Annotated in this window: 51 protein-coding genes (1 of these 51 running past the window's edge); 29 read left to right on the top strand and 22 right to left on the bottom strand. The window is 73.3% G+C overall.

The window, feature by feature from the left end; all coding sequences use genetic code 11:
- Positions 1 to 9: 9 nt before the first annotated feature.
- The 3 genes from ACLWS4_RS23310 to ACLWS4_RS23320 form a co-directional block, all read right to left on the bottom strand.
- The gene (locus tag ACLWS4_RS23310; RefSeq protein WP_416875126.1) at positions 10 to 417 is read right to left on the bottom strand and encodes a hypothetical protein; all 408 of its coding nucleotides are present in this window, start codon (positions 415 to 417) and stop codon (positions 10 to 12) included.
- A gap of 291 nt (positions 418 to 708) precedes the next feature.
- Complete coding sequence (locus tag ACLWS4_RS23315) at positions 709 to 1398, bottom strand: DUF6518 family protein (RefSeq protein ID WP_143204698.1); 690 nt, start codon at positions 1396 to 1398, stop codon at positions 709 to 711.
- Complete coding sequence (locus ACLWS4_RS23320) at positions 1395 to 1967, bottom strand: VanZ family protein (protein ID WP_416875127.1); 573 nt, start codon at positions 1965 to 1967, stop codon at positions 1395 to 1397. Before ACLWS4_RS23320 ends, ACLWS4_RS23315 begins: the two co-directional genes overlap by 4 nt.
- Positions 1968 to 3004: 1037 nt before the next feature.
- Here ACLWS4_RS23320 and ACLWS4_RS23325 point away from each other — a divergent pair.
- Entirely contained in the window at positions 3005 to 3580 is a 576-nt protein-coding gene (locus ACLWS4_RS23325; protein WP_147408964.1) for a hypothetical protein, read from the top strand.
- A 54-nt stretch (positions 3581 to 3634) separates the two neighbouring features.
- Here ACLWS4_RS23325 and ACLWS4_RS23330 read toward each other — a convergent pair whose 3' ends face one another.
- Positions 3635 to 4615 (bottom strand): endonuclease/exonuclease/phosphatase family protein, encoded by a 981-nt coding sequence (locus tag ACLWS4_RS23330; protein WP_416875128.1) that lies wholly within the window; start codon positions 4613 to 4615, stop codon positions 3635 to 3637.
- A 402-nt stretch (positions 4616 to 5017) separates the two neighbouring features.
- Between ACLWS4_RS23330 and ACLWS4_RS23335 the strand changes: the two genes are divergently transcribed.
- Genes ACLWS4_RS23335 through ACLWS4_RS23345 form a run of 3 tightly spaced genes read left to right on the top strand, consistent with a single transcriptional unit; the run spans position 5018 to position 7622 of the window.
- Positions 5018 to 5761 (top strand): ATP-binding cassette domain-containing protein, encoded by a 744-nt coding sequence (locus ACLWS4_RS23335; RefSeq protein ID WP_416875129.1) that lies wholly within the window; start codon positions 5018 to 5020, stop codon positions 5759 to 5761.
- Between the two features lie 2 nt (positions 5762 to 5763).
- Entirely contained in the window at positions 5764 to 7023 is a 1260-nt protein-coding gene (locus tag ACLWS4_RS23340) for a hypothetical protein (protein WP_416875130.1), read from the top strand.
- Entirely contained in the window at positions 7020 to 7622 is a 603-nt protein-coding gene (locus ACLWS4_RS23345) for a hypothetical protein (RefSeq protein ID WP_074005420.1), read from the top strand. Before ACLWS4_RS23340 ends, ACLWS4_RS23345 begins: the two co-directional genes overlap by 4 nt.
- Positions 7623 to 7746: 124 nt before the next feature.
- Here ACLWS4_RS23345 and ACLWS4_RS23350 read toward each other — a convergent pair whose 3' ends face one another.
- The 3 genes from ACLWS4_RS23350 to ACLWS4_RS23360 form a co-directional block, all read right to left on the bottom strand.
- Positions 7747 to 8286 (bottom strand): hypothetical protein, encoded by a 540-nt coding sequence (locus tag ACLWS4_RS23350; protein WP_159028526.1) that lies wholly within the window; start codon positions 8284 to 8286, stop codon positions 7747 to 7749.
- 238 nt (positions 8287 to 8524) lie between these two features.
- Complete coding sequence (locus ACLWS4_RS23355; RefSeq protein ID WP_416875131.1) at positions 8525 to 10042, bottom strand: S8 family serine peptidase; 1518 nt, start codon at positions 10040 to 10042, stop codon at positions 8525 to 8527.
- A gap of 380 nt (positions 10043 to 10422) precedes the next feature.
- Positions 10423 to 11118, bottom strand: a complete 696-nt coding sequence (locus ACLWS4_RS23360) for a CHAP domain-containing protein (protein ID WP_416875132.1) — start codon at positions 11116 to 11118, stop codon at positions 10423 to 10425.
- 229 nt (positions 11119 to 11347) lie between these two features.
- On the opposite strand from ACLWS4_RS23360, the gene ACLWS4_RS23365 reads away from it, so the two are divergent.
- The 6 genes from ACLWS4_RS23365 (at position 11348) to ACLWS4_RS23390 (ending at position 18469) form a co-directional block, all read left to right on the top strand.
- Positions 11348 to 12265, top strand: coding sequence for a helix-turn-helix domain-containing protein (locus ACLWS4_RS23365; protein WP_416875133.1), 918 nt, complete (start codon positions 11348 to 11350; stop codon positions 12263 to 12265).
- Positions 12266 to 12470: 205 nt separating this feature from the next.
- Positions 12471 to 12947 (top strand): hypothetical protein, encoded by a 477-nt coding sequence (locus ACLWS4_RS23370; RefSeq protein WP_074005426.1) that lies wholly within the window; start codon positions 12471 to 12473, stop codon positions 12945 to 12947.
- Complete coding sequence (locus ACLWS4_RS23375) at positions 12947 to 15106, top strand: hypothetical protein (RefSeq protein ID WP_416875134.1); 2160 nt, start codon at positions 12947 to 12949, stop codon at positions 15104 to 15106. Before ACLWS4_RS23370 ends, ACLWS4_RS23375 begins: the two co-directional genes overlap by 1 nt.
- Positions 15103 to 15810 (top strand): helix-turn-helix domain containing protein, encoded by a 708-nt coding sequence (locus ACLWS4_RS23380; protein WP_375876089.1) that lies wholly within the window; start codon positions 15103 to 15105, stop codon positions 15808 to 15810. The genes ACLWS4_RS23375 and ACLWS4_RS23380 overlap by 4 nt, the downstream gene beginning before the upstream one ends.
- Positions 15807 to 16103, top strand: a complete 297-nt coding sequence (locus tag ACLWS4_RS23385) for a hypothetical protein (protein WP_416875135.1) — start codon at positions 15807 to 15809, stop codon at positions 16101 to 16103. Before ACLWS4_RS23380 ends, ACLWS4_RS23385 begins: the two co-directional genes overlap by 4 nt.
- Before the next feature lie 38 nt (positions 16104 to 16141).
- Entirely contained in the window at positions 16142 to 18469 is a 2328-nt protein-coding gene (locus tag ACLWS4_RS23390) for a Helicase associated domain protein (RefSeq protein WP_416875136.1), read from the top strand.
- Between the two features lie 114 nt (positions 18470 to 18583).
- Here ACLWS4_RS23390 and ACLWS4_RS23395 read toward each other — a convergent pair whose 3' ends face one another.
- The 4 genes from ACLWS4_RS23395 to ACLWS4_RS23410 are packed head-to-tail and all read right to left on the bottom strand — an operon-like array spanning position 18584 to position 24409.
- Positions 18584 to 20281 carry an ABC transporter family substrate-binding protein gene (locus ACLWS4_RS23395; protein ID WP_387975252.1) on the bottom strand — a complete coding sequence of 566 codons (1698 nt, stop codon included), beginning with the start codon at positions 20279 to 20281 and terminating at the stop codon, positions 18584 to 18586.
- A 51-nt stretch (positions 20282 to 20332) separates the two neighbouring features.
- Complete coding sequence (locus ACLWS4_RS23400; RefSeq protein ID WP_416875137.1) at positions 20333 to 22477, bottom strand: dipeptide ABC transporter ATP-binding protein; 2145 nt, start codon at positions 22475 to 22477, stop codon at positions 20333 to 20335.
- Complete coding sequence (locus tag ACLWS4_RS23405) at positions 22474 to 23424, bottom strand: ABC transporter permease (protein WP_416875138.1); 951 nt, start codon at positions 23422 to 23424, stop codon at positions 22474 to 22476. The genes ACLWS4_RS23400 and ACLWS4_RS23405 overlap by 4 nt, the downstream gene beginning before the upstream one ends.
- A 1-nt stretch (position 23425) precedes the next feature.
- Entirely contained in the window at positions 23426 to 24409 is a 984-nt protein-coding gene (locus ACLWS4_RS23410) for an ABC transporter permease (protein ID WP_049649271.1), read from the bottom strand.
- Positions 24410 to 24739: 330 nt separating this feature from the next.
- Here ACLWS4_RS23410 and ACLWS4_RS23415 point away from each other — a divergent pair, with 330 nt between their 5' ends.
- The 5 genes from ACLWS4_RS23415 (at position 24740) to ACLWS4_RS23435 (ending at position 28891) form a co-directional block, all read left to right on the top strand.
- A complete protein-coding gene (locus ACLWS4_RS23415; protein WP_416875139.1) occupies positions 24740 to 25894 on the top strand; it encodes a DUF6183 family protein in 1155 nt (384 codons plus the stop codon).
- Between the two features lie 231 nt (positions 25895 to 26125).
- Positions 26126 to 26443 (top strand): hypothetical protein, encoded by a 318-nt coding sequence (locus tag ACLWS4_RS23420; RefSeq protein ID WP_380739742.1) that lies wholly within the window; start codon positions 26126 to 26128, stop codon positions 26441 to 26443.
- A gap of 2 nt (positions 26444 to 26445) precedes the next feature.
- Positions 26446 to 28008 (top strand): hypothetical protein, encoded by a 1563-nt coding sequence (locus tag ACLWS4_RS23425; RefSeq protein WP_387975266.1) that lies wholly within the window; start codon positions 26446 to 26448, stop codon positions 28006 to 28008.
- An 8-nt stretch (positions 28009 to 28016) separates the two neighbouring features.
- Positions 28017 to 28406 carry a hypothetical protein gene (locus tag ACLWS4_RS23430; RefSeq protein ID WP_387975269.1) on the top strand — a complete coding sequence of 130 codons (390 nt, stop codon included), beginning with the start codon at positions 28017 to 28019 and terminating at the stop codon, positions 28404 to 28406.
- Positions 28403 to 28891 (top strand): protease inhibitor I42 family protein, encoded by a 489-nt coding sequence (locus ACLWS4_RS23435; protein ID WP_416875140.1) that lies wholly within the window; start codon positions 28403 to 28405, stop codon positions 28889 to 28891. The genes ACLWS4_RS23430 and ACLWS4_RS23435 overlap by 4 nt, the downstream gene beginning before the upstream one ends.
- Here ACLWS4_RS23435 and ACLWS4_RS23440 read toward each other — a convergent pair.
- The 4 genes from ACLWS4_RS23440 to bla all read right to left on the bottom strand — a co-directional run bounded on the left by ACLWS4_RS23440 (position 28869) and on the right by bla (position 32068).
- Complete coding sequence (locus tag ACLWS4_RS23440; protein ID WP_416875141.1) at positions 28869 to 29282, bottom strand: hypothetical protein; 414 nt, start codon at positions 29280 to 29282, stop codon at positions 28869 to 28871. The two genes, ACLWS4_RS23435 and ACLWS4_RS23440, sit on opposite strands and share 23 nt — an antisense overlap.
- Positions 29279 to 29773: an HAD domain-containing protein gene (locus ACLWS4_RS23445; protein WP_416875142.1), complete on the bottom strand. Its 495-nt coding sequence runs from the start codon at positions 29771 to 29773 to the stop codon at positions 29279 to 29281. Before ACLWS4_RS23445 ends, ACLWS4_RS23440 begins: the two co-directional genes overlap by 4 nt.
- 167 nt (positions 29774 to 29940) lie before the next feature.
- Positions 29941 to 31026 carry an MBL fold metallo-hydrolase gene (locus ACLWS4_RS23450; RefSeq protein ID WP_416875143.1) on the bottom strand — a complete coding sequence of 362 codons (1086 nt, stop codon included), beginning with the start codon at positions 31024 to 31026 and terminating at the stop codon, positions 29941 to 29943.
- An 82-nt stretch (positions 31027 to 31108) separates the two neighbouring features.
- Entirely contained in the window at positions 31109 to 32068 is a 960-nt protein-coding gene (bla, locus tag ACLWS4_RS23455) for a class A beta-lactamase (RefSeq protein WP_416875144.1), read from the bottom strand.
- Between the two features lie 165 nt (positions 32069 to 32233).
- Between bla and ACLWS4_RS23460 the strand changes: the two genes are divergently transcribed.
- The 4 genes from ACLWS4_RS23460 (at position 32234) to ACLWS4_RS23475 (ending at position 35747) form a co-directional block, all read left to right on the top strand.
- Positions 32234 to 33184: a LysR family transcriptional regulator gene (locus ACLWS4_RS23460; RefSeq protein WP_375876100.1), complete on the top strand. Its 951-nt coding sequence runs from the start codon at positions 32234 to 32236 to the stop codon at positions 33182 to 33184.
- A gap of 104 nt (positions 33185 to 33288) precedes the next feature.
- The gene (locus ACLWS4_RS23465; RefSeq protein ID WP_416875182.1) at positions 33289 to 34152 is read left to right on the top strand and encodes a serine hydrolase; all 864 of its coding nucleotides are present in this window, start codon (positions 33289 to 33291) and stop codon (positions 34150 to 34152) included.
- A gap of 405 nt (positions 34153 to 34557) precedes the next feature.
- On the top strand, positions 34558 to 35067 hold the full coding sequence (locus tag ACLWS4_RS23470) for a hypothetical protein (RefSeq protein ID WP_049649255.1): 510 nt from the start codon (positions 34558 to 34560) through the stop codon (positions 35065 to 35067).
- 230 nt (positions 35068 to 35297) lie between these two features.
- A complete protein-coding gene (locus ACLWS4_RS23475; protein WP_117484862.1) occupies positions 35298 to 35747 on the top strand; it encodes a hypothetical protein in 450 nt (149 codons plus the stop codon).
- Between the two features lie 95 nt (positions 35748 to 35842).
- Here the strand turns inward: ACLWS4_RS23475 and ACLWS4_RS23480 are convergent, their stop codons facing one another.
- On the bottom strand, positions 35843 to 38794 hold the full coding sequence (locus tag ACLWS4_RS23480) for an AfsR/SARP family transcriptional regulator (RefSeq protein WP_416875145.1): 2952 nt from the start codon (positions 38792 to 38794) through the stop codon (positions 35843 to 35845).
- A gap of 323 nt (positions 38795 to 39117) precedes the next feature.
- Between ACLWS4_RS23480 and ACLWS4_RS23485 the strand changes: the two genes are divergently transcribed.
- Both ACLWS4_RS23485 and ACLWS4_RS23490 read left to right on the top strand, forming a co-directional pair.
- Positions 39118 to 39771 (top strand): hypothetical protein, encoded by a 654-nt coding sequence (locus ACLWS4_RS23485; RefSeq protein WP_049649252.1) that lies wholly within the window; start codon positions 39118 to 39120, stop codon positions 39769 to 39771.
- Positions 39772 to 39802: 31 nt separating this feature from the next.
- The gene (locus ACLWS4_RS23490; protein WP_416875146.1) at positions 39803 to 40396 is read left to right on the top strand and encodes an RICIN domain-containing protein; all 594 of its coding nucleotides are present in this window, start codon (positions 39803 to 39805) and stop codon (positions 40394 to 40396) included.
- A gap of 49 nt (positions 40397 to 40445) precedes the next feature.
- Here the strand turns inward: ACLWS4_RS23490 and ACLWS4_RS23495 are convergent, their stop codons facing one another.
- Positions 40446 to 40739, bottom strand: coding sequence for a hypothetical protein (locus ACLWS4_RS23495; RefSeq protein ID WP_416875147.1), 294 nt, complete (start codon positions 40737 to 40739; stop codon positions 40446 to 40448).
- 245 nt (positions 40740 to 40984) lie between these two features.
- Here ACLWS4_RS23495 and ACLWS4_RS23500 point away from each other — a divergent pair, with 245 nt between their 5' ends.
- From ACLWS4_RS23500 to ACLWS4_RS23535, 8 genes are all read left to right on the top strand, one after another.
- Entirely contained in the window at positions 40985 to 42055 is a 1071-nt protein-coding gene (locus tag ACLWS4_RS23500; RefSeq protein ID WP_416875148.1) for a terpene synthase family protein, read from the top strand.
- Between the two features lie 218 nt (positions 42056 to 42273).
- A complete protein-coding gene (locus ACLWS4_RS23505) occupies positions 42274 to 42564 on the top strand; it encodes a hypothetical protein (RefSeq protein WP_049649248.1) in 291 nt (96 codons plus the stop codon).
- 960 nt (positions 42565 to 43524) lie between these two features.
- Entirely contained in the window at positions 43525 to 46065 is a 2541-nt protein-coding gene (locus ACLWS4_RS23510) for a lantibiotic dehydratase (RefSeq protein ID WP_387975297.1), read from the top strand.
- Between the two features lie 167 nt (positions 46066 to 46232).
- Complete coding sequence (locus ACLWS4_RS23515; RefSeq protein WP_049649246.1) at positions 46233 to 48911, top strand: lantibiotic dehydratase; 2679 nt, start codon at positions 46233 to 46235, stop codon at positions 48909 to 48911.
- Positions 48815 to 50152 (top strand): MFS transporter, encoded by a 1338-nt coding sequence (locus ACLWS4_RS23520; RefSeq protein WP_416875183.1) that lies wholly within the window; start codon positions 48815 to 48817, stop codon positions 50150 to 50152. Before ACLWS4_RS23515 ends, ACLWS4_RS23520 begins: the two co-directional genes overlap by 97 nt.
- 21 nt (positions 50153 to 50173) lie before the next feature.
- Complete coding sequence (locus tag ACLWS4_RS23525; protein WP_380775450.1) at positions 50174 to 51292, top strand: hypothetical protein; 1119 nt, start codon at positions 50174 to 50176, stop codon at positions 51290 to 51292.
- Positions 51289 to 52026 carry an HAD family hydrolase gene (locus ACLWS4_RS23530; protein WP_049649243.1) on the top strand — a complete coding sequence of 246 codons (738 nt, stop codon included), beginning with the start codon at positions 51289 to 51291 and terminating at the stop codon, positions 52024 to 52026. Before ACLWS4_RS23525 ends, ACLWS4_RS23530 begins: the two co-directional genes overlap by 4 nt.
- Positions 52023 to 52970 (top strand): phosphotransferase family protein, encoded by a 948-nt coding sequence (locus tag ACLWS4_RS23535; RefSeq protein WP_380775448.1) that lies wholly within the window; start codon positions 52023 to 52025, stop codon positions 52968 to 52970. The genes ACLWS4_RS23530 and ACLWS4_RS23535 overlap by 4 nt, the downstream gene beginning before the upstream one ends.
- Positions 52971 to 53137: 167 nt before the next feature.
- On the opposite strand, the gene ACLWS4_RS23540 is transcribed toward ACLWS4_RS23535, so the two are convergent.
- The 5 genes from ACLWS4_RS23540 to ACLWS4_RS23560 form a co-directional block, all read right to left on the bottom strand.
- A complete protein-coding gene (locus ACLWS4_RS23540) occupies positions 53138 to 53353 on the bottom strand; it encodes a hypothetical protein (protein ID WP_416875149.1) in 216 nt (71 codons plus the stop codon).
- A 383-nt stretch (positions 53354 to 53736) separates the two neighbouring features.
- Positions 53737 to 54339 carry a ClpP family protease gene (locus ACLWS4_RS23545; protein WP_375876111.1) on the bottom strand — a complete coding sequence of 201 codons (603 nt, stop codon included), beginning with the start codon at positions 54337 to 54339 and terminating at the stop codon, positions 53737 to 53739.
- 1 nt (position 54340) lies between these two features.
- Positions 54341 to 54979, bottom strand: a complete 639-nt coding sequence (locus ACLWS4_RS23550; protein ID WP_049649240.1) for an ATP-dependent Clp protease proteolytic subunit — start codon at positions 54977 to 54979, stop codon at positions 54341 to 54343.
- Between the two features lie 128 nt (positions 54980 to 55107).
- The gene (locus ACLWS4_RS23555) at positions 55108 to 55527 is read right to left on the bottom strand and encodes a hypothetical protein (RefSeq protein ID WP_416875150.1); all 420 of its coding nucleotides are present in this window, start codon (positions 55525 to 55527) and stop codon (positions 55108 to 55110) included.
- A gap of 1283 nt (positions 55528 to 56810) precedes the next feature.
- Positions 56811 to 56882: the 3' portion of a DoxX family protein gene (locus ACLWS4_RS23560; protein ID WP_416875151.1), read on the bottom strand. The gene runs 348 nt beyond the window's last position; the window shows 72 of its 420 coding nt (coding positions 349-420); the start codon falls outside the window, past its right edge — the gene reads right to left on this strand; it ends in the stop codon at positions 56811 to 56813.

Raw genomic sequence — 56882 nt, forward strand, 5'->3', positions numbered from 1 at the left:
TACCGTGGGTCAGCAGTCGCTGACCGCCGGGGTTTGGAAACGTCGCTGGCCCGTGACGCTGAGGAAGCCCACCACGCTGTTGCAGAGAACGTCGAGGTTGTGCCAGGCGTAGGACTTGGTCTCCCCGGCGTTGATGCTGAATGCCCCGGCATCGTTGTAGTCGGTGCCCTGGTAGTTGAAGCCGAAGCGCGCCGTGACAGCGCCTCCGGCGCTCTTCGAGTAGGTCACCTCGACGGTCGATCGAGCGTCCTTGATCCGGACACAGAGGGTTCCGTTGCTGAGGCTGGTGCACCTGCTGGTGTCCAGGATGGATGCCGGCGCCTCTCCCGTCGACGGCGCCGCTGCTGCGGCGGCGGGAAGGGCCCCCGCTCCGAGTAACAACAGGGACGTCGCGGCGATCGTTCCTGCCTTTGTCAAGCTTCACATGGGATTCTCCCTGGCATTCCTGGGCCCTGATCGGGCTTCGGAATCGACCTTATTAATCGGTGATCGTGCACGCAATGCTGAATTGACTCTTGGCTGGAACGGCTCGGCGTTGACCCGCTAATTGTGGCCATCATTCCGGTTTTTGAATCATGATATCCGTATCGAGATGCCGATTTTTGCCGGATGGGATGTGTTGCGGAATTGAAAATGGAATGTCATGATTTGGCCGCGCGGGTTTATGGGTGATATGTCGCAGGTGAATTCTGGCCCGGCGGCCAGAATTCACCACGATCGGAGCAGGTGGAGCGACTGCGCGGTGCTCCACAGGAAGAACCCGATCGCCGACGTGCAGACCAAGGAGCCGAAGGCGGCAGCCGGCCTCAGGCCGCGACTCACCCACAGGGCGCCCCCGAGCGGCGCGGCGATCAGCAGCAGTGAGATCCAGACTCGTGCGGTCGCGTCACCACCGAACATGTAGGACCGCGTCGGACTCCAGGCGTAGAGGCCCTGGACCACCACCAGGCCCCCCAGGACGCCCGCGGCCAACGACTTGGCGAGGGCGGTGCCATGGGTGATCCGCCATCCAAGCGCGCCGGCGGCGGGACCGGCGACGACCGCCACCATCGCCCAGAAACCGGTCTTGTCCACCAGATAGCCGCTGCCGGCGCTGGGTCTGATGTGCACTACGGCGTTCCCGCCGTAGTAGGTGAGCACGGCGAGGACCATGATCAGCGCGCCTGCGCAGGCCGCTGTCAGCAGCCTCTGACAGGCTGCTCCCAGAATCCCGGCTCCCACTCCCCAGGCGACGCCAGTGCTGGCGGCCACCGACAGAATGGAACCGAGCTGACCGGGGACAGTGTCGGCGACCAGGGCCACGACGCCCAGCGCCAACCCCGCCGGGACGGCGAGTGCGCAGACGACCGCGTCGGCCGGGCGAGTGGGTGATTTCGATTCCCGCGGCACTGGGGTCACCGAGTCACCGTCGTTCCATCGCGGTCCTTCTGCTGGGTGCCGTTCGCTGTGCCCAGCGAGAGGATCCTGTGCGCAGCGAGAAGCAGGGCAACGCCCAGGAGGTATCCGGCCGTATTGCCCGCGACGTCCATGATGTCGGAAGAGCGGCCGCTCTTGGTCAGCCACTGCACCGATTCGATGGCGACGGAGAGGGCGAAGCCGAAGCCGAGGCCGAAGAGGCGGCGACTGAACCCGGTGAACGCGACGACTCCGAGCGGGAGCATCATCGCCGCATTGAGGATGAGCTCCTCCCAGGCGAGGCTGTGAGGTTGCGCGGCATCGTCAAGGAATGCGGCCGGGGTGAGGTTGAGGCTCCGACCGCTGTGGCCGATATTCCCCCAGCCGCCCTGTGGCCGAAGGGTGATGTAGAGGATGACGGCGGATGCGATAACGGTGGCTACCTGGGAGATTCGCACCATCAGTCGCCTATTTTTGCGTAAGGCGATCGCAAAGGCGAACGCGCAGGTGAGGGCCGCCAGCATGCCGATCGTCACGGTCATGACGTTTACATGGAGGGCGATCTTCCACATGGTGGCAAACTCCGATCGAATGATTCGCCAGGGGCTGTCGCCTCGGAACACGATAGAGGCAGATGCCTGTCCAGCCCCAGCCCATGTGTATCCGGAGGTCTAGGCAGCAGTCGTTTGCGGAGAAACCGGAAAGATGGAGGGCGATCGGAAGTCGGGAATCAGAACCGTCCGTGCTCCCGGCGACCCGGTGGCGTCCCGTCAAGCCGCGGCCGGTGGGCCACCACCGTCCAGGAGCACGCCAAGCCGTTCCTGGGCCACCGCCTTAGCGGTGGCCGTTGGAGGGGTCACCCCTCCGGCGCCGCATGGCTCTCCACCCCAACCGCTCTCACCTGCCCTCCCGCCCTGCTCCGTGGGCCGTGCGAACCTGGACGGCTCGCCACCGTCGGTTCGGGCACCGTTGCCCACGGGGACCTCGTCGGCCACAGCCCCGCACCCGGACGCACGCGCCGCCGGCTGCACCGCGCTGCGCTCCTCGCCGGTGCGGGGACGAGGTCGAGCGGGCCGCGGGTCTCGCCGCGGTCTCGGGTGTCGGTGACGAAGGCGGCGTGGATCCGGCCGACGTCGAGCAGGGAGTCGCTCCCCCGCCGGACCCCTCGGCATCGCGGCGCTGGCCGGGGTCGGCCTGCCGGCCGTGCGCGGGCGACGGGACGGTCCGTCAGCCCGTGCGCCAGTTCCGTGAATTCCCCGGTCCCGGAACCCGTTCCAGTGCCCTGCTCGTTCCGCCGCGGCTTTCCAGGCGCCGCCGAACGCGCAGCTCAGGGCACATGTCGCCGTTCCAGCGTCCCGAACCGCCGGGCAGCGCTGGCGGGCGGGACGGATTCCGGGGAAGCCCAGCAGCAACCAGTACTGCGACACCCGGTTCCCGGTCTCGGTGTTCACCCGGGCCGCCGCCGTCCCCGCGCAGCTGTTGTCCTCGACGCACCCGTGGCCGCAGGGGGCCGGCTCGGCCGGGTGGAACGCGCCCTTCGGGACGGCCGACCGGAGTTCGCGGTGGGCGCGCGGGAACGGGCGGTCCCGGGCGTGCCATGCTGCTCCGCATGATCGACACTCCCGACAGTGGCGCCTCGGGCCCCACCTGGTCGTTCGCCGGCGCGTGCGAGCCGGCCGACTATCCCGCGGTCGGGGTCTTGGGCGTGCCCGGTGTCCAGCACGCCGGGGGCACGGGCCGCACCCTGTGCGGGATCCGCGGCCGGTACCTGAGGCGCTTCCTGAACCTCTTCGAGCCGCAGTACCCGGGCTCGTGCCACAAGTGCCGGGCGCTTGCCGAGGCCGCGCCGTCCCGGCCGTGCGGACAGGAACGCCTGCACGACCTGCTCCTGCGGGACGCCGACGACGCGCCACTGCGCACGGACCTGCTCGCCGCTCTGCGCCGGGGTGCGTCGATCGCGATCTGGATCACCGGCCCGACAACGGACCTCCAGTCCCACACCCGGCTCGATCTGATGACGGAGGAGGCCGGTCCGGCCGCCGAGGCGCTCGCGGCGGTCGGCAGGTCCGTCACGTTGGCCCGGGTGGAGGACGCCGACCGGCAGTACCTCGTCGTCCTGCCGCCCGACGGCCGCGCCCGCATCGCGCGCGGGGCGGTGGTTCCCGCTCCGGCGGCTGGTCGGTGACCCCGGGGCAGTGGTGTGGGGCGTTCCGTACCGCCGGCTGCCCGGGGTCGGCGTTCAGCGCAGGACGGCGAGTTCGGCCACCACGGCGCGGTGGTCGCTGCGCGGCAGGGCGTGCTCGGAGACGTCGACGGCGGTGAGCGCGGGCCCGTGCAGGACGTGGTCGATCTGGATCACGGCCGGGACGCGGTAGTCGGGGTGGTCCTGGGGCCAGGTGGGGAAGAGGCCCGCGCCGAGCTCCTCGTGGGTGTCGGTCAGGCCGGTGCCGATCAGGTCGCGCATCGGCTTGTGGTCGAGGGTGGCGTTGAAGTCGCCCAGCAGGACCGCGTTGTGGTTGCGTCCGGGCGCGGCGGCGCGCAGGCCGTGCAGGTCCTCGGCCCAGCGGCGGGCGTCGCCGAGCGGGTAGTAGGTGTGGACGGCGACGAGCTGCACCGGGCGGCCGCCGACGTCGACGGTCAGGTTGGTGGTCGGCCAGGCCGGGTCGGCGGTGGAGCCGACGGGCAGCCGGGTGTAGAGCGCGGTGTCGGTGCCGGCCGGCCGCTCCCGGTGGGGCAGCAGGGTGCGGATGCCGGCCGCGTCCAGGGCGTCGGCGGCGGAGTCGCTCTGCTCCTCGACCGCGAGCACGTCGATCCGCTGCTCGCGCACCAGGTCGACCAGGGACTTCGGCGAGACCTGCCCCATGTAGTTGTTGCTGGTCGCCACCCGCAGCCGGGGCGCGTCGGCGGGCGCGCCGGCCCCGTCCGGGACGAACCGGGGCACCAGCCACCACAGTTGCAGCACCACCAGCGCGGCCGCGACCCCGGTCAGCCACCGTGCGCGCAGCACCGCCACCACCGCCAGCAGCAGCACGCTGAGCAGCGCCGCGTACGGCAGCCCGGCCATCGGCAGGGCCAGCACCGTGCCGTCGTCCCACCCGAGCAGCCGCACCACCGCGAGCCCGGCCGGGCCCAGCAGCAGCACCCCGCACCCGGCCAGCGCGGCGAGCCGCCAACGGCTCCGGCCGGCGGGCGACGCGCTCTTCGACGTACGGTCCGTCACGGTGCTCCTTCCAGGGCGGCGGCCGGCAGCCATGATCACCGGCCGCCGTCGTGAAGGACGGACGCCCGCGCCCGGCGCCCCGGTTCCGCACCACCGGCCGAGGCCGGGCCCCTCGCCGATCTGTACGGCATCATCGGATCCGAACTTTCGTAGCAGGCCTCGCGGCAGAGCCCTCCAGAAGGAAGACGGTGCAGATCAACGGATGTGAGCATGCTTCCGTCGCCATCTCCGGGGAGGAACGCTCCGACACGTGCCGGCGCCCGCATGGATGCCCCGGCTGTGTCAACCGCCCGGACCGGCGTGCAGTGGGATAGCCGATGCTGCACGTGTCTGTGGGAAAGCGTCCGGGTGACGCGGCGCCACATCTCTCACCAGCTCAGAATGCAAAGCGGATCGGTGATCATGCCTGTTCAAGTAACTGACTGCTCCTTCGGCTACCGCAAGGGCTCCCGAGTCCTGGACTCCTTCAGCCTCCGCCTGGGCGAAGGGTGCAGCGTGCTGCTCGGCCCGAACGGCGCCGGCAAGTCGACCCTGCTGGGCCTGATCGCCTCCGCTCTCAGGCCCGAGGCCGGTCGCATCACCCTCGACGGGTTGGACACGAGCAGTTCCAAGGACCTCAAGGCCTACCGCCGGAAGGTCGGCTGGCTCCCTCAGCACGTGCGGCCGGTGCCCGGCCTGCGAGTGCGGGAACAGGCGGCCTACGCGGGCTGGCTCAAGGGCATGTCGCGGAGCGAGGCCTGGGAGCGGTCCCGGCAGGCCATCGAGAAGGTCGGGCTCACCTCGCTCGCGGACCGGCGCAGCGGGGAACTCTCCGGTGGACAGTTACGACGGTTGGGGATCGCCCAGACCCTGGTACACGACGCCCAGGTCGTGCTCCTGGACGAGCCCACGGCGGGACTCGACCCGGTCCAGCGCGGAGTCTTCCGGGAACTGATCGGCGAGCTGCGCCACCTCACGAGTTTCGTCGTCTCCACTCATCAGACCGAGGACCTGGCCGAGACCTACGACTCGGTCGTCGTCCTCGACCAGGGAAAGGTGCGTCATCAAGGGCCCATCGATTCCTTCCTGACGCTCGCGCCGAGCACCGTCTCCGCGGAACGGCGTGCCGAGAGCGCCTATGCCGGCATCGTCACCGGGGAGGTGTGACCGTGTCCTGGCGCACCATCTTCCGGATCTCGTCAGCCGTGCGGGCCATGCCCGTCCTGCTCGTGTGGATCGCGATGTACAGCGGCAGAATGACCGGCTGGATCACCGACGGCTACTGGCCTTCCGTCACCGCCCAGAGCAGCTTCCTGCTCAGCTTCACCGCACCCGCCGTCGCGGCCTGCGGGGCCTGGGAAGGCCTCAAGGTGCGCCAGTCCGCGGTCCTCGGTACGGCACCCGCCCGTTCCGCCACCGCCATCGCCCTCTCCGTTCTGGCCCCGACCCTGGCCCTCGGCACGGTCTCCGTCCTGGCCGCCCTGGCCTTGTTCGTTCCGCAGGCCGGTGGGGTTCCGGGCTGGTCCACCCCCGTTGTCATCCTCCTGGAACTGCTGGTCGTCCTCGCGCACACCGTGGCCGGCTACGTGCTCGGACATGTCCTGCCGCGGCTGCTCGCCGTGCCCCTGACCCTCGTCGCCAGCTTCCTCTGGATGGCCTACCCGTCGACCCTCGACGCCTTCTGGGTCCGTCAGCTCAACGGCCGCAACCTCACCGAGTGCTGCGCGCTGGACCAACTGCCGGCCACCCGGGCGGTCCTCGCGCCGACCGTCGTGGCTGTCGGGATGGTGGTCGCCGCCTGGATCTGGACGAGGCTGCGCGGGAACTACCGGCTGACCGCCGTCCTGGCACTGGTGGCCACGGCTACGGCAGGGGCGGGGATCGCGGCACCTCTCGGATACCGTGCGGCGCAAGCACGCCCGGAAAGCGAGCAGACCTGCACCACGGCGGCGCCACGGGTGTGCCTGTGGCCCGAGCAGCGGGCCGAGGCCACCAGCATCACCGACTGGGCGGTCGAGGCCCACCAGCGTCTCCAAGCCGTTGGTCTGACACGGCCCTTGACGGTGGCACCGTTATCCGCCCGGCCCGGTAAGGACGAGGTGCAATCACTCGTCGCGCTGGGGTACATCCCCAACGGGGCTCCCGACTGCGCCAAGGAGTCGTTCGCCCGCTGGCCCGGCGTGGAGGCGGTCGCCCCACTGTCGTCCTGGCTGAAGCTCACGGCCGGAGTCACCCCCAGGACGGTCGAAGGCAGCTACCGGCCACAGGAGGTGCAGATCGCCCGTCAGGTCATGACACTCCCGCAGGGTGAACAGCTCGCGTGGTTCCGGAAGAACGCGGACACATTGGGTCGCTGCGACGTCAAGCCGGTCCTGGACCCCGCGCAGTACCACCAGCCGGGCGCGCCCTCCTTCCAGGCGGTCCGATGATCTGGTGGCTGCGCATCAGGTACGTGCCCGCCGTCGCCGTCGGCCTGCTCTCCTGCATCCTGCTGGGCAGCGGCGCCGACTCCGTGATGGTCCCCATCCCGGTGGTGATCGGCGGGCTGACGTTCGACCTGCCCATGTCCTCGCTCCTTCCGCTGGTTCCCGTCTGCCTGATCCTGGAGGGCCAGGCCCGTGCCGACGCTGTCGCGGAGCGCGTCGCGGTCCGCGCCGTGGGCGGATGGGACGCGGTCTTCATGGCCGCATGTGTCGTGGTCTGCGCGCTGGCCGCCGTCGTGGCATCCACGGCGGGCGCGGGCAGCGCCGCCACCGCCCTGGCCCGCGACTTCGCCGGCTACCTCGGCCTCGCCCTCATCATCCGCTGGCTCGCGGGAGGGCGAGTCGCCACGGCGGCCACTGCGCTGTTCCCCTTCCTGTGCGCCTCCTTCGGTCTGGTGCACAACAGGCCCGGCATCTGGGCCTGGCCACTGCACGACGCCAGATCAGTTACCGCGTCGATACAAGCTCTGGTCCTGCTTGCCATCGGTGCTCTCTCGCTCGTCGTCCCCCCGTTGCGCCGGCGTGCCGGTGTCGATGGCGACTGACGTCTCGATCGCTGTCGGAGCGGGACCGTCGGATGAAGGGGGCCTCGGTCGTGGCCGCACCGATGACGTGCCCGCCCGATTCGCGGCAGCGAGCGGTTGCCGCATGACGGGCTGCCGATCCGGCTCAGAGGAACAGGGCGACGATTCCGGCGAGCAGGCCGGCGGCGATACCCAGGACCGTTACGGCCATGAGCCCGACGCCGGCGCTGGTGAGCAGGATGCTGCCCTCCGGGGCGTGGCCGCGCCAGGCGGTCGTCAGCAGCCAGCCGGCCGACACGGTGCCCAGGACGAGGATCATGGCGGCGGCGATGCCGTACTTGATGGCGGGTGACGCCGACGGTTCGTGGGCCACGCCCTTGGCCAGCCGTACCGGCAGCCGGGTGCCGGCCCGGTGTTTTCCGCTCGTGTCCTGTACCACGATGGGCCGGGCCTGGTCCGCGCCGCCGCCGGCGGGGGTGAAGCTGCCCTTGCAGTTGGTGCCGTCGTTGTAGCCCTCGCTGTCGGACACCTCGTAGCAGTCCTCCACCACGACGACGCCGTCCGGCGGGCCCAACCCCAGGGCCGCGCTCATCCGCTCCGCGGCCAGCGTCCAGGTCAGCGCCGCCGCTCCGGCGAGGAGCGCCACCGCCAGTACCGCCGCCGCGATCCGTGTTGCCGTCCGCACCCTCGCCGCCTCCCTCCCCGTATCCGCGCCCGCTCGGCGGACCGGTCCTGCATCGGCCAACTGATGGTGACAGCAGCGTAGTTGACGTTCAATGCCCGCACCCGCCCGAAAGGTCCCGGGGCCTACCGCCCGACCTGTGGGGCGTGGCGCGCACCCGGCGTGCCGCGAACGCCGACGCCCCCGGCCTGGACAGCCGGGGGCGTCAGCGCGTTCGGGCACGGGACGGGTGCGGCGCCGGCTACTTGACCGCGCGCAGCGCGTTGACGATGCCGAAGCCGTAGAAGCCGTTGACGCGCTTGCCGCCCGCGCAGACGGGGTCCGCGGCGCCGTCGCCGTTCGGACCGGCCGGGCAGCCCGGGTTGTCCGCCTGGGTCTTGAGCAGTGCCTGCAACTGGGCCGGGGTCGCCTCCGGATGGGCGGACTTCAGCAGCGCGGCCACACCGGAGGCGTGGGGAGTGGCCATGGAGGTGCCCTGCTCGTAGCCGTACTGGTTGCCCGGCAGCGTCGACAGGATGCCGCCTTCCTTGGACGGTGTGTCCGAGGCCTGGTACTGGTCGCCGCCCGGCGCGGCGACGTCGATCACGCCGAGGCCGTAGTTGGAGTAGTACGCCTTCGCGCCCTTGGCGCCGGTCGCGCTGACCGTGACGACGCCCGGCAGTTGCGCGGGCAGGTCCCAGCACCGGTGCGGGTCGACCGTCCGGCTCGCCGGGGTGGAGTCGTTGGGGCTGCCGCCGTCGGTGAAGCCGTCGGAGGCCAGGTCGTGGTTGGCGTTGCCGGCCCCGGCGACGTTGAGGGTGCCCTTGCGCTGCGCGTAGAGCTGGGCGCGGTTGACCGCGTCGACGATGGCCTTCTGGTCGGGGTCGTCCAGGCAGTTGTACTGCCACGGGTCCACGTAGTAGCTGTTGTTGGTGATCTGCACACCGTGGTCGGCGGCGAACACGAAGGCGCAGACGACGCTCTCGGCGTAGATCAGCTGGCGCGGGGTGGGCTGGGAGACGGTGATGCCGGAGACCTTCACCCCGGGTGCCACGCCCGCGACGCCGACGCCGTTGCGGGCGGCGGCGATCGTGCCCGCCACGTGCGTGCCGTGGAAGTAGTTCGCGTCCACCGGCCGCCAGGAGCCGTAGGTGGTGTCGGCCTTGCCGCTGGCGCAGTTCGCGGACTGCGAGGGGGAGAAGTTCGGGGCGAGGTCCGGGTGGGTGTCGTCGACGCCGGTGTCGATGACGGCGACCGTGACGTCCCTGCTGCCCGGGTTGATCTCCGCGGCCTTGTCCGCGCCGATCGCCCGCAGGGCCCACTGCTCGGCTTCGAGGGGTTCGGTGCCGCTGCCGGACGCCTTCGCGATCGTCGCCACCTCGGCCTCGGACAGGCGCCGCACGGCCCCCGCCTCGGTGGTCCCCGCCGCGCTCAGCGGCGCGGTCCGCGTGGCACCCGCCGACTCCACGCCGCGCACCGCGCGCAGCCGCCCGCCGAAGCCGGGGTCCGCCGAGTGGGCGACGATGACGCCGATCCCGTCGTACGTGACGACGACGGTGCCGCCGGCCGCGGTGATGGCCCGCTGCACCTCGGCGATCGTGCGGTGGTCGGTCCTGGTGTTGACGACGTACGACAGGGTGTGCGCGTCCTCGGCCTGCGCGGCGGACGGTATTCGGGGCGCCGCCGAGGCCGAGGCGGGAAGGAAGCCGAGCGAGGCGGTCAGCGCCAGCGCGACCGGGACGGCCAGGCCGAGCCGGGGCAAGGAACGTCGTCGAGCCATGTGGTCTCCGCATCATCAGGGTGGGGGACCCGCCCGACAGCAGAGTGACGGCCGGGCAGGCACATGAGGGTGGTACGGGAGTAAAGCTGTCCACCACCTCGCCCCGATATGCCGACCGTGCCCAAGACGGCCCGCGCGACCGGGAGTTCCCGCACCGGGCACGCCCCCCGGACGTCCGCCAAGGTGCGCGGCCCCGCGTCGAACCGGAGAGCAGGGATCGACAACTGCCCCCGGAACGCTACGGCTTGGTCGCCAGGAAGTGCACCGTGACCGGGCCCGGGGCCCCGCCCCCAGCCGCACCGCCCGCGACCCCCCCCGGCCCGGGGCCGCGTCCTCCATGGGGTGGAGGGGCGGCCCCGGGCCGGGCGCGGAGGTGGGGATCAGGCGCCGGGCGGGGTCACGTAGCCGGAGATCTTCCACTTCTTGACGCCGCCCTTGGCGGTGCGCGGGTCGATGTGGCGGTGGGCCACCTTGTTGCTGACGTTGCCCTCGACGGTGTCCAGGGTGCCGTCACGGTTCACCGAGACCACCACGCCCACGTGGCCGCCCTGCTCGTAGGCCGGCGGGCCGTAGACGACGAGGTCACCGGGCTTCGGCGAGCCGGTGTGGAACAGGTGGTGCTCCTGCCCCCACTTGCCGACCCCGCGCCCGAGCAGGGTGGTCGGGACGCTCTTCACCCCGGCGTGCCGCCAGGTCCACTCGGCGAACGCCGCGCACCAGGAGGTGTTGCGGCAGCTCTGGCCCTTTCCGGTGAGGTACTTCTGGCAGGCCGAGTCGCTCTCGGCGACCCCGATCTGACCGCGCGCCGCCGCCGCGATCCGGTCCCGCAGGGTGGCTGCCGCCGGCGCCGCGGCACCCTCGCGCAGGGCGTCGGCGTCGGCAGTGGTCCCGCCGGTGACGGTGGCACTGCTGTCGGCGGTGGCGGTGGAGCCGGCGGCGGGCGGGGTCGCCGGGAGGGCGAGCGCGTCCGCCGCGCCGGTCCCGGTGAGCGCGGCCGCCGCCAGCACGGCGAGGGCGACGGCGCGGCCCGTGCGCTGCTTGAGGGTGGGGAGCGTGAGGTGACGGGTCGGGTACATCGGTGACTCCTTCGAGTGCATCCCGTGCCCCGGGGCGGCATACGAATGCCCGGGTACGGGAGGGGGGTGGGATTCGCCGGGGGTTTCACCGGCTGGTCGTCAGCGTTGCACGGCCGGGCCGCCGACTCCTACGCTGCGCGATCAGATGGTTACTCATTCGTATGCAGTCGGGTATGCGTGCGCTCCGAGCTGCGGATATGCACGGGCCGAAGAAGAGGGGAGCGGACGGATGCCGGACAGGGGAGTCACCGGGCCGGAGGCAGAGGGCGTCGGGGACGGGGCGTCGGCGCGGGTGGAGCTGGCGCGGACGCTGCGCGAGTGGCGGGCCCGCGCGGGGGAACTGCCGCAGAAGACGGTGGCCCGACGGCTCAACATCGCCCAGACCACCGTCTCCCGCTACGAGAGCCCGGACGGCCGGCACCCGGCGCCGGAGGCGGCAGTCCGCGCGCTCTGGTCCTGTTACCGGCTGGCGGAGGGGGACCTCGACCAGGCGCTCGCCCTGCGCGCGCGGGTGGACGAGGAGCTGCGGGCGGGGGCGGCATCCGCCAAAGTGGCGGCCCCGGTGCCGGTGGCGGCGGTCGCGGTGGCGGCAGGAGCGGCCGTGGGTGAGGCGGTGGTGGTCACCGGGGCCGGGGAGCCGTCGGCGGCCCCGGCGGCGGGCCGGAGCCGGCACCGGGTCGCCTGGGTGGCGGTGGCGACGGCGGCCCTGGCCGGGGTGGTCGCGGGCGGGCTGCTGGTCCACCGCCTGCTCGCCCCGACGGCGACGACCGGCGGGGCGGACGAGGCCCGCCGGCCATCGCCCGCCGCCGCGCCTCCTGCCGCCTTCCCGACCACCGACTTCGACATCATCTACGGAAACACCTCCACGAAGGGCACCCTGACCTGGTACAACCGCTCGGTCGGCCTGAGCGGGCAAGGCAAGTCCGAGGACTCGGCCGACTGCCGGGACACCACGGCGACGAGCTACTCCGCCTCCGGCAGCGAACTGGGCAGCATTCACACTGGCGTCGTCTGCGGCGCAAGCGAGAACTACAACGCCGCAATCCCCGCGGATGTTGCCGGCGGTGCCTCCACCGTCAGGATCTGCCTCGACGACGGCGCCACCCCGCCCGCCGTGCTCAAGTGCCAGGATTCCAGGCGCCCCTGAGGCCGACGTCTTCGACATCTGCTGGCGCAACGGCGAGACGGTCAGCGGCGAGACCGTCCCGGGCCCCGCTTCCCGCGCTTCCACGATCTCGCTGCGCCGGCCCGGCTCGCCGGCGGCCACCTGCCCGGTCGCCCGCTGCCGGGAAGCGCCCCAGCGCTACCCTATGTGGAGTTAGCCGACACCATGGGACTATGAGGGGGTTCACATGAGACTCGTCCTGGAGGACGTGTCCGAGGACCTGGCGCGTGAGCTCTTCGCGCTGCTGGGCAGGCACGGGGCGGCGCCGGTGCTCCAGGACGCGCAGTGGACCGTCACCAGGGCCGCGCAACTCCTGCGGGACCTGCCGGCCACCGCCGTGCAGATCATCCGCCTCGCCGCCGAAGGCGAGGGCTGGGTCGCCTCCGGCCACCTGCGCGGCCCCGACGGGTCGGAGTCCCTGCGCGGTCGGTCCGGTGCGATCACCAAGGCCGTCAACCGGGGTGCCGCCAAGAAGCGCTGGCCCGTCGGGATGCCGCAGCCCGTCGAGGCCCAGTACGACCCCGAGAACCCCTCCTACCAGCGCACGACGGGCTACGTCATGAACGAGGACCTGGTCCCCGTCTTCAAGGCCGCCCTGGCCCGCATCGACCGGGAGACGGCGGAGCTCGCCACCGCGACCGTCACCGCGGAAGGCGGCGCCTGATGGACCGCAAGACGTACACCGCCGAACTCGCCGGTCTGCGCGAGCTGCGCGCCGGGATCACGGCCGCCGAGAAGCAGGTCGCGGCCGCGCGGAAGGAGCTGGACAGGCTCGCCGCCCAGCGTTCGCGACGGGTGGCCGGGCTGGCGGGGTACGAGGGCGCGAAGGCCGACGCCATCGCGAAGGCCGCGGGCCTGTCGGTCGGCGACGTCGTGCGGATCGCCCCGCTGCTGGACCCGACCCCGGCCGCCGTCCGCACCGCCGCGCCCGTCCCGGTGCCCGTCGCGGAAGTGGCGGAAGCGGAGGAAGCGGCAGAACCGGCGCCGGTTGCCGAGCCACCCGCCGCCGTCGCCCCGGCGCTGACCCGCCCCGCCGCCGTACTCGAGCAGCCCACCCCCTCGCCCGTCGCCGCGCCGACCGTTCCGGCGGCCTCGGTCGCTGCCCCGGTGCGTCCGGCGGTCGAGGCCGGTCCGCGCGAGCTGCCCACCCTCCCTGAGGGCCCGGCAGGAGCCCGGTTCGAGGCCGTGACGACCGGCCTGCTCTCCAAGCGCCCGAACTTCACACAGCAGGCCCGCTCCACGGTGTTCCTGGACGCGGCCGCCGGGATGCTCGCGGTCCGCGACCAGGTCGTCCGGGTCGACCTCGGTGCCCGCACCCCCGGGGAGATCCTGGACGCCGTCCTGGCGACCGCGCCCGGCACCGAGCGCGTCTACATCACCGCCGGCGCCCCCTGGCACGACGGCGCCGAGCGCTACTCCACCCTCAAGGACGCCGTCGCCGCCTGGCTGAACACCCCGTCGGAGCGGTGGACCACCGCCGTCGGCTCCGGCCGCGACAAGCTCGCCGGCCACTTCGTCCACCAGCGCCAGCCCGTCGGCCGCTACGCCCCCACCGCGGCCCCGGACAGCGGCACCACCGAGATCCGCTCCATGGGGGAGTGGTTCGACCCGGACGGCGCCGACGTCGTCACCTGCCGTCAGGCGTTCACCCTGCTGTGGCAGGCGCTGCGCCGCCACTGGGACGACGCGGTCCTCATGGGCTCGCCGTCGCAGACCGGCCGGGACCTGTGGTCGCGCACCGTCCCGACCACCGGCAAGTGGGCCGGCGGCTACCCGGTCCTGTCCGAGGAGCTGCGCGGCCTGCTGCACGCGACCGGCGGCCAGGGCCGCACCGAGCTGGTCCTGCCCCCGCGCGTGCCGGAGCAGCTGCCCGCCCTGGTGGAGTACGACCGCACCTTCGCCTACGCCAAGCACCTGTGGAAGTCCCCGGTCGGCACCCCGCGCCGGATCACCGCCGCCGGGTTCGCCGCGATGACGGAGGCCGAGCAGACCAAGGCCCTGATGTCCTGCTCGCACTGGAACGTCAAGGTGACCGTCCCGCAGGGCTGGAACCACGTCGGCCTGCTGCCCGCCCCGGTCACCGGCGACCGCGCCTGGACCTACCCCTCGGCGCCCGGCGAGACCTTCACCACCTGGGCGGGCGGCGCCGAGGTCCACCTCGCCCTGTCCAACCACCTCGCGCCGTGGCGGATCGAGGTCCTCGGCGGCCTGCTCTGGGAGGACGGCAAGCCGCTCGACGAGTGGGGCAAGCGCCTCAAGTCGGCGTGGGCGGACCTGACCAACCTCTCCCGCATGCACGGCGACGACCGCCAGCGCACCGCCGCCTACCTCGCCTCCCGCGCCGTCCGCGCGGTGCTGCTGTTCGGCCTCGGGGGCTTCGCCCAGCGCCCGCGCCTGGTCTCCGGCACCACCCCGGTCGGCGAGACCCTGCCCGCCGGGGTCGAGATCCTCGGCCGGGACGACCAGGTGGTGACCTGGCAGCGGCAGGCCGGCTTCTCCCGCGACCCGTACGCCCACCCCGAGTGGGCCGCCTACGTGTGGTCCGGGGCGCGGGCGGCGCTGCTGGACATGAGGTACCGCCAGGGCAAGGAGGTCATCGGCCACGCCGGCGCCCTGCACGCGAAGCCCGGCACCGTCGTCTACTTCGGCACCGACGGCATCGCCCTGACCGAGCGCCAGCCCTGGCCCTACCGCGGCGAGCCCGGCGACTACCTCCTCAAGGGCCACCTCACCGGCCCCGTCGAGCACCCCACCAGCCAGGAGCAGTACCTCAAGCTGCGCGGCCTGGGCCGCGCCGAACTCGCCGCAGAGGAGACCCGGTGAGCCCGGCCGACCCGAACCAGCCCAACGAGGCCGCGCGGCTGACGCAGCAGCTCATCGACCACGGCTACACCAAGCGCCAGGTCGCCGGGATGCTCGGCCGCGACGCCTCGCTCGTCTCCCAGTTCTTCACCAAGGGCAAGGGCGCGAGCATGGTCGGCGCGCTGCGCCAGCTGGTCCGGGCGGTCCGCGGCGGCGAGCGCGACGAGGAGACGCTGTCCGGGATCGCGGAGGCGAACACCAGCCGCCGCCGCACCAGGACCGGACAGAAGGCCCGGGTCCGGGGCAAGGACACGGTCGGCGAGGCCGGCGGGTCGATGGCCGGCCGCGCTGGGAGACAGGCCATCAGGTCCGGCGCCGGCCACCTCGCGCCCGTGGTGCACGAGACCGGCCGGGCTGGCGGCCGCCTCGCCTTCACCGTCCGGATGAAGGCCGACCAGTACGTGTACTCGGCGGGCTCGGAGCAGGACTCCGGCGGCATCCGGCGCGGGTTCGTCCCCCGCGCGGACGGCACCGAGGAGCGCACCTACGGCTCCGCCGGCACCGGAGGCTTCGACGCCGCCGAGTGGTCCCGGCGCGTCGCCGACCACCACGGCGACGTCACCGAGGCCATGAAGGCCTGGCTGGTGGAGACCGGCCGCGCCATCGCCGACGCCGACATCCAGTACCTCGAAGTCCGCGGCTGGATCCCCGGGGAGAACCGGTGAGCGCAGGTCATCCGGACCGGCACACCGCACCGGACCCCCACCGCCCCACATGGTTCGCCGGCTCCGACGAGAAGCTCACCGTGCTGCGCCGCGCCGCCGAGGCCCGCGGCGTGGCCCTCGACCCGGCCACCCCGCCGAGCGAGGAGGACGCCCAGGAGCTGACCGACCGACTCGCCGACATCCTCCTGGCCGAGGGCGGCTTCGACGGCGACTGGCAGACCACTCCGTTCGGCGACCTGGTCGAAGGCCTGATCGACGCCCTCCACCGCTACGCCTACCCCGACGAGCACTGACCCCCCGGCACCCAGTACGCGAAGGAGACACCCGCGTCGTGGAGAGCACCACCGCCACCGCCGAGCAGGGCGCGCCGGCCCGGCCGCCGCTCCCGGCGCAGCCGCTCGGTATCGCCGTGGCGAACCCGCTGCCGCTGCACGGGTTCCAGAAGGACGCCGTTGCCGCCGCCGTGCGCGAGGTGAAGGACGGCGGCCGCGCGACGGTCGTCGCGGCGACCGGCTCCGGCAAGACCCTGATCGCCGCCGGCTGCGCCCGGCGCCTGGCGGCGAGGGGCCGGGTCCTGGTGCTGGTGCCGACGATCGAGCTGCTGGAGCAGACCGCCGAAGCCTGGTCCCTGCGAGGCGGACGCCGCGGCCTGGCGGTGGCGGCCTGTTCACGGGAGGAGGCGCTGGAGAGCGCGGAGGCCGGCGGCCGCGTCCACGCCCGGGTGACCACCCAGGCCCCGCGGATCACCGACCTCGTCGCCGGCGCCCCCGACGACCAGCCGGTCACCGTGTACGCGACCTACGCCTCGCTGGAGCGGATCGTCCAGGCCCACCGCGAGTTCGGCCTGCCCGCCTGGGACCTGGTCGTCATCGACGAGGCGCACCGGACCGCCGGCGCCGAGAGCAAGGCGTGGGCGGCCGTCCACGACGACGCCCAGGTCCCCGCCACCCGGCGGCTCTACTTCACCGCGACCCCGCGCATCGCCGACGACCGGCGCGCGAAGGACGGCCAGGCCGACCTCGCCGAAGCCGACGGCCAGGCGCTGCCCGCGCTCTGCTCCATGGACGACGAGAGCATCTACGGCACAACCGTCTTCACCTGGACCCTCGGCCAGGGCATCGAGCACGGCTACCTCGCCGACTACCGCGTCCTGGTCCCCGTCGTCACCGACGAGGACCTGCGCGAACTGCTCCGCCTCCCCGCCGTCGCCGACCTGCGCACCCAGCGCTCCAACGAGGAACTGCTGCGCCTGGCCCTGCAGATCGCCGTGCTGCGCGCCGTCGCCGACCTCGACCTGCGCCGCGTCATCACCTTCCACTCCCGGGTCAGCGCGGCGCGGGAGTTCGCGGACACCCTGCCGGACGCCTCCCGGCTGCTGGAGGACGCGGAGCGCCCGGAGCGGATCTGGGCGAAGGCGGTGGCCGGCACGGACCGCCTCCGCGACCGCCGGGCCGCGTTCGCCGAGTTCAAGGCCCACACCGGCGAGGACGGCGAGGAGTGCGGCATCCTCTGCAACAGCCGGCTGCTGACCGAGGGCATCGACGTCGCCGCGGTGGACGCCGTCTGCTTCGCCGACCCCAAGAGCTCGGTCATCGACATCGTCCAGGCTGTCGGCCGCGCCCTGCGCCAGTCCTACCGGCAGGGCAAGGTCTCGTGGATCGTCATCCCGGTCTACCTGCCGACGCCTCAGGCCGGCGACGACACCGCCACCGCGCACCCGTCCGAGGTCCACGACGCCGACGAGGCCGTGAAGGCGGAGGCCGACACCGAGATCGAGGCCTCCAGCTTCCGTACGATCTGGCGGGTCCTGCGCGCTCTCGCGGCGCACGACGCCCGGGTGGTCGGCCGGATCACCGAGCTGCGCGCCCACCGCTCGCAGCCCGCCGCGCACACCACCGCGGCCAAGACCCCAGAGGGCGATCAGCAGCCGGCGGCCCCGGTCGAGTCGCCGGCGGAGTGGCTGAAGGTCGACGCCCGCCGGCACGCCGCGCGCATCCTCCAGACCGTCAAGCTGCGCGCGTTCAACCCGCGCGCGGCCGAGTGGCAGCGGATGCACGCCGTCGCCGCCGGGTTCCACACCGGGCACGGCCACCTCGACCCCGTCGACAGGACGAGGCACGCCGAGCTGATCTCCTGGCTTACCCGCCAGCGCCATCTCCACGGCCAGGGCCTGCTCGATGCCGCCCGGGTCAGTGAGCTGGACGCGCTCGGCATGATCTGGTCGAAGAACGCCAATGCCTGGGAACGCGGCGCCGCGTACGCCGCCGCGTTCCACCGCCGGCACGGCCACCTCGCCATCCCCGCCACCGCGAAGCTGGACGACTACGCGGTGGGCGCGTGGATGCGCCGCCAGCGCAAGGCCGCGGGCCTCACCGGCGACCAGGCGGCGAAGCTGGACGCGCTGGACGAGCTGTGGCGCCTGGAGCCGGACTGGAACCGCTCCTACCGTCGCCTGCTCGCCTACCTCGCCGCCGGCGGAGCCCTCGACGGCCCGGTGAACCGCACCGGCGGCGAGGCCGACCCGGCCTTCCGCCCCGGCACCTGGCTGCGCAAACAGGACAAGGCCCGCACTGACGGCAAATTGACCAACCGTCAGATCACGCTCCTGGACGCCCTCCACCGGCACGCCGGGACCGCCACCGGCGGCCGGAGCGGGTGATGCTCCACCGAAGGGCGGCCCGCGGAGCCGCCCTTCGGCGAGCGCACGTCCGACGTGCGCCGTGCGTCCCCCGACGGTCCGGAGAGTCGACAGCCCCGGGCGCCGGCGGTGCTGCTACTTCTGCCAGCCGACGGTCTCGGGCAGCGGGCTGTAGAAGATGGCGGCGCCGACGTTGGCGAGGCCCTTGCGGATGCCGTAGGTGGAGGGGCCGCTGTAGAGCGGCAGCAGGGAGTACTGCTGGAGGGCCTTCTGCTCGACCTCGTTGACGGCCGCGATCTGCTGGCCGAGGTCGGCGATCTCTCCGGTGGCGCGGATCTCCTTGTCCAGTTCGGGGGTGCCGGCTCCGGTGATGTTGGAGTCGCGGTCGGAGCAGTAGAAGTCGCACAGGTACCGGGCGCCGAAGGGGTCCGTCGAGCGGTTGCCGGAGATGAACAGGTCGAAGCGGCGGTCGCTGAGGACCTTGGAGAAGTCGTTCTCGGAGACCTTGTTGACGTCCACCTTCACGCCGACGGTCTTGAGCATCGCGGTGAACGCACTGGCGGTGGCCTTCTCGATGGGGCCGTCGCCGAGCAGGGTGTAGCCGATCGCGAGCTGCTTGCCGTCCTTGGCGCGGATGCCGTCGGCCCCGGGCTGCCAGCCGGCCGCGTCCAGGGTCCTGCGCGCCTGCTCCGGGTCGTACTTCAGCACGGAGGCGACGTTGTCGCGGTAGCCCTGCTGGAAGCTGTAGAGCACCGACGAGCCGGGCAGCGGCTCGGTGTAGTCGAGGCCCTGGAACCGGATCTTCGCTATCTGGGCGCGGTCGATGCTCTCCTGCACGGCCTTGCGGACCTGGACGTCGCCGAGCAGCGGGGACTTGGTGTTGAGGTACAGCGAGTACTCGAAGGGGCTGCCGCCGCTGCGGATCTCGGCGTCCTTGACCGTCTTCACCTGCTTGAGGTTCTCCGCCGTCCCGACGGGGGCGTAGTCGAGTTCGCCGTTCTTGAAGGCGTTGATCGAGGCGGCGCTCTCCAGGTTGACGTAGACGCGCTTGTCGAGCTTGCCCGGCCGGCCCCACCAGGTGGGGTTGCGCACGAAGGTGATGTTGCCGGAGTGGTCGTCCCAGGTGCCCACGGTGTACGGCCCGGTGCCCCACTCGGGGTGGGCGGTCTTGACGTACGCCTTGTTGAAGTTGTCGACGGTGGCGGCCTGGGGGTGCAGGAAGGTGGTGAACAGCGCGGACCAGGAGGCGTTGACGCCCTTGAAGGCGATGACCGCCTGCTTGTCGTCCGCGCCCCGGGTGACGGAGGTGATGCGGTCGTAGCCGTCGGTGGAGGAAGCCGCGTACTCCTTGTCGGAGCCGTTGTTGGCCTTCCAGGTGGCCTCGATGGCCCGCCAGTCGATCGGGGTGCCGTCGTTGAACACGGCCTTGGGGTTGAGGGTGATGACGACCTTCTGGTCGCCGCCCTCGACGGAGACCTTCACGTCGCTGTAGTAGTCCGGGTTGTACTGGACCTCGCCGGTGGGCGAGTAGGTGATGGCGTCGGCGTTGTACCAGGACCAGACCCGCAGCGCGTTCAGGGTGCCGTTGACGTTGAACGGGTTGCCCTGCTCGTCGAAGGTCCCCGCGGTGGTGTAGGTGCCGCCGTCCTTGATGTTCTCGTACGGCTGGGGGTTGTAGTCGGTGACCGAGGACGCGACCTTGGCGGCGTTCTTGGCGTCCTGCCCGGGGGAGGCGCCGGTGGAGCCGCCGGAGGGGGACGAGGAGGAGCAGGCGGTGGCGGCGACCGAGACGGCCGCGGCGAGCGCGAGGGGCAGGGCGAGCTTCCGACGCATGGGGTGTCCTTGGTGGGATTCGGTGAGACGGGGAAGAGCGGGGGGCGGGGGTCAGACCGCGTGGCAGGCGTACCGGTGGTCGGAGCCGTCCGGGGCGCCGACGGTCGCCGGCCGCTCGGTGCGGCAGCGCGTGCGTACGGCCTCGTCGGCCTCCCGGTGGAGCGGGCAGCGGTCGACGAACACGCAGCCCTGCGGCAGCTGGGCGGCGCTGGGCTGCTCGCCCGCGAGGACGATGCGCTCGCGGTGGCGCTCGCGCTCCGGGTCGGGGACCGGGACGGCCGACAGCAGGGCCCGGGTGTACGGGTGCCGGGGCCGGGCGAAGATCTCCTCGGTGGCGCCGGACTCGACGATGTGTCCGAGGTACATCACCGCGACGCGGTCGGAGAAGTAGCGCACCACGGCCAGGTCGTGCGCCACCACGAGGTAGGCCAGGCCCAGTTCGCGCTTCAGCCGGGCGAGCAGGTTGATGATCTCGGCCTGCACGGAGACGTCCAGGGCGGACAGCGGCTCGTCCAGGACCAGCAGCCTCGGCTCGCGGGCCAGGGCGCGGGCGATGCCGACGCGCTGGCGCTGGCCGCCGGACAGGGCGGCGGGGAAGCGGTCGCCCATGGCGCGGTCCAGGCCCACCAGGTCCAGGAGTTCGGTGACCCGGGAGCGGACGGCGGTGCGGTCGGCGCCGGCGGCCTGGAGCGGTTCGGCCAGCAGGTCGAAGACGGTCAGCCGAGGGTCCAGGGCGTCCGTCGGGTCCTGGAGGACGATCTGCACGTGGCGCCGCAGCTCGCGGACCTCGGCGGCCGAGCGCAGCGTGGCGACGTCGGTGCCGGCCACCTCGATGCGGCCGCCCTCGGGGGCGCGCAGCCGCAGCACCTCGCGCAGCGTGGTGGTCTTGCCGCTGCCGGACTCCCCGACCAGGGCCAGGGTTTCGCCCGCGCGCAGTTCGAAGCCGACGTGGCTGACCGCGTGCAGGGTGCCCACCCGGCGCTTGAGCAGGGCGCCCTTGGTGACGGGGAACGTCTTGACCAGGTCCTCGACGCGCAGGACCACCTCGCCGGCGGTCCGCTCGGCGGGGCCGGCCGTCGGCACGGGAGGGGCCGCCCCGACCGGGTCGAGGCTGCCGTCGGCGATCTCCCGGGCGCGGTGGCAGGCGGCGCGGCCGGGCCGCCCGGCCGGCGCCGGTGCGTTCAGGTCCGCTGAGGTCAAGTCCGGTGCGGCCAGGCCTGGTTCGGTGGTCCGGCACACGTCCACGGCCACCGCGCAGCGGGGCGCGAAGGGGCAGCCGCCGGGCAGGGCGACCAGGGACGGCGGCTCCCCGCCGACCGGGACCAGGGGCCGCGGGACGCCGCTGTCCACGGTCGGGACGCTGGCCAGCAGGCGGGCGGTGTAGGGCATCGTGGGGCGGCGGAAGAGCTCGTCGACGCCCGCGTGCTCGACGATCCGTCCGGCGTACATGACGGCGACGTCGTCGGCGTGGCCGGCCACCACGCCCAGGTCGTGGGTGATCAGGACGAGGCCGGCGCCGGTCTCGCGCTGGGCCAGGCGCAGCACGTCGAGGATCTGCGCCTGGACGGTGACGTCCAGCGCCGTGGTGGGCTCGTCGGCGACGAGCACCGAGGGCCTGTTGGCGATGGCCAGGGCGATGACGACGCGTTGGCGCATGCCGCCGGAGAACTCGTGCGGGAACGACTTGGCGCGTTCGCGCGGGTCGGGGATACCGACCAGGTCGAGCAGTTCCACCGCCTGCTCCCAGGCGTCCTTCCGGGACAGCTCCCGGTGCACGCGCAGGGCCTCGGAGAGCAGCCGGCCGACGCTGAAGATGGGCGTGAGCGCGGACATCGGGTCCTGGAAGACCATGCCGATGTCCTTGCCGCGGACCCGGGAGAGCTCCTTGTCGTCCATCGCCGCCAGGTCGCGGCCGCCCAGCAGGATCCGGCCGCCGAGGCGCGCGGTGGGCGGCAGCAGGCCCATGACGGCGAGGGCGGTGGCGGACTTGCCGGAGCCGGACTCGCCGACGATGCCCAGGGTGCGCCCGGGCAGCAGGTCGAAGTCGACGCCGCGCACGGCCTCCACCGGCCCGGCCTCGGAGGGGAAGGAGACGCTCAGGCCGCGTACGGACAGGACGGGTGCGGGCCCGGCGGGGCCGGCGGGGTCGGTGGGGTCGGTCGCGAGCCCGGTGCGGGGGGCGGGTGCGAGGGTCATCGTCGGGCTCCTGCCGCGCCGGTGGTGGACGTGGGGTCGAGGGCGTCGCGCAGGCCGTCGCCGACGAAGGTCATCGAGACGGTGAGCAGGACGGTCAGCCCGGCGGGGAAGGCGAAGAGCCAGGGGGCGCTGGTGATGGTGCCCGCGCCGTCGGCGAGCATCGTGCCCAGCGACACGTCGGGGGTCTGGACGCCGAAGCCGAGGAAGGACAGGGCGGTCTCGCTGAGCACGGTGGAGACCACGCCCAGGGTGAGGTTGACGATGAGCAGGGAGCCCAGGTTGGGGATGATGTGGCGCAGCACGATGCGCAGGGGGCGCACGCCCATGTACTCCGCGGCGCGCACATAGTCGCGCTCGCGCAGGGACGTCGACACCGACCAGACCACGCGGGCGGTGGACATCCAGCCGAACACCGTCAGGACGAGGATGAGGACCCGCCAGTCGCCCGCCAGCCGGTGCGAGACCAGGGCGAGGACGAGGAAGGACGGCACGACCAGCAGGAAGTGGATGAGGGCGAGGGTCGCCTTCTCCACCCGGCCCCCGACGTAGGCGGCGCCCGCGCCCACGACCGCGGCGAGGGCGACGGTCAGCAGGGAGACGGTCACCGCGATCACCAGCGAGCGCTGGAGGCCGTGCACGGCGGCGGCGTAGACGTCGTTGCCGCCCTGGTTGGTGCCGAACCAGTGCTCGGCGCTCGGGGCCTGGGTGAGGGCGGAGAAGTCGGTGTCCGCGTAGCCGTACGGGGTGAACAGGCCGCCGAGCGCGCTGAACAGCACGAGCAGCAGGAAGATCACCACGCCGGCGACGGCGGTCCGGTTGCGCAGGAAGCGGCGCAGGTAGAGGCGGCGCCGGCCCAGGTAGCGGCCGTCGTGCCCGGCGGCCGGCGGGTCGGTGTGCAGCGGATCGGCGGCCGCGCCGGGACCCACAGGGGCTACAGGAGTGCTCATCTCAGCTCACCCGCACCCTCGGGTCGAGGAGGACGGTGGCGATGTCCGCGAGGATCGCGCCGACCGCCGTCAGGGCGGCGGCGAACGCGGCGGTCGCCACGGTGCCGTGCACGTCGTTCTTGCTGATGGTCTGGATGAAGTACTGGCCCATGCCGTTCCAACCGAAGATCGTCTCCGTGAGCACCGCGCCGGTGAACACCGCCGGGATGCCGAAGGCCACGGACTGGGCGGTGGGGATCAGCGCGGTGCGCAGGGCGTGCCGGCGGATCGCCTGGGCGCGGGTCAGCCCGGTGGCCCGGGCGGTGCGCACGAAGTCGGAGCCGATGACGTCCAGCAGCAGCGAGCGCTGGGTGAGGTGGTAGCCCACGTACCCCGTCAGGGTCAGGGTGAGCGTCGGCAGCACCAGGTGCAGCAGCCGGTCGCCGACCGTCGCCCAGAACCCCTCCACGCCGGGCGAGTTCTCGCCCGCGACGTACAGGAAGTGCCAACCCGCCTGCTCGTTCAGCCGGATGGCCAGCAGCACCAGCGCGAGGGCGGCGATCGACACCGGGACGTTGAACAGCGCCATGGACAGGGCCTGGGCGGCCCGGTCCCGCCAGCCGTACTGGCGCGAGGCGGTGTGCACCGCGAGCGCCACACCGACGACGACCGACAGGACCGTCGCACCGGTCACCAGCTCGGCGCTGACCAGGGAGCGGTAGCCGATCTCCCCGTTCACCCGCACCCCGACCGGGGAACGGCCCCAGTCGAAGCGCAGGACCACCCCGGTCAGCCAGTCCCACCAGCGGTGCAGCAGCGGCTCGTGCGGGTCCAGGTTGTAGGGGGCCAGGGCCCGGGAGATCTGCTCCTCGGTGCGGACCGGGCGCAGCTCCTTGAAGTTCGAACGCGGGTCGAGGAACCAACTGGCCAGGAAGTAGGTGGCGTTGGTGGCCACGGCGATCACCAGGAACCAGCCCGCCGCCCTGCGGGTCACGTACCGGAGCACGGACGCCACCTCCCCACCGGATGCGACGGGTACGGCCGGGGAGCGCCGGGTCTGGGGGAGTTGGGCATGCGGGTGGAACTTCCTCGATCCAAGGGGTGGTTGCACGACCGTGCAGAGGCCAGTCTGTGTGCGAGCGACACCCGGCACCAGGGACCAGGGCAAGTGGACACGAACACGAAACGCGCCCGCAGCACATGGACGCGTTCGCGTCACAATTCGTCGAATCCGCAGGTCGCAGGGGCCGCGGCGGCCACCGGTCCGCGCCGTCGCCGAGCGTCGGCGGGCGCGCCGCCGGCGGCGGACCACCCGCCGCCGGGAAACAATCACGCCATGGACAAGGACATCACCCGTACGGTGGACGCCCTCTGCGAGGCCGACGACGCGGACGTCTCCGTACTGCGCGCCGAGGTCGAATCGCGGGTCGCCACCGGCGAGTTCGACTGGGCCGGCGGCCTCGCGGCGGAACTCGCCGCCCGCACCGCCGTCGGCCGGGACCGCCAGGGGCACTGCGCCGCGGCCCTGTACTGGACACTGAACGCCCTGGCCGCCCGCCCGGGGCCGCAGAGCCTGCGCGCCCTGGTGCGCGTGCTGGACTCGCCGCACCCCGGCGTCTCCCCGCGCTACCTGGCCGCGGTCGTCGCCCACGGGCACCGCATCGAGGACATCGCCGACGAGGTCTTCGACCGGGCGCCCGAGACCGCGGACGCGCGCGAGTTCGCGGCCTGCCTGCTCCACGAGACGGTGCTCGTCTCGGACGCGGTCAACGGCCACCCCGCGCTGCGCGCCTTCGCCGACACCCTCCTGGCCGAGGGCCACCCGCTCGCCGTACTGCCGCTGGCCCTGCTGCCCGAGGAGCACGGGCTGCGGCGCCCCGCGGGAGCCGCCGACGACTGGACCTGGACGGTCCCGGCCGTGTGGCCGGAGCCGGGCGACGCGCTGGAGGCCACGCCGGCGACGCGGCAGCGGGCGGCCGCGGCCGAACCGACCGAGACCAGCCTGCCCGCCACGACGGAGGCCATGGGCGCGGCCGTCGCCCACTGGCTCGCCCAGTCCAACGGCAAGCTCGCCGCCCAGGAGTTCTGGCTACCGGACCCGGTCGCCCCCGAAGACCTCCCGGCACTCCTCGCGCTCCTGCCGCTCACCCCCTGGCCGCCCGGCCAGACCCCGGCCCGGCTCCACCCCTCCGACCCCGACCTCGCCCTACGGACCCTGCTCACCGCCGCCCTGCGCGCACCGGCCTACGGCCACGGCAACTACGGCGCCTACGGCAGACTCGCCGCCTGGCGCTCCCTGGCCGCCCTGACCGGCACCCCCGCCGACGCGCCGATCACCCGGACCGCCGACCGCGTGCGCCAGACCACCTGGCTCCGCCTCGGCACCGCGTCCGCCCCCTGGTTCCACAACGTCGCCTGGGACCTCGCCCTCGCCGCCCTGCACCCCGACGGCCGACACCTCGCGGTCCTGGCCGCCACCGACACCGACTGACCACACGCCACCCCGGCCGCCAGCCCCGCGACCGCAACCCGGCCTCCGGGCAGCCCCCTCCGGCCTGCCCCGCCCGCCCTTCCCATCACCGGCAGCAGCGCTATCGCCCTCGGCTGGGCCTGCGCCCCGATACCGGTGAGCGGGGTGCCGGCGACGCCCGTCGAACTGTCCATCGGCCGACGTTATGATGTTCGATGCTCTACAGAGCGTGTCGAACAGCATGGGGGGAACATGGGCATCGATGGTGCCGGAACGGGGTTCGGCGCTCATCCGGAGAAGCTCGGGGACGCGGGCGACAAGCTCGTTGCGGCCGGCGGGGACGTGGGTGGTGTCAAAGCGGCCCTGGACAAGCTGAACATGTCCGACCCCGCCGTCCTCGGCGAGTACGGCGCGGGCGACGCGGCGAAGGCCTTCTGGCAGGCCTGGCAGGACGAGCTCCAGGTGAACGTCGACGCGCTGAAGGATCTCGGCGGCAAGGTGCACACCACCGCGGCCAACTACGCGACCACGGACCACGGTGTCCAGCAGCAGTACCAGCAGGGGGCCTGACCGTGGCCGACCACAGCGCGCACCCGCTCGGCGGGCCGTCGGGCAGCCAGCGCCAGCAGGCCGAGAAGCTGAAGAAGACCATCGACGAGTCCCACGGCATGTGGGGCGCCGGCGACCTCAAGTACGCCGTCCACGACGCCCTGCAACTGCCCGCGCCCAAGGGCGACTCCGGCAAACTAGGCGAACTCGCCGCCGCCTACAACACGGCGAGCGGCCGGCTGGACCAGATCCAGATGACGGTGACGCAGGTCGGCTCGCAGCAGCTGCCCGACGCCTGGACCGGGCAGGTCGGGGAGAAAGCCGCGGAGGTGGTCAAGGCCTCCGCCGACGACCTCGGGCGCTGCCGCGACGCCCTGGGCAAGGGCCGGGACCAGCTCAAGACGTTGGCCGGCGCGCTGAGCGAGGCTCAGGTCCTGCACGGGCAGGGCCACGCGCCGCTGGCCGAGGCGCTGAAACTGCTGCACGACATCACCGTCGGCGATATGCCGGACCCGGTCCACTGGGACGACGACACGATGCACACCGCCCAGGCGAAGGCGAGGGAGGGCATCAGGTCGGTCCACGACGCCGCGGTGAAGGCCGAGAACGCGGGCCGCGCCGCCGCCCGCGAGCTGAACGCGCTGGCGGGCAAGGCGCTGGCGGGCAAGTTCAAGAACAAGGGCCTCAGCGCGGAGGACAAGCTGGTCATCGTCGATGCCGCTCTCGCCGGCAGCCAGGAGTACGGCAGCATCCTCACGGCCAACGACGTGACGCGTGCCGGCCAGGTCATGGACAAGATGAGCGAAGCCGACAGGGCACGCTTCGACCAGCTGCTGGCCGGCTGCAAGTCCCCCGAGGAGCGTGCCTACCTGATGAAGGCGCTCGCCGCCGGGCACAGCTACGACGAGGTCAAGAAGTTCGACGACCTGATCCACGAACACGCCGACGATCCCGACTGGCTCGCCGATCGGATATCCCCGGTGCAGCTCGACGCGACCTCCACCCAGAAGACGGACACGGCCTACCAGGGCGTCAAATGGGGTCAGGGACCGTATCCGACCTGCGTGGCGGCCTCGACCGTGACCGCCCGGGCGATGGTCGACCCGCTCTTCGCCTTCCAGCTCACCACCGGCGGTCACCCCGGCGACCCGGCCTACGACAACGGTCAGGCGTCGAAAGAGCGATGGGACAAGGAGACCAACCGGGTCTACGACACCCGCTCCTGGTGGCACTTCGACAAGGGCGGGATGTGGGACTGGGAGTCCGACGACGTCGCCGACGACGAGATCGGCAAGCACACCGGCGCGGAGTACCACAACGTCGACCTCGACAGCCGCGACAAGCGCCAGAGTGCGCTGACCGAGATCGAGCAGAAGATCGACGAGGGCAAGCCCGTCCCCGTGTCGGTCCGCGGAGACGGCGGCCACCAAATGATGATCATCGGACACCGGGGTGACCAACTGGAGCTCTACAACCCCTGGGGCTACACCGTCTGGGTCAGCGAGAGCGACTTCATCAACAACCACATGGGCGGCGCCTCCGACGACAGCCTCCCCAACGTCACAAGCGTCCGAATGCCCAAGTGAGGCACCAGATGAACACCCCACAACCCCAGAGCGACAGCCGGCTCGCCGAGCTGGACGTCGAGATCCTGCTGCGCTTCGGCCTGCCGCACCCGGGACCGCACCGCTCCACCCTGTTCGGCGACGGCGCGGTGGCCGCCGCGATCACCGTCGACCGGCTCGGCGCGCTGCCACGGGCCCTGGCCTTCCTCGGCGAGACCGTCCGCGCCGGCGGCACCCGCTTCGCGGCCGCCCTGCCCGAACCGCTGCCCGGACCGGCCGCCACGGTGGCCCGCGGCTGGCTGGAGGCAGCCGCCATGGTCGTACAGGACCCCACAGGGGACCAACTGGTCGCCCGCTGGCTCGACGCCGTCGCCGCCGTCCTGGCGCTGCGTGTCACCCACCGGGAAGCGACCCCGTGAAGCGCAGGTGGCGCCTCGTCCTGCTGATGGTCGTCGTGGCGCTGGCTGTCCCGGCCACCATGCGCGCGGTGACCGTCCACCGGAAGACCACCGGCAAACTCGACCACGGCACCGTATTCACCCAGACCTCGGGACAGATCACCGTCAAGCCCGGCGAGCTGTTCTCCGTGGAGGTGCCCGCCTACCGGTTGGCAGGCGACGTCTGGAGCATGGCCGCTCCAGCCCCCGACCCGGCCGTCGCGAAGGCCGCCGGTGACGAGTACGTCCACAACTTCGACGTCAGGGACCTGTTCGACTTCGGCGAAATCGGAAACACCGGCTCGGGCGGCCGCTACTACTTCACCTTCCGCGCCCAGAACCCCGGCCGTACCACCATGACCGTGCACATCGCCTACCGCGACGAGCTCGGTGGGGACTGGCCCGGAGGGCCGGACCAGATCAAGCGCCAGTTCACCGTCGACGTCAGCTCCGACGCCCCCCGCTGAACCCCCGTTCCGAGGAGGCCGGTTCGCGTACGGCGGGTCCGTTCCAGGGGGCGGACCACCGCGCGGGCCCCTGGGCCATGCCCCGGCGGATCGGCTCCACCGGCCGCAGTGCCAGGCCGGTGACCAGCCAGGCGACCAGGGCGGTGAACAGGGTGGTGCTGGGCAGCACGTGGCGGGTGAGGAGGCCGGTGGCCCGGGCCTCGGCCTGGTCGGCGGCGGTGGGGTCGACCAGCAGGTAGCCGGTGACGCGCTGGTCCGGCAGGCCCTCGATGCCGGTGTACTGCCGCAGGGCCTCGGAGGTGGCCGGGGCGGTGGCCCGCTTGACCAGGGTGACGTCCCGGTCGGCGGAGCGGCATCGGAGCGCCGCGCGGGCTCGGCCACCGACGGTCATTCGGCCTTCGGCCGTCTCAGGTCCATCGACCACCCCGACAGCCGCTCGACCGCACTCCAGGTCAGGCCCACGCACGGATCGGTGTCGACCAGCAAGGTCGCGGCCGCGCGGCCGTCGGCCCAGGCCCGCGCCTGCGGCGTCAGCGCATCGTCCACCCAGGCCGCTGCCCGTTCTCCGACGAAGGCCGCCACCGCCGGCACCTTCTCACACGGTTCGAACGGCTTGGGTGGGAAGAAGACGACCGGCAACCGTTCCAGCCCCAGGAACGGCGCGAGGAACTCGTTCGCCTCCTCTTCCCAACCCGTCGCCCAAACGATCTCGAAGTGCTCGGCAAGTCCGTTCAGCCACCGCCCGTGGACCCGGTTCAGACGCACCGGCTCCTCACCGGGGAAGAACCCGTACTCCTGGTAATCCGCCGGGCACACCGCCGCGGCGAACGGGTTCAGCACCCCGTCGACGTCCAGAAGCAACAACGGCAGGTCGGCAGTCACGACGACTCATCCTGCCGCCGTAGGACCCCCGCCACAACGGGAAGCGACCGCGGCGAACGCGGGAAACGATCCACCACCCGTACATGTGCGGGGTGGTGCGGCCTTGTCCACCTGACCCGGAGGAGCGGCGTCTGCCTCGGACACCACGCAGACGACAAGCTCCGGCTTCATGCCCGAATCCCGCGGCAGGCGTGCTGCGCCGCCACGGTCCGGGCTCCACGTGCCCCGGTTCCCGCCTCCGCCCCCACCTCCTCCGCGGCCTCCGCGTCGGCGATGCGGCCGCGCACCATCGCGTCCATGACCGCCATGTACCGCTGCGTGCGGGGGCCGCCGAGGAGGAAGGGGTTCGCGGCGCCGGGCGGTTGGCGCCGCAGCTGTTCGGCTCGTTCGAGGCCGTGGTCGTTCGGGTGGTTGGAGAGCTCGACCTCCACGTTCGTCCGGCGCATGACGGCCCGGAAGGAGTGGACGGAGGCGAGGAGGGTGCGCAGTTCCGCCACCGTCGAGGGCGGGTTGAGGCCGCCCCACAGCATCGCGCTGTGGTACCGGCCGCCCGCCCGGACCGGGATGACCGGGGACACGGTGCCGGGGGTGTGGCCCGGGGTGTGGTGCAGCTCGATCGTCGTGCCGCCGAGGGTGAGCTGCGCGCCGTCCGCGATGTCGAGGTCGCGGACGGGGGCGTCGGCGGGGCGGGTGCGGGCGAGGAGGTCCCAGTCGGCCGGGGACATGTGCACGCGGGCGCCGTAGCGGTCGGCGAGGGTCTGGGCGCCGCCGAAGTGGTCCGCGTGGCCGTGGGTCACGACGACGTGCCGGATCGCCGCCGGGTCGGCGCCGACCGCCCGCAGCCCGGGGACGATGACGCCCTCGGCATCGGCGGGTGAGGTGAGCGCGTCGATCAGCACGATGCCGTCGTCCGTCAGCACCGCCATCGCCGAGACCCAGCCCGCGCTCAGCAGCACCAGGTTGTCGAACAGCTTGACGGGCGCGGGCGCGGGCAGCGGGGGAAGGACGGAGCCGGGCGTCAGCGCCGTCACCAGGGCCCGCAGCACGGGGTCGTCGGTGGCGAGGCGGCGGGCGCGGTCGTAGTGCGGACGGCCGGCGGGCGGTGCCGTCGCCGAGGAGGGGTCGGCGGCCGAGGCCGTGCCCGGAAGGGCGGCCGGCGCGGCCCCGGCGGCGAGGCCGAGGACGGCGAGCTGGGCGAGACGGCGCCGGGTGAAGTCGGCGTCTGTGTCGGCCCGGCGGGTGGGTCGGATCATCGCGGTCGGGGCTCCTGGTCGGTCGGGAAGGGGCGCTCCTTCGGGAGGGGATGCTCCTTCGGGACGGATGCGGATACGGACGTCAGCCGAGGGCGCTGACGACCGTCTTCGTCGCCTGGGCGATCAGGGCGTCGTCGGAGGTGGCGTCGGCCTTGCCGCGGTCGGTCAGGACAACGATCACGATCGGGGCGCGCCCGCCCGACGGCCACGCCACGGCGACGTCGTTGCGGGTGCCGTAGCCCGCGTTGCCGGTCTTGTCGCCGATCCGCCAGTCGGCGGGCACCCCCGCGCGGATGTACGGGCCGCCGGTCGTGTTGCCGACCAGCCAGTCCGTCAGCAGCCCGCGCCGGCCTTCCGGGAGGACGTCGCCGAGCACGTAGCGGCGCAGGTCGGCGGCGAGGACGCGCGGTGTGCTGGTGTCGCGGGTGTCGCCCGGGGTCGCCTCGTTGAGGGTGGGTTCGGTGCGGTCGACGCTGGTGGTCGAGTCGCCCAGGTCGCGCAGGGACTGCTGGACGGCCGCCGGGCCGCCGAGTTCGGCGAAGACGAGGTTGGCCGCGGTGTTGTCGCTGTACTGGATGGAGGCGGAGGCCAGGTCGCGCAGCTTCATGCCGGTCGCCACGTGCTGCGAGGTGATCGGCGCCCACGCCAGCACGTCCTCCTGGCGGTAGGGGACGACCTTGTCCAGGTCCGCGTCGGACGCCTTGCGCAGCAGGGCCCCGGCGGCGAGCGACTTGATCGTGGACGCGAACGCGAACCGCTCGTCGGTCCGGTGGACGACCTCCCGGCCGCTGCCGGTGTCCACCGCGTACACGCCCAGCCGGGCGCCGAACCGCTGCTCGAGTTCCGCGAAGGCCGCGTCCGCCGCAGCGGCCGAGGCCGCCCCCGCCGCTGTCGTCGTTGTAGTGGCGCCGGTGGCCGCCGCCGTCGAGGCGCCGTCCGCCCGGCCGCACCCGCCGACCAGCGCGGCCACGAGCAGGGCCACCCCGGGCAGCGCGACGCGGGTACGGGTACGGGTGCCGGTACGGCGGAGGTCGGGCGTCATCAGTGGTCTCCCCTGGTCGTTCGTGTCATCACGGTCGCGCCCCGCGACGGTGGTCCACACCGCCGCGATCCGCGCGATCACGCTCAGCTAAACAGGCCACGGACGCCCCAGTCCAAGACCGCAATCGTGAAATGAGCGATAAGAAAACGCCTATGATTGCTGGCCATGGACCTGCTGGGGCACCTCCGCCACTTCCGCGCCGTCGCCGAGGAACGGCACTTCGGCCGCGCCGCCGAGCGCCTGCGGATCGCCCAGCCCTCGCTCTCCCAGCGGATCCAGCGCCTCGAACGCGAACTCGGCGTGACCCTCTTCGACCGCGGCCCGCGCGGCGTCGACCTCACCCCGGCGGGCCGGCTGCTGCTCGCCGAGGCCGAGGAGACCCTGGACAGCGCCGCCCGCCTCCTCGCCACCGCCGCCGACCTGCGCAGCGGACGGGCCGGCACCCTGCGCGCGGCCGTCCCGCCCGAACTCGGGCCGGCCACCCTCGCCGCGCTGCTCACCGGCTTCGAGACCGCCTCCCCGGGCACCCGGCTCGAACTGCGGGAACTGCCCGTCGCGGCCGTGGTGCGCGAACTCGCCCAGCACACCGTCGACGTCGCCGTCGTCCGCCACCCCTGCCCGGCCGACGGACTGGCCTTCGGCCCCGTCCTGCACCAGCCGCTCGGCGCCCTGCTCGCCGCCGGCGGCCCGCACGCCGACCGCCCGGAGCTCGCGGTGGCCGACCTGACCGGCCTGCGCCTGGTCCTCTTCCCGCGCGCCACCGCCCCGGCCCTGTACGACGAGGTCCTCACCACGCTGACCAGGCACGGCTGCACCCCCGAAGCCGTCGTCGACCCGCCGGGACCGGACGTCGCGGGCGCGCTCGTGCTCACCGGCAGCGCCATCGCCCTGGTGCCGCGCACCACACCCCCACCGGGTACAGTCTGGCGTCCGCTCACCGGCACCCCGCTGGCCTGGCGGACCTCCACGGCCTGGCCGACCGGGCGGGGCGGGCCCGCCGTCCGGCTGTTCGCCCAGGCCGCCCACGAGGCGCTGACCGGACCCGGCGGCCTGCTGCCCCAGCCGCCCCACCGCCCCCCGCTCTACCCCCGGCCCGCAATGGAGTTCCCGCTGTGACCAGCGACCGCACCACAGCCGACCACCCGGCTCCTGACCGCCCGGCCGCCGACCGGACCACGGCCGCCGACCGGACCCCGCACGGCCGCGCCGCGCGCACCCGCATCGCCGCGGCCTTCGCCGACGCCGGCGTCACCGGCCGACTCCACGCGCGCGACCTCGACACCGGCGCCGAGATCGGCCTCGGCGCCGACACCGCCGTCTCCACCGCCAGCGTCCACAAGCTCTGCCTGCTCGTGACGCTCTACCGCGAGGCCGCCGCCGGACGCGTCGACCTCACCCGGCAGGTCGACGTCCCCGCCGCCGGCCGCACCCCCGGGTCCACCGGCCTCGGCGCCATGCTCGACGACGCCCGCCTCTCCCTGCGCGACCTCGCCTACCTCACCGCCGCCGTCAGCGACAACACCGCCGCCGACACCCTGTGGGACCGGATCGGCCTCGACACCGTCAACCGCACCATGGCCGACCTCGGCCTCACCCGCACCGTCGCCGTCCACAAGCTCCGCGACCTCATCGCCGCCCTCGCCGAGGACACCGGCCCCGACTCCCCGGTCGACCCCGCCGTCGTCGCCCGCCTCAGAGTCCTCGACCCCGCCTTCACCAACCACAGCACCCCCCGCGACATGACCACCCTGCTCGCCGCCCTCTGGCACGGCGACGCCTGCCCCGGCGACCACGGCACCGCCCTGCGACGCCTCCTCGGCCTCCAGGTCTGGCCCCACCGCCTGGCCTCCGGCTTCCCCTACGACGACGTCCGCGTCCACGGCAAGACCGGCACCCTCCCCACGCTGCGCCACGAGGTCGGCGTCGTCGAATACCCCGACGGCGGCCGCTACGCCCTCGCCGTCTTCACCCGCGCCGCCGCCACCACCATCACCCTGCCCGCCGCCGACGCCGCCATCGGCACCGCCGCCCGCCTCGCCGTCGACGCCCTCCGGGCCCAGGCGGCAGCCGGCCGGGCAGGCTGACCGGGCCCACCGCGTCCCGGCCTCCGCCATCGCGCACTCGTCGGCGGTCGCCTGACGGCCCGTGCGCCGAAGGGCGTCCCGACCCGGGCCCGAGGGCCGCGCCGCCAACGGCACGACGGGCAGGACGAAGGCGACGGCCCACAGCCACGGGTGCCGCCACCGCGTGCGCCTGGTGCCGGTCACCGTCCCCCCGGGGGGACTCGTGACCACCAGGGTCGGGAATCACGCCGCCACGAAACCGCAGCCCACGGGGAATCGCGTGACAGCCGACAGTCGACAGCCGACAGCCGTCAATCCGGTCGACCCCCTCCTCACGCGTACCGGGGAAAATCCGCCCCTTCACCGGCCACGCACCGTGCCGGAGCGCTACGTTGACGGCCGCCGACCATGGGGAGAACCGCTGACATGACCATCGACAGGGCCGCCCTCGACAGCGCGATGAAGGCGGTCGTCGCCGCCGCGCACGCCGACGACCCGGCCGCGCTGTACCAGGCCGTGATGCCGCCGGCGGGCACGGACACGCCCCCGGCCGAGGTCACCGCCTGGTTCGGGACGCTCCTCATCCACCTGGCGCTCTCCGCCGCGACCACCTCGAAGCTGGAGCGCGGCTGCCCCCGGGAGGCCGTCTCGGGGTGGATCGGGGAGACGTTGGGCCCGCCGCCCACCCCGGCGCTGCTGCGCGCCGCGGATCCCGGCCGCATCGACCATGCCGAAGCGGTGAGCGCCGCAGCGGACTACTCCCGGTGCCACGAGTACACCGTCGACCTGATCCGGCTGGGACTGGCCGAGCCGAACGAGGCACCGGACGAGCGGGGCGTCGACGCCCACTGCGCGGCGACGAACGACAGCAGGACGCGGATCACCGTGATCGCGATGCTCGGCCGCCTCGCCCCCGTCCCCGGCGGGCGGGCCTGACGCCGCCGCTCCGGCAGCGCCGGGCCGCCGGGCCGGTCGAGTCCGCCGCGCCCGGGCGCCCGCCGGTGCCGGGGGAGGGCCGGAGCGGGACGACGAGGGGTCAGGGAGCGCGCTGATGCCCTGCCCCCGGCGGCGCGGCCACACGTTCGTATGCTTGCGTACGGGCGGTGGCGGCACCCCCGAACCCCGGACGGCGCCGCGCGCCGCGGACAGCGGAAAGGGGCGCGGGTATGCGGAAGCGGACGAGGCGTACGGCCTGGTCGCTCACCTACTTCCTGCTGGGCGGCGCGTGCCTGCTGATCGCCGTGGTGATGGCGACGGGCCTGGTGACGACGGGGGCCGCGCGCGGGCTGGGACCCCTGATCCCGGTCCTGATCCTCGGCATCCCGGGTGCGGTGCTGACGTTCCGCGCGCCGGTGTTCGGCGTCTCCTACGGGCCGGCCGGGGTGAAGTACTCCGGGCTGCTCGGAGCGCGCTCCTACGCGTGGGCGGACATCCGGGAGGTACGGGTGGCCGTCCTGGAGGGCAGGGTCTACACGTCCGACGTCCCGGAGCTGGTGCTGGCCTCCGGCGGGACGGACCCGCTGTACATGCTGGCGGGCCACAGCTCGGGCCGGACCAACAAGCGGGTCAAACGGCTGGTGGCCGAACTCGAGGCGGCGCGCGCGGCCGCGTCCTGACGCGCGCGGCCGGTCGTTCCCCAGACCAGACCAGACCAGACCAGGGCCGTCGGCCTCCCGTTCCCGGCGGGTGGGCGGAGGCGCCGTCACACCGGTCACGGCTGCGCGGAGTCGGCGGTGCCGTCGCCGTCCGCGCCGCCCGGGCCGGCTGCCAAGTCCGGGCCCGGGCGGCGAGCGGCGTGCTCGTGCCCCGGGGACGGCGGTGTCGGCGGGGTGAAGCCGAGGGAGGTCAGCAGGCCGACCGCCGCGTCGCGGTAGTGGGCGGGCAGTTCGCGGTAGATGGTGAGGGCCTCCTCCCAGGAGCGCAGGGCGTCGGCGTCGCGGCCGAGCGCCTGCTGGGCGGCGGCCAGGGCGGTCAGGGAGTTGGCGCGCTGGTCGACGTATCCGGTGATGGTCCGGCCGACGGCCAGCGAGCGCTCCAGGTGGACCAGCGCCTCCTCGGGGCGGCCGGCGGCATAGCGGGCCATGCCGACGACGTTCAGGAGGCTGCACTCCGGGACGCCGCCGAGCCGGCGGATCTCCGGTGCGAGCAGCCGCTCGGCCAGGGCCTGTGCCTCCTCGGACCGGCCGAGCATCAGGAGGCTGCTGGCGAGGTTGGTCTCGCACAGCAGGACCGTCCACCGGGCGGCGCCCGGACCGTCCGCGGCCAGCAGGCGCAGGGCGCGTTCGAAGTGGTCGGCCGCCCCGGCGTAGTCCGCGCAGTTGAAGTGCGAGACCCCCAGGCTGGCCAGCACCAGTGCCTCGACGGCCCGGTCGCCGGCCGCTCGGACGAGCTCCAGGGCCTGCTCGTAGTGCCGGCGGGCCTGCGGCAGGTCGCCCGCGGAGCCCCAGGCGTGCCCCTGGTCGTTCAGGCTGAGGCCCAGGGCGAGCGGGTCGTCGAGCCGGCGGGCGGCGGCCACCGCGGTCCGGCTCACGGCCAGTCGTTCCGCGTGCGGCCCGGTCCGGTGCAGGTAGGGCCACAGCAGTGAGGGGAGCTTCCAGGCGACGTCGTCGTCCTCGTGCTCGAAGGCGTGGGCGGCGGTGGCCAGGAGGTTGGCCCGCTGCTCGTCGCACCACCGCAGCGCCTGGGCGGGGTCGGCGAAGGTGACGGTGCCCAGGTCCCGGGGCGGCGGTGGCAGCGCCACGTGGGGCCGCCCCGGCACCAGCGTCCGGGTGGCGGCACAGGCGTGGTGGAGGCACCAGGCGTACCAGCGCTCCAGGCAGAGGCGGCGGGAGCGTCGGCTTTCCTGCCGCACGCCCTGCTCGGCGGCGAACAGGCGCAGCAGGTCGTGGAAGCGGTAGCTGTCGGCGCGGTGCTCGGTGAGGAGGTGGACGTCGGCCAGCCGGCGCAGGATCCGCGCGCCGCTCCCGCGCTCCAGGCCGCCGAGCACCTCGGCGACCGGCGCCGACAGGTCGACGGCGGGGCTCGTCGCGAGCAGCCCCAGCAGGCGCCGGGCGGGCCCGTCGAGCGCGCGGTAGGAGAAGGAGAAGGCCGTGCGCAGGCAGGCGGACCGGTCGTCGCCGTCCGCGCTGAGGACGTCGAGCCGGTTGCCGGCGAGTTCGGCGGCGAAGTCCGTGAGGTCGTGGTGCGGGCGGTCGCGCAGCCGGGCGGCGGCGAGCGCGACGGCCAGCGGGAGGTGGCCGCAGGCGTCGAGCAGCCGGGCGACGGCCTGCTCCCGGGCCTCGACGCGTTCGGCCCCGAGCACCCGGCGCACCAGGGCGCGGCCCTCGTCCGGGCTGAACTCCGCCAGCTCGATCCGCTGGGCGCCCTCCCGTACGACGAGGCCGGTGAGCCGCTCACGGCTGGTCACGAGGACCGCGCAGCCCCCGGCGCCGGGCAGCAGCGGACGGACCTGCGCGGCGTCCAGGGCGTTGTCCAGGACGATCAGGACCCGCCGGCCGGCCAGCGTGGACCGGTAGAGCGCCGCCGTCTCGTCGAGCCGGGCGGGGATGTCCTCGGCCGGCACGCCCAGGGCGCGCAGGAAGGAGCCCAGGACGGCGTGGGGGTGCTGCGGGCCGGTGGACGACCAGCCGTGCAGGTCGGTGAAGAGCTGGCCGTCGGGAAAGCGGTCCCGGGTGCGGTGGGCCCAGCGCAGCGCCAGGGCCGACTTGCCGGCCCCGGGGGCACCGGTGACGAGCGCGATGGCCCCGGGGGCCGGGGCACGGCCGCCCGGCCCCCCGGGGCCGACCAGGTGGCGTCCGATGGCGCGAAGCTGCGCCTCGCGGCCGACGAAGGCGGGTGACTCCCAGGGGAGTTGGGCGGGACGCGGCAGGGACCGCTGCACCGAGGCGGCCGGCCGCCTCGATGCGGCGGGCTCGCGGGGCGGGGCCGGGTTCGGTGCGCCGGAGCCCAGCAACTCCTGCTGGAGGCAGCGGAGTTCGGGCGACGGGTCGAGGCCCAGCTCCCGCGCGAGGTCGGCCGCGTACCGCCGGTACGCGGCCAGGCCCTCCGCCCGGCGCCCGCTGCGGAGCAGGGCGGTCAGCAGGTGTCGCACCAGGCCGTCGCGCAGGGGAGTGGCCCCGACCAGGCCGATGAGCTCCGGGACGATCCGCTCGTGCCGGCCGGCCGCCAGTTCCAGCTCGAAGAGCCGCTCCAGGGCGGCCATCCGCTGCTCCTCCAGGCCCGCGGCGATGGTGGCGAGGGCGCGGCCCGGCAGGCCGTCCAGGGCGGGGCCGCGCCACAGGTCCAGGGCCTCGCGCAGCAGGGGCGCGCCGTCGGCGCCCGCACGGGCGGCGGCGTCGACCCGGGCGGTGAACTCCCGCGCGTCGACGCGGACCCCGTCCGCGGCGAGGAGGTAGCCCGGCCCGTCGGTACGGATCGGTGAAGGGCGCCGCGGGCCGGGCGAGAGCGCGCGGCGCAGCAGCCCGACCATGTTCCGGACCTGGCGGTCGGCGGTGGCGGGCGGGCACTCGTCCCACACCGCGTCGACGATCCGGGGCACGGACACCGTCCGGCCGACGTGGGCCACCAGCACGGCCAGGAGCGCCTGTTGGAGCCGGCCGCCGACGGCGAGCGGGCCGGAGTCCCGGGCCCGCACCTCCAGCGCCCCCAGGATCCTGAACTCCACCCCATGGCCTCCGGCGATCGAACGGTGCCGTGCGTCGTCCTGCGCCCCGAGCCCCCGTGGCGGGTGCGGCAGGGCCATCCTCGCCCGGGCGCGGCGGCGTGTCCATGGCGCCCTGGACGCGGCGCCGCGCTCCGGGGCGCCCTCCCGCGGCGTGATGGGGTCGTGAGGAATTCATGACGGCCTTGCGCAGGATCGTCACCGGGCCGGACGGCATCCCCCACGACGGACCGTCCCACCGCCCCACCGTTCCCCGCCCGCACCAGCACCGGCACGGTTCCGGCCGCAGGGGTGCGGCCCATCCACCAGAGCACGGAGGAGAACAGATGACCCTCGTCCACCGGCCCCGCCGACGGACGGCGACGGCCGCGGCCGCCGCCACGATCATCATGACCCTGCTGGAGATCGGGGGCATCGGGGCCGGCACCGCCCACGCCGGCACCCGCCCGCCGACGACGAACTGCAACCCCGCCGTGGACCAGACCTGGCTGGACGTGACGTCCCTCCAGGTCGACCCCGTCGTCACCGACTTCCTCGCCGTCTACGTCGCCCCGGGAACCACCGGCCAGCGCACCGAGACCCTGAGCCGGGTGGACTCCGTCACCACCGTCGTCAACCGCAGCACCGAGATCAGCGCCTCGGCGAGCGTGCTCTTCGTCAAGATCGAGGCCAAGGTCGGCTTCTCCGTCCAGAAGACCACCTCGACCACCACCAGCACCACCGTCTCGACCACCTGGAACCTCAACCAGCCCGGCTACTACGGCCTCTACCGCGGCACCCGCCGGGTCCAGGGCGAGTACGCCAAGTTCGTCTGCGCCCAGACCGGCCCGACCACCGGCGTGTGGATCAACGCCTTCCCGGACGGCGGCGGAGGGAGCTTCACCACCTACGAGCTGCCGGAGATCGGCAGCGTCAACTGCGCCCAGACCGAACCGGCCGGCACCCTGCGCCGCACCGCCCAGATCCGCCTCTCCTGCTGACCCGCCCACCCACACCACGACGGAGGAACCCATGACGAACCCGCTGCGGCGCCGGACCGCGGGCGCCCTGCGCACGCTCGGCGCCGGCGTCCTGGCCGCGCTGGCCGGTGCCACACTGCTCGCCGCTCCCGCGTCCGCCGACACCCCGCCGAAGTTCGGCTGGTCCGACTGGAACGGCTGGAGCTGCTCGGGGTACTACCGGATCAACACCCCGGCCGGGCAGGTCCTCGACATGAGCCAGGGCGGCACCTTCTTCGACGGAGCGCTCATCCAGTACCCCTGGAACGGCCAGCGCAACCAGCAGTGGGGCCTGTGCCGGTGGCCGGGCGCCCCCGAGGACACCAGCAGCTACGTGCTGCGCAACCGGCAGAACGGCGACTGCATCGGCAGCTACGACGGCGGGAGCGTGGACGCCTCCTGGATCAGCGTGTTCGACTGCTCGGGCTACATCGGCCCCAACCAGAAGTTCTGGAAGACCGTGGACCCGGCCTCCGGCGCCTTCGTCCTCAAGCTGCAGCACTCCGGCAACTGGCTCGCAGTCGCGGAGGCCGCGAACGCCAACTCCATCGTGGCCCAGTACTCCTACCGGGCGACGGCCTTCACCCTGCAGCAGCTGAACCCGTGACCCCCCGCCCGCCGGCCCGGCCACCGGCCGGCGGGCGGCCACGGGGGAGTCAGGGGACGTAGAGGCTCCGGGCGCCGGTGGCGCTCTCGTCGTCACCGGCGCTGATGCGGCCGAGCTCCTCTCCGTCGCAGTCCGGCCCCGAGTAGAGGGTCACGGCCGTGTCGGTGTTGTTGTCGACGATGCTGGAGTCCTCCAGGGGGTAGCAGCCGGAGGGGTCCGTGTAGACCTCCGCGTTGTTGAGGTAGAGGTTTCCGGTGGCCGCGGCGGCCGGGCCGACGGGCAGGACCAGGGCGGCAGCGGCCATCAACGGGATGCCGAGGGCGGCGCGGCAGGTGATTCTCATATCCTGCGCATATCCATTTCGAGCCGGTGCCGTGGCCGGGACGGACAGGCGTCGCCCCTGGAGGGCGGGCCCGCTGGGCCGAATGCCGGACACCCCGCGCCGCCGGCGGCCTCGTACCCGGCGATACCGAGGCCGGTCGGCCGGACGTCCACGGCGGTCACGACGCGGCACGCAACTCAACCCGTAGGGGTGGCTCCGGCACGATCGGGGCCCGGAGCGGGCGCCGGAGCGGGAGACTGCCGATCATGGGGGTCCTTGCACAGCCGCGATTCCACATGCCGTTCCGGTCCAGGCTCAACCCGCACGTCGATCAGGCCCGCGCACACGCCAGGGAGTGGGCCGGGCGGATGGGCATGTTCGACGAGGAGTACCTGGAGTGGCCGGAGCGATGGAGCGAGGACGCGTTCGGCCGGGCGGACTTCCCGCTGTTCGTCGCCCTGACCCACCCGGACGCCGGCGCCCACGAGTTGGAGCTCGTCACGGACTGGCACGTCGCCTTGTGGTTCGTCGACGATCTGTTCCTGCCGCTCGTCCGGCGCGACCACGACCGGGCGTCGGCCGAGGCCCGGGCGGAACGGCTGATGCGGTTCCTGCCGCTGGACGGCCTCCCACGGCCGCTCGTCCCGGACAATCCGGTGGAGCGGGCCTTCGCCGACCTGTGGTCCGGCACGGCCGCGACCATGACCCTGCCCTGGCGCGACCGGTTCGTCGGCAGCGTGCGGCGCTTCCTGGACGGAGTGCTGTGGGAACTCGACCACGTCGACCACGCCGTGACCGACCTGATCGAGTACCTCGGGGCCCGCCGCGACTTCGGCGGCCTGCAGTTCACCGCCGTGCTGATGGAACATGCGGTCGGCGAGCTCCCGCGGCACGTCCACGGCCGCCGCGAGTTCCGCACCGCCCTGGACGCGTTCGTGGACGGCGTCAGCCTGCACAACGACATCGTGTCCTACGACCGGGAGGCCGCCGAGGGCACGGTCGGCAACAACGGTGTGGAGGTGACCCGCAAGGTCCTCGGAACCGACCGGCGCGGCGCCGAGGACATCGTCAACGTCCTGCTGACCGCCAGGGTGCACACCCTCGCCGGGGCCCCCGGGACCGTACCCCCCGACGCGGTGGAATTCGTCGGAGCCCTGCAGGAGGCACTGGCCGGTTCCTACCGGTGGCACGAGCTGACCGGCCGCTTCGGCCGAACGGCCTTCGGAGCCCTCGCGAAGCCCCGCGGGCTGGGCACCTCGGCGGCCTACGCCTTCCGGCCCGCGTCCTCGGCCGGGCCCCGGTCGACGTCGCCGTCGTCGCCGGCCGCGATCCCGTAGTCCTCGCCTACCGGTGGTCCTGCTGTCCCGCCGGCACCGTCGCCGTCTTGCCGGGCGCCCGCGGGCCCAGGAGCTCGCGAGCGCCCGGCAAGAGGGCGGGAAGACCACACGACCCTTCGGACGCGCGTCGGGTCGAGGCCGTGACCCGTGATCGACAAGGTCGTTGGTGATCCTCAGGGCAGGACGGGGGCCACATCCGTGAAGGCCGTCGCAAAGGCGTGCCCCCTTCGCCGGCTGTCCGGTCGAACGCGCACCGGACCACTTCCAGGGAGGTACAAGCATGTTTCCACCACGCGCTGCCACCGGCCCGGTTCGGACCCCTGTGGGGCTGCGAGGCCGAGGCCGCCGTCCTGGCCCTCTGCGACGACCTCGCCGCGGCCCTGACCGGCCCGGTCGCCCCCGCCGCGGCCGCGCGTATCGGCGCCCTGTGCGACCAGGTCGGCCTCCGGGCGGCCGAACCGCAGTCCCACTCCGTCCCCTCCCCGCTCGACGCGCCCACCCCCTGCTGAACCGCCGGTCGTCCCCGTACGCCCACGACGTACGCCCGTGACCCGGGTATCCGAACACCCACCCGCGCCCGCCCCGTCCCCGCGAGCAGCCGTCGGCCACGAGCAGGCAGCAGCACCTCCGCAGGAACCCGGACGAACGACCGCACCGTCCCCCGACACCGCACGCCGGCCCCGACCCCGCCCACGTTCCCGCCCCTGCTCGCCCGTCCCGGAGAACTCGACGTCACCGCACCCGAGTCGGCGCGCACGCTGGAGCACGCCGGGCGGTTGGTGTGCGACTTCCACGACGGGATCGACGAGGGCCCGGCCCGCCACGACGGGCCCGATCCCGCGCTCCTCGCCGAGCTGTCCGCCCCGTCCACGGAAGGGCCGAACGATGCGCGGCAGTTGATGTCACCGCACCCCCGGCAGCGACCGGCGGGTCCGGCGCGGGCATCGTCCCGTAGGGCGGGCAGGGACTCCTCGAGGCGGCGCCGGCGGCGTTCGGGCCTGGCGGCAGGCGGGGCAGCCGACGGCTGTCCTCGGCCGGGGGCCGCAGACTCACGGTCCGCGGCCGGGCGAGCACCGTCGCACGGTCGGGCGCGGCCCGGAACAGCGTCAGCGGAACGGCGAGCAGGGCGAACCCGCGTCGGCGACTGCCGCGTTCGCTGCTGGAGCTCACCGACGCCGCCACGCAACCCGTCCACGAAGCGGACGAGATGTTCGCGGCCATCGGCGCGCTCCAGGGCGCCCGCCCGGGGCCTCGAGCCCCGGCGGCGATCATGCGCGAAATAATCTTGGAAGGACACCGTCAAGCCGGGTACGATCCGCCGAGTACGAATCCGGGGGACTACACGGAGCTATCGGCTCGAGGTTCTTCTGCCGGGACAGGTGGCAGTGTGCCCGAAGCACGGGTGCCACGTCCTGACCGGCGGCGACCAGAGGTCCGGTTGGCACGCCGTGCGTAATGGGGGATGAGTCATGGCTGAAACCTGGACCGCGATGAGCCATGGGCTTCTCCGGCAGGCCGGCTTCGCACTGGACACACTGGATCCGTTGGCGCACGACCTCAGCGCCGAGCTGTCGGCGGCGCGAGCCGCGACGGACCACGCGGCCGAACTGGCCGACCAACTGGCGAAGATGATCCGCCAGGGTGACGTCGACGGCCGGCAGCGAGCGTTGTCCCGGCTCGGGCTGTTACGCGACCTCGCCGAAGAGGACGCCGCCGGGCTGCCGGCCGAGTTCGCCGAGCCACTGACGGGATATCAGGATGCGCTGCGGGGCCTGAAGAACAGTGTTTCCGCACTAGAGCAGCGGTACGCGGCAGCGCTGGAGGGGTCCCGGCGGTACGTCGCCCGGCTGTTCCGCGAGGACACCGCGCTTCGGCAGGTGCTTCTGCTCTCCAACGAGGCCCACTACCCGCGTTTCGCGTCCTGGCTGGACCGGGACGGCGCGCTGTCCGACCGGACCGGCCGCCGGATGACCGACCTGCTCACGATGTACCTGCAGCGGGTCGCTTCGAAGAACGAGACCACCTCCCACTTCGGGCCGGTGAGTGTGGGCTCCCTCACGCTCGAAGCGGGCGATCGGGACACGGCGGACGGTCTCACCTGGACGGATGGCCCGATCGAGCGCGTCGCCTTCTTCAGCCACTGGGCGGCGGAGCGCCTCGCGGAGACCTTCAGCGCCGACCCGCGGCTGCGCGGCCGGGTCCGGCCCCGCCTGCGACCGCTGGCCTTCCGGGACGGCGACCGGATCGACCTGTTCGCCTTCCGCACCCGGACCGGCATGCCCGGCGACTGGCGATTCGTGGTGGTGGGCAGCTCCGCCGTGGACGAGGCGGCCGACTGGCTGTGGTGCCACTGCGACGCCCGGCGCACCGTCGACGAACTCCACCGGGAATGGGCGGCGGGCACCGGACGCCCGGGCGCCGAACTGGACGAGGCGCTGAGCCGGGCCGAGGCGGACGGTTGGCTGGTGACGGCGGCGGAGATCCCGATCGGCGCCGTCAGGCCGCTCGACACGCTCAGTGAGCTGGTGGCAGAGGCGGACGGCGACGCCGGTGACCTCCACGCGGCCCTGGAACGCTTCGACCGCTTCCTCGCGGAGTTCCCGCTCGCCGCGGCGGCTGATCGGGCCGCGCTCCTCGCCTCGCTCAAGTCCGACTTCGAGGCGCTGACCGGTGGGGCCGCCGAGCGCCCCGGCGGCACCCACTACGCGGACCGGTCCCTCTTCTACGAGGAGGCGCACGGACCCCAGCGTGACCTGGTCGTCGGCCCGGGCCTCACCGACTTCGTCACCGGCGAGCTGACGCCCGTGTACGGGCTCGTCCTGCTCGCCCCGCGTCTGCGGATGCGGCGGGAGCGCGCGATCCTGACGCGGTGGGCACAGGACCGCTTCGGTATCGGTGTGGACGTCCCGTTGCACCACTTCTACCAGGCGTTCTTCGCCGACCGTCCGGAGCTGGAAGCCGCCTGCGCCGAGGTGGACGACGAGATCGCCGCCGTGGAGCGCGAGCTCAGGAAGGTCCTGCTCCCGGACACGGGCGAGGGCGCGGACCGGCGCGAGGTGCAGGTCGACCGAACGCGCCTCGAGGAGCTGATCGCCCGGCACTCGGGCGATGTGCCGGCCCTGTGCAGCCCCGACGTGATGCTCGCCGCCCGGGACGTCCGGGCCCTGGCCGATGGGGACTTCACGGCTGTGGTCGGGGACTGCCACGCCCTGCGTGACCCGCTCACCCACTCCAGTCTCGCCCCGTTGCTGGCCGCCCGCGCCGACGGCATCGTGGCCGAGGCCCAGCAGCGGTACGAGGAACTGCTGGATCCCGACGAGATCATCGTCGACCTGGCGCGTGCCCACCTCGACAAGACCGGTGCCCAACTGACCTACCCCTGCCCGGACGTCGAGGTGCACGGGCGGTCCGGCAAACCGCGCGACCAGGTCGTCCAGCCCGCACAACTGTCGGTGACGGTGGCGCCCGAGCACCTCGAGCTGCGAGCCCGGGGGGTGTCCGGCCGGCTGCGGCTCAAGTCCCCCTTCGCCGGTGGTCCGGGCATCCGCCACGATCCGCTTTCGGTGTTCGCCTTCCCCCGCCACTTCGGTGGAATCGGCATCCGCACCGACGACCTGGCGCACGTTCCCCGCATTCGCTGCGGCCGGGTGGTCCTGAGGCGTGAGAGCTGGCGGGTGCCCGTCTCCGACCTGCGCCCGTGGTCGCCCGGCGGCCACGCGGTGGCCGCGGACACGGCGGCGCACCTGGGGGCCGTACGGCTGCGCGAGCGGCTCGGGCTGCCCCGGTACTGCTTCGTGAAGATCCCCGGCGAGCCCAAGCCGGTCTTCCTGGACTGGGAGGCGCCCCTGCTGGTGCGCCAGCTCGTCCGGCTCGTCAAGGGCGCCGAGGGGGCGCTGGAATTCAGCGAGATGCTGCCCGGGCCCGACGGGCTCTGGCTGGAGGTGGACGGCCGCCGCCACACCAGCGAGCTGCGCTGCACGGTCTTCTCCCGGACGGACGCGCCCGCGTAGCCCGGCCGTTCCCCGAGCGCGGGCTGACGCACCCGCCGGCCCGCCCCTCCACCCCCTCCACGCGCGCCCGCGCCTGCCCTCGCCCGCCTGTCGGCAGGGCCCTCGGCAGGCCGCGGTGCCCAGCCCGTACGGGCTCCCACCCTCCCACGAGCCGAGAGGTTCTCTTGATGGCGACCACGGACAGCCCGAGCCCGCCGGCCCGGTACTCCCGTTCCCCCCTCGCGTCGGGCCGACCCCGGTGGTCACTGGCGCCCACCGCGCTCGTCCGCCAGGCCGGCTTCCCGCTCGAACTGCTCTCCGGTCTGGTCGACGAGGGCGCCGACGCCGAGGCACGCGCCCTGTTCGACCGGTACGCCGCACTGCTGGAGGCCGCGGCCGCGGCGAAGGAGGAGCTGAAGCGGCCCCCGGTGGCCGCCGACGAGGCCCTCAGCAGGGCCGTCGGCGACGCGATCGGCAACGCGATCGGCATGCTGCGGCCGCTGACCGAGCCGGACCTGGCCGCGGCCACGCGCGAACTGGGCCCACGGAGCGGTCCGTTGGCCGGTTTCCAGAACCAGGTCACGGAACTGCGGCGGGCCTGCCGGGAGTTCGCCGAGAGTCACGCGCAGCGGATGTGGGAGGGGCGACTGGCCGTCGCCGAGGTCTTCGCCGACGAACGGCTCCGGGACGTCCTGCTGCTGTCGAACGACGCCGCCGCACCCCAGTTCCTGGCCTGGCTGGACGCCTTCGACCCGACGGTGACCGGTCGTCGGCGCGCCCACGCACAGAAGATGACCGACCTGCTCACGATGTACCTCCAGCGAGTCACCACGAAGAACGAGACCCACTCGCACTTCGGACCTCTGAACGTCGCCCGGGTCGCAGGCGGGGGGACACTCGACTGGACCGACGGATCCGCCGTCCTGCGCCGCGCCTACGTCAGCCACTGGGCGGCGGCCCGGCTGGCCAGGAAGCTCGGCGAGGACCCCGCCCTGCGCACGCTCGTCCGGCCCCGCCGGCTGCCGTTCGCCTTCCTCGACCAGGGCGACGGCGCTCACACAGGCGTCGACCTCTACTCGTGCGGCGTGGAGTCGGCCCCGGGTGTCGACTGGCGCTTCGACCGGATCGGACGCGTCGCCGTCGGTCCGGCCCAGGACTGGCTGCTGCGCCGACTCGACGGCGTCCGGACGCTGGAGGAACTGTCCGCCGAGTGGTACGGCAGGTTCGGGGCCTCCGCCGACGGCGACGGCGACGACGGCCCCGGGTTCGACGAGGCGCTCGCCGACCTCGCCGACCGCGGCCTGGCCACCGCCTGGCCGGAGGTACCCGTCGGGGATCCCCGGCCGCTCGCCGCACTGCGCGCGCAGCTCGTCGCCGCCGACGCCGGAGACCACCCCGCGATGGCGTGGACGGCTGAGCTGGAAGCCGCCGTCGCCGCCTTCGCCCAGGCCCCGTACCCCGAACGGCCGACCGCGCTCGCCGCTCTGAAAGCCCGCTTCGAGGAGCTCACGGCCGGCCCGGCGAACCGCTTCGGAGGCCACCACTACGCCGACCGCAGCGTGGTGTGGGAGGAGGCCCACGGCGAGCTCGACGACCTGCGGATCGGCTCGGAACTCGCCGAGGTCCTCAGCGAGGAGCTGGCGTTCGTCTACGAGATCGCGCTCGCGGCCCCCCGCCTGCGGCTGCGCCTGGAGACCGACATCCTCACCCGCTGGTTCCGCGACCGTTTCGGCCCGGACCGCCCCGTTCCGCTGGCCGACTTCTACCGTGCGTTCGTCGAGGACCGCGAGCAACTCGCCCTGCGCTGCTCCGACGTGACGACGGAGGTGGACCGGCTGCGGGCCACCGTGGCCCGGCAGCTGCTCGGCACGGCCGACCCGGCGGCCCGCGAGATCGTCGTGCCCGACGAGCGGATCGATGAACTCAGGGCCGGTCTCCCCCAGGGGCCCGCCGCCTTCTGTAACCCGGACGTGCTGCTCGCCGCGAGCGGGCCGCAGGCCCTGGCCGCAGGAGAGTTCCAGGTCGTCGTCGGAGAACTGCACGCGGGCCGGGACCTGCTGACCCACAGCAGCCTCTCGGTCCAAGCCGTCGAGCGCGCGCCCCGACTGACCGAGGAGATCGAAGCGCGGTACCGGACCCTCCTGGCCGAGGACGAGATCCTCGTGGACGTGCTGCGCGGCCATCAGGACAAGACCGCCTGCCAGCAATCCTTCCCGGGACCGGACCTGGAGATCCTGGGCCGCTCGCCGAAGGACCGCGCCGATGTCCTGCACCCCTCGGACCTCCACCTGCTCCTGAACGGCCCCCGGCTGGAGCTACGCACCCAAGGGCGACCGGAAAGGATCCGGCTGCTCGCACCCCCCGCCGGCGGCTACACCCTCATGGACGACCCGCTGGCGCCCTTCGCGTTCCCGCGTCTGCACGGCGGCAACGGCCTCGACCTCGGCGAGCTCCCGCACGTTCCGCGCATCCGCCACCGGCGCACCGTCCTGCAGCGCGAACTCTGGCGGATCCCCGCCTCGGAGCTGCGCGGGTGGTCGCCCACCGGCAGTCCGGTGAAGGCCGACGACGCGGCCGAGTACCTCACCGCCTGCCGGCTGCGCGCCCGGTACGGGTGGCCGCGCCGAGTGTTCGCGAAGCTGCCCGGCCAGCCCAAGCCCGTCTACGTGGACTGGGACGCCCCTCTGATCGTCCGGCAGTTCTTCCGGCTGGTGCGCGGGGTCGAGGGAACGGTCGTGATCTCCGAGCTGCTGCCGTCCACCGAGCAGCGCTGGCTGCGGGTGAACGGAGCGTCGTACACGAGCGAGCTGCGCTACGCCGTGTTCGCCCCGAACGACGGCGGAGCAGCCGACGGACAGCCGGCATGACCCGGACCGCGGGTTCCGAGACCGCCTACCGCAGGCTGCTCACGGCCTCGACCATATCCGCGCTGGGCGACGGCGTCCGGTTCTCGGCCCTGCCGCTGTTGGCCGCGGCCCTGCTCGACTCCCCTTTCGCGGTCAGCCTGGTCACCGCCTCCTCCACCCTGCCCTGGCTGTTGCTCAGCCTCCCGATCGGCGCCCTGGCGGACCGGTGCGACCGGCGTGCGCTGATGGTCGCCGCCGACCTCCTGCGGGCCGGCGCGCTCGCCATCGCCGTGGTCCTGCTGCTGAACGACGCACTGCACCTGTGGTCCCTGGTGGCCGTCGCGTCGGTGCTCGGCATCGGTGAGGTCCTCTTCGACTGCGCCTCGTTCGCCGTGCTGCCCGCACTGGTGACGGCCGAGCGCCTGCCCTCCGCGAACGGGCGGTTGTTCACCTCCCAGACGCTGAGCCGCGACATGGTCGGGCACGTCCTCGGCGGCTGGCTCTTCGGGATCGGCCAGTTCGTGCCGCTGTTGGTGAACACCGTCTCGTTCCTGCTGTCGGCCGGCTTCCTCAGCGCTCTGCCGGCCAGCCGGTCGAGCCGTCCCGACACCCCCCGCAAGCTGCTCCAGGAGATCGCCGAAGGCATCGCCTTCGTCGCCCGCGACCGCCTGATGCGGGCGCTCACGCTCGCGGCGGGACTCGTCAACGCCGTCTACCTCGGGCAGATCGCGATCTTCGTCCTGCTGATCCGGGAGACCTTGCACGTCCCCGCGTCCAGCTACGGCCTGTTCGTCGCCGCCTCCGCGCTCGGAGGGGTGCTGGGCGGCGCGGTCGCGGACCGGGTCACCCGTTGGCTGGGACGCGCCCGCGCGCTCGCCGCCGCCCTCGCGGTGGTCGCCGCCTGCGGCCCCGTCATCGCCGCCACCACCAGCCCATGGGTCGTCGGCGCCGCCAACCTCGCCTCCGGCGCCGCCATCATGGTCTGGAACGTCGTGGCCGTCTCCGTACGCCAATCCCTGGTGCCCGAGCAGATGTTGGGGCGCTCCATCGGCGTCTACCGGCTCTTCGCCTGGGGCACGATGCCGCTCGGCGCCGCCCTCTACGGTCTGCTCGCCGACCTCTGGGGCACGCGCGCCGCGTTCCTCGCCGGCAGCCTCCTGGCGGTGGCGGCCCTGCTGCTGGTCGTCCCCGCCCTGCTGTCCGAGGCCCGGCTCGCCAGGGCCGATCCGGCCGTGCCCGCCGTCGACCAACCGAAGTCATAGCCCTGCGATGAAGGGACAGTCGTGATTGCTGTAGAGAATGAGGCCGCCCTGGTCGGCATGGCGGTGTTCCGTGCCGCCGCCGAGGTGCGCAACCGGACCGTCGTCACCGCGGGCGGGGAGCGCCACCCGGTCTCGCCGGTGTCGGGCGGGTTCGTCGCACTGCGTCCGCGCGGATTCGAGCAGGACCTGACCGCGTCGCTCGGTGCCCTCGGCTGGGGGCGCCCGGTGGCCTTCGTCGGGGACCAGTGGGGGCTGGCAGGGTTCGCCGCCGCGGCCACCGAGTCCGCCCTGCTGGAGGCGCCGTCCGGGGCCGCCCGGACGGGAGTGTCCTTCGTGATGCCCGACGCGTTCCTCGCCCGCAGGAAGTCGGCCATCGAGCGTCGGCTGGAACGATGTCGCACGAAGCCGCGGGGTGCCGTCCAGACCGTCCACGCGGTCGGGGTAGGCCCCTGGACCGTCGCCGACCCCGCAGAGGCCGTCCGGGCGCTCGAAGGCGTCGAGGACATCGTCATGTCGGACTGGACGCACGCCAACACCTTCCCGTTGCTGCCCGACCACGACCGGCTGACCGCACACGTCCTGCCGTACGAGTTCGGCGACTTCGACGCCAACATCCACCACGTCGACGACGCGTTGCGCGGCCTCCACGAGAAGGGGGTCGACCGGGTCGGCCTGCTCATCGAGGGGAATCCGGACACCTACGACGTCCTGGACGGCCTTCCCGTCACCAACCGGGAGATCAGGGTCACCCCCGGTGTGCCGATCGGCCTGCTCGCCGCCTCCCACAACGCGGATCGCTTCCGCACCGACCCGTTCGCGCGCTCCTTCGCCTACTTCTCGGGCCTGCACAGTCGGCACAAGCTCCCCGCCGAGCAGTTCCTCGGCGAGCTCACCTGCTACCTCGCCGCCGGAATCACCTGCGTGCTGGTCGAGATGTACAAGGGCGACGTCGAACTCGCCCTGCGCGCCGCCCGGCTGAGCGGACGTCCGGCCACCGCCGTGCTGATGAGCGACTACTTCTCCGGCTCGGAGAACACCCTCGTCCTGAACCGGCCCGACGCCGAGGCCGCCCATCACGCCGCCGAGGCCACCCGAGGCGGCCTGTGCACCATGCTCATCACCGACGAGGAACTGCGATGACCTCCGCGCCGACCCCCGGCCCCGCCCTGCCCGCCGTCCTCTTCGACGCCGCCGACACCCTCGTCGAGCTCGTGCCCGCGATACCCGAGCTGCTCTCCACCGCCTGGCTCGGCCGGGACGGGGCCCCCGACACCACCGCCGTCCGCCAGGCGCTGTGGGCCATCGGCTCCGAAGGCGACTGGCCCGACGACGAACCCGACCCCGAGCGACGACTCGCCATGTGGAGCCGGTTCTGCCGCGAGGCGCTGCGCAGGGCCGGGGGCAACGCCTCGGCCGAGGCGGCCGAGCGCGCGGCCCGGCACATCCTCGACCCGGCCCGGTACCGTGCCTACCCCGACGCCGTACCGTGCCTGCGGGCCCTGCGCGCGGCCGGCCACCCGCTCGCCCTGGTCTCCAACTTCGACCGGTGGCTGCGCGACATCCTCGACGGCACCGGCCTCACGGGGCTCTTCGACACCGTCGTCATCAGCAGCGAGGTCGGGTTGGAGAAGCCCGGACCGGAGATCTTCGTCCTCGCCTGCGAACGGCTCGGCCGTCCACCGGGGGAGTGCGTCTTCGTCGGCGACTCGGTCGTCATCGACGTCGAGGGAGCCCAGAGGGCGGGTCTGCATCCAGTCCTGCTCGACCGCTACGCTCGCTTCCCCGGCTTCACGGGCCCCCGCGTCACCACCCTGGACGGCTTCGCGGCCCTGGCCACCCATCTCCCGATCCCCGCCGGAAGGACCGCCCAGTGACGACAGACCCCCGACACGGCGAGCCGGACACCCACGAGCTGGACACCCACGAGCTGGACACCCACGAGGTGGCCGTCCGGGTGGCCCGGGAACGCGGGATCGAACTGCGCGGCCTCGCCGGGGAGGGCGTGGACTTCGCCGTCTACCGCGCCCACTGCGCCACCCACGGCGAGGTCGCCCTGCGCGTTCCCCGGCACCGGGTCTACTCCGCGCCCTACGGGCGGGTGGAGGCCGGTGACCTCGTCCGCCAGGAGCACGAGATCGCCGGGCTCCTCGCCCGCCAGGGCCTGCCCACCGCCCCCGCGCTCGAACTGATCACCATGGCGGACGGCCTCGTCGTCTCCCTCGCGGGCTACGTGCGGCACGACGGGCTGACGGTTTCCCCGAAGGAGGTCGGTGCGTTCCTGGCGGCCCTCCACCGGGTGGAGCCACCGTCGATCGAACTCGCCTACCAGGAGCCCGGGGACTTCCCGTCCTTCCTCACCACGCGGCTGGTGACCCGTCACGCGACCCTGCGCGGGTTCGCCCCCGACCTGCCCGAGCTGCCCCATCCCGACGGGATGCGCGCGGTGCTCGAAGCCGAGGAGGGCGAGCCGCGCCTGCTGCACCTGGACGTCCGTCGGCAGAACCTGCTCGGCAGCGGGGGGCGGCTCACCGCCGTCGTCGACTGGTCCAACGCCCTGGTCGGCCCGGTCCTGATGGAGCTGGCCAGGGTCGCCGAGTACGCCAGGCTGGCGGACAACGGCATCGACGCGGACGGCATCCTGGCCGGCTACGCGGACTCGGCCGAGCTGCCCGACCTGTACTCCAGGGCCGCCCTCCTGCACCGGCTCGACACCGTCGTGATGCTGGCGCTGGTCTTCCACTCGGTGGCCCCCGACCCGGCCCGCGCGGCCGATCTGACCGCCCGCGCCCGCCACCTGCTGGAGCGCCTCCGAGGCTGAACCGCCACACGGCCGGCGTCCGACACCGGACACCTTGATCATCCTGTGGGACTGCACCGGCGACCCGAACGAGAAGTTCCAGCTCATCGCCGTACAGGCCTGACCGTAACTCCGGATCAAGAGTGGTGGGGTGACCGTGGCCGGATGCCACGGTCACCCTTCCGGTTTCAGCCGGTTTCAGCCGGTTTCAGCCGGTTCGGCCGATTCGGCCGTGAGCGGCCCGTGGAACGCGCCGTCGCCCCACCGTCGGCGGCGAGGTACCGCGCGGACGTGAGGTCCCGGGGGATGCCGGATTCGTTGGCGCTGGTGCCAATGGTGATGGCCAAGCCCTTCTGGTTCGTGGCACGGCTGTACATGGCGGTCAGCGGGCTGAGGACCAGCACGACCGGTGCGTTGCGGTCGAGGACGGCCTTCCCGCCACGGATCGTGGGCGGTGCCGGTGACCGCGATCGTCCAAGTCCGGGTGCCCCCGTCGGATCGTCGCGCGCGCAGCCGAGGCAGACGCGCGTGTCGGGCGATGCGACTGCTGCGGGCAGGTGTCACTGCGGCGGCCTGCGAGTCTTGCCGTCACCATGCACTGCGGTGGTGCTGCTCGTACGCCGTCGGGCGTCGCCAACAGCGGCGTTGGCGCTGTCCGCCGGTTCACGGCATCCGGTCGGAGCCGCAGCCGCCGGTACGGCGGGCTCCGCCTGGTGGCCTGGCCTCCGCTGAAGTACGGCGGCGGTGCGCACGACCGCCGCCGTACCCGCCAGTACCCGCCGCGGGTTCAGCCGAACAGCTGCCGCCGGCTCAGTACCTCGTCGGCGATCCCGTAGGCGACGGCCTCCTCGGCGGTGAGCACCTTGTCCCGGTCCATGTCCGCGCGCAGCGTCGCCACCTCGTGGCGGGTGTGCCGGGCCAGGACCTCCTCCACCTGCGAGCGGATCCGGACCATCTCCTTGGCCGCGAGGCTGAGGTCGGACACCGTCCCCTGTCGGCCGCCGCTGGCCGGCTGACCGAGCAGTACCCGCGCGTGCTGGAGCACGAAGCGCCGTCCCGGGTCCCCGCCGGCCAGCAGCACCGCCGCCGTCGAGGCCGCCTGGCCGACGCAGAACGTGGAGACCGGCGTCTGCACGAACGTCATGGTGTCGTAGATCGCCATCAGTGAAGTGAACGATCCGCCGGGCGAGTTGAGGTAGATCGAGATCTCGCGCTCCGGGTTCTCCGACTCCAGGTGCAGGAGCTGCGCGATGACCACGTTGGCGACGCCGTCGTCGATCTCGGTGCCGAGGAAGACGATCCGCTCGTTCAGCAGCCGGCTGAAGACGTCGTAGGACCGCTCGCCCTGCGCGGTGCGCTGGACGACGTAGGGAACCGTGTACGAGCCCATGTCACAGCCCCATCCGTCGGCGGGAGGAGGCCGGACGGATGTCGGCGACCGACTCCACCACCCGGTCCACGATCCCGTACTCCCTGGCCTGTTCGGCGGTGAACCAGCGGTCCCGGTCGCCGTCGCGCGCGATCGTCTCCTCGCTCTGCCCGGTGTGCTCGGCGGTGATCCGCTCGATGGCCCGCTTGGTGAACTGGAGGTTCTCCGCCTGGATCTCGATGTCCGCGGCGGTGCCGCCGATGCCGGCCGAGGGCTGGTGCATCATGATCCGCGCGTTCGGCAGCGCGAACCGCTTGCCGGGCGAGCCCACGGCGAGCAGGAACTGGCCCATGCTGGCGGCGAACCCCATCGCCAGCGTGGAGACGTCGTTCGGGATGAGCCGCATGGTGTCGTAGACGGCGAGCCCCGCGCTGACCGACCCGCCGGGGCTGTTGATGTACAGGCCGATGTCGGAGCGCGGGTCCTCCGCCGACAGCAGCAACAGCTGTGCGCACACCCGGTTCGCCGACACGTCGTCGACCTGGGTGCCGAGGAGGACGATCCGCTGGGCGAGCAGCTGCGCCGCGAGGTGGTCGTCGAAAGGGCTGGGCGGGGTGTCGCCCTCCCCCGCACGGGGCGGGGGCGTGGTGAGTGGAGCCATCTGCTCTCCCTGGTCGGGGCGGAGTTGCCGTCCACTCCACTGTCGACCCGCGAGCGCTCCCCGATGCCGTCCTTCTGCCCGCCGCAGATTCGCCACGGGCAGAGCCGGGAGCCGGGCCCCGACCCGCGTCAGCGCGGGTAGGTGCGGAACCTCGCCTTGCGCAGGCGGTACCACCGGGCGACCGGATCGCCCGGCCAGTCATCCGCTCCGTCCTCAGCTCCGTCCTCGTCGAAGCCCTCGGGCACCGCGCGGGCCATCGCGTCGCGCGCCTTGAGCAGGAGGTCCCGGCCTTCCCACCAGGGCTCGGCGTCCCCGCCTCCCGGCAGTCCGTCCGGTCCCGCCACCAGTTCCGCACCGGCTTCCAGCGCCTCGGCCAGCCTGGCCAGACTGTCGCGCAGCACGGCCGCGATCTCCCGCGGATCCGGATCGTCCAGCCCGCGGTAGGAACAGTGGTGATCCATCGCGTAGGAGAACACCTGGACGGCGTCGGCCAGTTCGCGGACGGCGTGGTCGCCGACGGGGCGGTCCAGCTCGGAGGTGTCGTTCATGGTGCCCTTCGGTCCCGGCCTGCGGTCAGCAGCCCGAAGGCTACCGGCGCACTACCCCGAAGGCACCGGGGTTTCCGGCCGGTGCACCGGCACCGGCAACCCGGCGTGCGCCGCCCCTCGGCCCAATAGGCCCGGGAGCCGGCCCAGGGCGATCCCGACGCTGCCGCGGTACGCGGCGAGGGTCCGTTCGGTGCGCCCGCCGGCCGCTGAGCGCGACCCGGCCGCCGTCCGCGGTGAGCAGTGTGCAGGACATCGAGCGGGTGAAGGGGGAGTCCGGTACGGCGGCCTGCCACCGGCAGGCCGGGCCGAAGTCGGCTGGGCCGATCGGCACACTGAGTCCTGCCGCGGACCGGACGGTTCCGTGGCTTTATCAGCGCTCTGGACTGCAGCCCGGGCAGATGTTGTCGTCGTTGAACTCAAAGTGCACGTCGCTCGGCTGTAGATGGTTGGACCTGCAGACAGTGCACAGGTCCCCGCCGCAGTTTCCGCAGCCCACGTAGCGGCCGCCGGCGTACTCGTAACGCCGCTTCTCAATCCATGGGGCATCACATGTCATACCGGGTCTCCCTTCAGCGAGATCATCTCCGTTCGCCTCGGGTTAACGAGTGCACCCACACGATGGTTGCAGGAGGCAGGACGTACAGCCGCCGAGGGTTCTCCGCGCCTGCGGCAGGCCTTGAGGGTGGCCGGGACGGCCGGCGGCAGGCCACTCGGCGGCTCCCACTCGCCGCCGACAGCTCCGTCCACCCGCACACCCGCCCGCGGCTGCCGAGCGGATGCCAGATGGGTGCGGACGGTCCGCGCTGGACCAGGTCCTCGATCCGGGCGGCGACGGCCGGGACAGCGGCCGGCATCTCGGCGACGGCCGGGTTCTCCTCGGCGGCCAGCCGCGGGTCCGCCACCGCCGAGCGCACCCCGGGGGCCGCCATGCCGACCAGGACCACCAGCAGCCACGGGAAGGAGCGCCGGCGCCGCTCCCACGCCCGGCCCCGGCCGTCCGGACCCGATCGCTCCCACAGTCGGGCGCAGGCCGCCGGCTGCGCCGCGGTTTCCTCGGTGCCGACCCCGGGGCGGTGCCGTTCGACGCCGGCGCCCGGCGGATCCACTGGACCTGGGGCCCGGGCACCGGCGCTGGCCGCCCCGAGCACGACGGCCAGGACGATGCGGTGCTCACCGTGCTGCTCATCGGCCCTCGCTGTTGCCGCCGCCACGCTCGCGCGGCGCCGCTCCGGCGCCCGTGCCGCGGCACAGGCCTCTGCTGGCGGACCCTTTCAAGCACCAGGTCAGCGCGAGCGGCTGAGCAGCTCGGCCGTCTCGGCCCGTCGGTTCCAGGCGATGACGGCCAGCGGCACCAT

Origin of the sequence: Kitasatospora sp. SC0581 (genome assembly GCF_048159585.1) — a bacterium.
Taxonomy (GTDB): domain Bacteria; phylum Actinomycetota; class Actinomycetes; order Streptomycetales; family Streptomycetaceae; genus Kitasatospora.

What these genes read in the sequence shown, in the direction of transcription:
- ACLWS4_RS23475 (WP_117484862.1), top strand. Translation starts at nt 35,298, where the DNA reads ATGCGGAAGCGGACGAGGCGTACGGCCTGGTCGCTCACCTACTTCCTG.
- ACLWS4_RS23415 (WP_416875139.1), top strand. Translation starts at nt 24,740, where the DNA reads ATGGACAAGGACATCACCCGTACGGTGGACGCCCTCTGCGAGGCCGAC.
- ACLWS4_RS23360 (WP_416875132.1), bottom strand. Translation starts at nt 11,118, where the DNA reads ATGTACCCGACCCGTCACCTCACGCTCCCCACCCTCAAGCAGCGCACG.
- ACLWS4_RS23460 (WP_375876100.1), top strand. Translation starts at nt 32,234, where the DNA reads ATGGACCTGCTGGGGCACCTCCGCCACTTCCGCGCCGTCGCCGAGGAA.
- ACLWS4_RS23370 (WP_074005426.1), top strand. Translation starts at nt 12,471, where the DNA reads ATGAGACTCGTCCTGGAGGACGTGTCCGAGGACCTGGCGCGTGAGCTC.
- ACLWS4_RS23495 (WP_416875147.1), bottom strand. Translation starts at nt 40,739, where the DNA reads ATGAGAATCACCTGCCGCGCCGCCCTCGGCATCCCGTTGATGGCCGCT.
- ACLWS4_RS23440 (WP_416875141.1), bottom strand. Translation starts at nt 29,282, where the DNA reads ATGACCGTCGGTGGCCGAGCCCGCGCGGCGCTCCGATGCCGCTCCGCC.
- ACLWS4_RS23320 (WP_416875127.1), bottom strand. Translation starts at nt 1,967, where the DNA reads ATGTGGAAGATCGCCCTCCATGTAAACGTCATGACCGTGACGATCGGC.
- ACLWS4_RS23325 (WP_147408964.1), top strand. Translation starts at nt 3,005, where the DNA reads ATGATCGACACTCCCGACAGTGGCGCCTCGGGCCCCACCTGGTCGTTC.
- bla (WP_416875144.1), bottom strand. Translation starts at nt 32,068, where the DNA reads ATGACGCCCGACCTCCGCCGTACCGGCACCCGTACCCGTACCCGCGTC.
- ACLWS4_RS23515 (WP_049649246.1), top strand. Translation starts at nt 46,233, where the DNA reads ATGGCGACCACGGACAGCCCGAGCCCGCCGGCCCGGTACTCCCGTTCC.
- ACLWS4_RS23500 (WP_416875148.1), top strand. Translation starts at nt 40,985, where the DNA reads ATGGGGGTCCTTGCACAGCCGCGATTCCACATGCCGTTCCGGTCCAGG.
- ACLWS4_RS23345 (WP_074005420.1), top strand. Translation starts at nt 7,020, where the DNA reads ATGATCTGGTGGCTGCGCATCAGGTACGTGCCCGCCGTCGCCGTCGGC.
- ACLWS4_RS23545 (WP_375876111.1), bottom strand. Translation starts at nt 54,339, where the DNA reads ATGGGCTCGTACACGGTTCCCTACGTCGTCCAGCGCACCGCGCAGGGC.
- ACLWS4_RS23420 (WP_380739742.1), top strand. Translation starts at nt 26,126, where the DNA reads ATGGGCATCGATGGTGCCGGAACGGGGTTCGGCGCTCATCCGGAGAAG.
- ACLWS4_RS23490 (WP_416875146.1), top strand. Translation starts at nt 39,803, where the DNA reads ATGACGAACCCGCTGCGGCGCCGGACCGCGGGCGCCCTGCGCACGCTC.
- ACLWS4_RS23555 (WP_416875150.1), bottom strand. Translation starts at nt 55,527, where the DNA reads ATGAACGACACCTCCGAGCTGGACCGCCCCGTCGGCGACCACGCCGTC.
- ACLWS4_RS23430 (WP_387975269.1), top strand. Translation starts at nt 28,017, where the DNA reads ATGAACACCCCACAACCCCAGAGCGACAGCCGGCTCGCCGAGCTGGAC.
- ACLWS4_RS23510 (WP_387975297.1), top strand. Translation starts at nt 43,525, where the DNA reads ATGGCTGAAACCTGGACCGCGATGAGCCATGGGCTTCTCCGGCAGGCC.
- ACLWS4_RS23530 (WP_049649243.1), top strand. Translation starts at nt 51,289, where the DNA reads ATGACCTCCGCGCCGACCCCCGGCCCCGCCCTGCCCGCCGTCCTCTTC.
- ACLWS4_RS23375 (WP_416875134.1), top strand. Translation starts at nt 12,947, where the DNA reads ATGGACCGCAAGACGTACACCGCCGAACTCGCCGGTCTGCGCGAGCTG.
- ACLWS4_RS23335 (WP_416875129.1), top strand. Translation starts at nt 5,018, where the DNA reads ATGCCTGTTCAAGTAACTGACTGCTCCTTCGGCTACCGCAAGGGCTCC.
- ACLWS4_RS23405 (WP_416875138.1), bottom strand. Translation starts at nt 23,424, where the DNA reads ATGAGCACTCCTGTAGCCCCTGTGGGTCCCGGCGCGGCCGCCGATCCG.
- ACLWS4_RS23450 (WP_416875143.1), bottom strand. Translation starts at nt 31,026, where the DNA reads ATGATCCGACCCACCCGCCGGGCCGACACAGACGCCGACTTCACCCGG.
- ACLWS4_RS23395 (WP_387975252.1), bottom strand. Translation starts at nt 20,281, where the DNA reads ATGCGTCGGAAGCTCGCCCTGCCCCTCGCGCTCGCCGCGGCCGTCTCG.
- ACLWS4_RS23365 (WP_416875133.1), top strand. Translation starts at nt 11,348, where the DNA reads ATGCCGGACAGGGGAGTCACCGGGCCGGAGGCAGAGGGCGTCGGGGAC.
- ACLWS4_RS23355 (WP_416875131.1), bottom strand. Translation starts at nt 10,042, where the DNA reads ATGGCTCGACGACGTTCCTTGCCCCGGCTCGGCCTGGCCGTCCCGGTC.
- ACLWS4_RS23400 (WP_416875137.1), bottom strand. Translation starts at nt 22,477, where the DNA reads ATGACCCTCGCACCCGCCCCCCGCACCGGGCTCGCGACCGACCCCACC.
- ACLWS4_RS23550 (WP_049649240.1), bottom strand. Translation starts at nt 54,979, where the DNA reads ATGGCTCCACTCACCACGCCCCCGCCCCGTGCGGGGGAGGGCGACACC.
- ACLWS4_RS23485 (WP_049649252.1), top strand. Translation starts at nt 39,118, where the DNA reads ATGACCCTCGTCCACCGGCCCCGCCGACGGACGGCGACGGCCGCGGCC.
- ACLWS4_RS23470 (WP_049649255.1), top strand. Translation starts at nt 34,558, where the DNA reads ATGACCATCGACAGGGCCGCCCTCGACAGCGCGATGAAGGCGGTCGTC.